General features: G+C 71.1%; 49 protein-coding genes and 1 pseudogene (2 of these 50 cut by a window edge). 27 read left to right on the forward strand and 23 right to left on the reverse strand.

Features of this window, described 5'->3' with window-relative positions; all coding sequences use genetic code 11:
* Positions 1 to 1,366, forward strand: the final stretch of a protein-coding gene (locus tag B0I32_RS18885; protein WP_146178220.1) for a beta propeller repeat protein. Its footprint begins 1,643 nt before the window's first position; 1,366 of the gene's 3,009 nt are visible here — the last part of the coding sequence; its start codon lies beyond the left edge, outside the window; its stop codon occupies positions 1,364 to 1,366.
* A gap of 21 nt (positions 1,367 to 1,387) precedes the next feature.
* Here the strand turns inward: B0I32_RS18885 and B0I32_RS18890 are convergent, their stop codons facing one another.
* Positions 1,388 to 1,768 (reverse strand): NUDIX hydrolase, encoded by a 381-nt coding sequence (locus B0I32_RS18890; RefSeq protein ID WP_181307530.1) that lies wholly within the window; start codon positions 1,766 to 1,768, stop codon positions 1,388 to 1,390.
* A gap of 89 nt (positions 1,769 to 1,857) precedes the next feature.
* On the opposite strand from B0I32_RS18890, the gene B0I32_RS18895 reads away from it, so the two are divergent.
* From B0I32_RS18895 to B0I32_RS18905, 3 genes are all read left to right on the forward strand, one after another.
* The gene (locus B0I32_RS18895; protein WP_106240885.1) at positions 1,858 to 2,484 is read left to right on the forward strand and encodes a DUF6758 family protein; all 627 of its coding nucleotides are present in this window, start codon (positions 1,858 to 1,860) and stop codon (positions 2,482 to 2,484) included.
* A 52-nt stretch (positions 2,485 to 2,536) separates the two neighbouring features.
* Positions 2,537 to 3,253 (forward strand): MBL fold metallo-hydrolase, encoded by a 717-nt coding sequence (locus B0I32_RS18900; RefSeq protein ID WP_181307532.1) that lies wholly within the window; start codon positions 2,537 to 2,539, stop codon positions 3,251 to 3,253.
* 71 nt (positions 3,254 to 3,324) lie between these two features.
* Positions 3,325 to 4,242: a RecB family exonuclease gene (locus tag B0I32_RS18905; protein ID WP_106240889.1), complete on the forward strand. Its 918-nt coding sequence runs from the start codon at positions 3,325 to 3,327 to the stop codon at positions 4,240 to 4,242.
* 28 nt (positions 4,243 to 4,270) lie between these two features.
* Here B0I32_RS18905 and B0I32_RS18910 read toward each other — a convergent pair whose 3' ends face one another.
* The 3 genes from B0I32_RS18910 to B0I32_RS18920 all read right to left on the reverse strand — a co-directional run bounded on the left by B0I32_RS18910 (position 4,271) and on the right by B0I32_RS18920 (position 8,676).
* Positions 4,271 to 5,185: an oxygenase MpaB family protein gene (locus B0I32_RS18910; protein ID WP_106240891.1), complete on the reverse strand. Its 915-nt coding sequence runs from the start codon at positions 5,183 to 5,185 to the stop codon at positions 4,271 to 4,273.
* Between the two features lie 13 nt (positions 5,186 to 5,198).
* Entirely contained in the window at positions 5,199 to 6,089 is an 891-nt protein-coding gene (locus B0I32_RS18915; protein WP_106240893.1) for an alpha/beta fold hydrolase, read from the reverse strand.
* A gap of 625 nt (positions 6,090 to 6,714) precedes the next feature.
* Complete coding sequence (locus B0I32_RS18920) at positions 6,715 to 8,676, reverse strand: DEAD/DEAH box helicase (RefSeq protein WP_219911881.1); 1,962 nt, start codon at positions 8,674 to 8,676, stop codon at positions 6,715 to 6,717.
* 350 nt (positions 8,677 to 9,026) lie between these two features.
* On the opposite strand from B0I32_RS18920, the gene B0I32_RS18925 reads away from it, so the two are divergent.
* The gene (locus B0I32_RS18925; protein WP_106240894.1) at positions 9,027 to 9,671 is read left to right on the forward strand and encodes a ferritin-like fold-containing protein; all 645 of its coding nucleotides are present in this window, start codon (positions 9,027 to 9,029) and stop codon (positions 9,669 to 9,671) included.
* Positions 9,672 to 10,116: 445 nt separating this feature from the next.
* Here the strand turns inward: B0I32_RS18925 and B0I32_RS18930 are convergent, their stop codons facing one another.
* The 5 genes from B0I32_RS18930 to ligD (B0I32_RS18950) form a co-directional block, all read right to left on the reverse strand.
* On the reverse strand, positions 10,117 to 10,350 hold the full coding sequence (locus B0I32_RS18930; protein WP_106240896.1) for a DUF3107 domain-containing protein: 234 nt from the start codon (positions 10,348 to 10,350) through the stop codon (positions 10,117 to 10,119).
* 87 nt (positions 10,351 to 10,437) lie between these two features.
* Positions 10,438 to 11,058 carry a TetR/AcrR family transcriptional regulator gene (locus B0I32_RS18935; RefSeq protein ID WP_181307534.1) on the reverse strand — a complete coding sequence of 207 codons (621 nt, stop codon included), beginning with the start codon at positions 11,056 to 11,058 and terminating at the stop codon, positions 10,438 to 10,440.
* A gap of 120 nt (positions 11,059 to 11,178) precedes the next feature.
* Positions 11,179 to 11,409 (reverse strand): hypothetical protein, encoded by a 231-nt coding sequence (locus tag B0I32_RS18940; RefSeq protein WP_106241074.1) that lies wholly within the window; start codon positions 11,407 to 11,409, stop codon positions 11,179 to 11,181.
* 41 nt (positions 11,410 to 11,450) lie between these two features.
* On the reverse strand, positions 11,451 to 12,323 hold the full coding sequence (ligD, locus tag B0I32_RS18945) for a non-homologous end-joining DNA ligase (RefSeq protein WP_106240901.1): 873 nt from the start codon (positions 12,321 to 12,323) through the stop codon (positions 11,451 to 11,453).
* Positions 12,320 to 13,204 (reverse strand): non-homologous end-joining DNA ligase, encoded by an 885-nt coding sequence (gene ligD, locus B0I32_RS18950; protein ID WP_219911882.1) that lies wholly within the window; start codon positions 13,202 to 13,204, stop codon positions 12,320 to 12,322. Before ligD (B0I32_RS18950) ends, ligD (B0I32_RS18945) begins: the two co-directional genes overlap by 4 nt.
* Before the next feature lie 80 nt (positions 13,205 to 13,284).
* Between ligD (B0I32_RS18950) and ku the strand changes: the two genes are divergently transcribed.
* Both ku and B0I32_RS18960 read left to right on the forward strand, forming a co-directional pair.
* Positions 13,285 to 14,151: a non-homologous end joining protein Ku gene (ku, locus tag B0I32_RS18955; protein ID WP_106240906.1), complete on the forward strand. Its 867-nt coding sequence runs from the start codon at positions 13,285 to 13,287 to the stop codon at positions 14,149 to 14,151.
* A 654-nt stretch (positions 14,152 to 14,805) separates the two neighbouring features.
* Entirely contained in the window at positions 14,806 to 15,129 is a 324-nt protein-coding gene (locus B0I32_RS18960; protein ID WP_106240909.1) for a hypothetical protein, read from the forward strand.
* Between the two features lie 1,086 nt (positions 15,130 to 16,215).
* Here B0I32_RS18960 and B0I32_RS18965 read toward each other — a convergent pair.
* From B0I32_RS18965 to B0I32_RS18975, 3 genes are all read right to left on the reverse strand, one after another.
* The gene (locus B0I32_RS18965) at positions 16,216 to 16,515 is read right to left on the reverse strand and encodes a hypothetical protein (protein WP_106240911.1); all 300 of its coding nucleotides are present in this window, start codon (positions 16,513 to 16,515) and stop codon (positions 16,216 to 16,218) included.
* A 428-nt stretch (positions 16,516 to 16,943) separates the two neighbouring features.
* Complete coding sequence (locus B0I32_RS18970; protein WP_106240913.1) at positions 16,944 to 17,291, reverse strand: hypothetical protein; 348 nt, start codon at positions 17,289 to 17,291, stop codon at positions 16,944 to 16,946.
* A gap of 1,024 nt (positions 17,292 to 18,315) precedes the next feature.
* Positions 18,316 to 18,648 (reverse strand): hypothetical protein, encoded by a 333-nt coding sequence (locus B0I32_RS18975; protein WP_106240916.1) that lies wholly within the window; start codon positions 18,646 to 18,648, stop codon positions 18,316 to 18,318.
* A 149-nt stretch (positions 18,649 to 18,797) separates the two neighbouring features.
* On the opposite strand from B0I32_RS18975, the gene B0I32_RS18980 reads away from it, so the two are divergent.
* The 9 genes from B0I32_RS18980 (at position 18,798) to B0I32_RS19020 (ending at position 28,781) form a co-directional block, all read left to right on the forward strand.
* Entirely contained in the window at positions 18,798 to 19,697 is a 900-nt protein-coding gene (locus B0I32_RS18980; RefSeq protein WP_106240917.1) for an alpha/beta fold hydrolase, read from the forward strand.
* A 43-nt stretch (positions 19,698 to 19,740) separates the two neighbouring features.
* Positions 19,741 to 20,922, forward strand: coding sequence for an adenylyltransferase/sulfurtransferase MoeZ (gene moeZ, locus B0I32_RS18985; protein ID WP_106240920.1), 1,182 nt, complete (start codon positions 19,741 to 19,743; stop codon positions 20,920 to 20,922).
* 46 nt (positions 20,923 to 20,968) lie between these two features.
* Positions 20,969 to 21,691, forward strand: coding sequence for a hypothetical protein (locus B0I32_RS18990; RefSeq protein WP_245955898.1), 723 nt, complete (start codon positions 20,969 to 20,971; stop codon positions 21,689 to 21,691).
* A gap of 20 nt (positions 21,692 to 21,711) precedes the next feature.
* Positions 21,712 to 22,974: a S8 family serine peptidase gene (locus B0I32_RS18995; RefSeq protein ID WP_245955899.1), complete on the forward strand. Its 1,263-nt coding sequence runs from the start codon at positions 21,712 to 21,714 to the stop codon at positions 22,972 to 22,974.
* A gap of 56 nt (positions 22,975 to 23,030) precedes the next feature.
* The gene (locus tag B0I32_RS19000; protein ID WP_245955900.1) at positions 23,031 to 23,933 is read left to right on the forward strand and encodes a hypothetical protein; all 903 of its coding nucleotides are present in this window, start codon (positions 23,031 to 23,033) and stop codon (positions 23,931 to 23,933) included.
* Positions 23,927 to 25,075 (forward strand): S8 family peptidase, encoded by a 1,149-nt coding sequence (locus B0I32_RS19005; RefSeq protein WP_106240926.1) that lies wholly within the window; start codon positions 23,927 to 23,929, stop codon positions 25,073 to 25,075. The genes B0I32_RS19000 and B0I32_RS19005 overlap by 7 nt, the downstream gene beginning before the upstream one ends.
* 88 nt (positions 25,076 to 25,163) lie before the next feature.
* Positions 25,164 to 25,523: a hypothetical protein gene (locus B0I32_RS19010; RefSeq protein ID WP_106240928.1), complete on the forward strand. Its 360-nt coding sequence runs from the start codon at positions 25,164 to 25,166 to the stop codon at positions 25,521 to 25,523.
* Positions 25,511 to 25,825, forward strand: a complete 315-nt coding sequence (locus B0I32_RS19015; protein ID WP_106240930.1) for an MGMT family protein — start codon at positions 25,511 to 25,513, stop codon at positions 25,823 to 25,825. The genes B0I32_RS19010 and B0I32_RS19015 overlap by 13 nt, the downstream gene beginning before the upstream one ends.
* 208 nt (positions 25,826 to 26,033) lie before the next feature.
* On the forward strand, positions 26,034 to 28,781 hold the full coding sequence (locus tag B0I32_RS19020; RefSeq protein ID WP_106240932.1) for a CDP-glycerol glycerophosphotransferase family protein: 2,748 nt from the start codon (positions 26,034 to 26,036) through the stop codon (positions 28,779 to 28,781).
* A 45-nt stretch (positions 28,782 to 28,826) separates the two neighbouring features.
* Here B0I32_RS19020 and B0I32_RS19025 read toward each other — a convergent pair whose 3' ends face one another.
* Complete coding sequence (locus tag B0I32_RS19025; RefSeq protein ID WP_106240934.1) at positions 28,827 to 29,456, reverse strand: NUDIX domain-containing protein; 630 nt, start codon at positions 29,454 to 29,456, stop codon at positions 28,827 to 28,829.
* A gap of 290 nt (positions 29,457 to 29,746) precedes the next feature.
* On the opposite strand from B0I32_RS19025, the gene B0I32_RS19030 reads away from it, so the two are divergent.
* A complete protein-coding gene (locus tag B0I32_RS19030) occupies positions 29,747 to 33,115 on the forward strand; it encodes an ATP-dependent helicase (protein WP_106240936.1) in 3,369 nt (1,122 codons plus the stop codon).
* Complete coding sequence (locus tag B0I32_RS19035) at positions 33,109 to 36,390, forward strand: ATP-dependent helicase (protein ID WP_106240937.1); 3,282 nt, start codon at positions 33,109 to 33,111, stop codon at positions 36,388 to 36,390. Before B0I32_RS19030 ends, B0I32_RS19035 begins: the two co-directional genes overlap by 7 nt.
* Here the strand turns inward: B0I32_RS19035 and B0I32_RS19040 are convergent.
* The 4 genes from B0I32_RS19040 to B0I32_RS19055 are packed head-to-tail and all read right to left on the reverse strand — an operon-like array spanning position 36,350 to position 41,768.
* Entirely contained in the window at positions 36,350 to 37,417 is a 1,068-nt protein-coding gene (locus B0I32_RS19040; RefSeq protein ID WP_106240940.1) for a type III PLP-dependent enzyme domain-containing protein, read from the reverse strand. The two genes, B0I32_RS19035 and B0I32_RS19040, sit on opposite strands and share 41 nt — an antisense overlap.
* Complete coding sequence (locus B0I32_RS19045) at positions 37,414 to 39,144, reverse strand: IucA/IucC family protein (protein WP_106240942.1); 1,731 nt, start codon at positions 39,142 to 39,144, stop codon at positions 37,414 to 37,416. The genes B0I32_RS19040 and B0I32_RS19045 overlap by 4 nt, the downstream gene beginning before the upstream one ends.
* Positions 39,145 to 40,638, reverse strand: coding sequence for an IucA/IucC family protein (locus tag B0I32_RS19050; RefSeq protein WP_106240944.1), 1,494 nt, complete (start codon positions 40,636 to 40,638; stop codon positions 39,145 to 39,147).
* Complete coding sequence (locus tag B0I32_RS19055) at positions 40,635 to 41,768, reverse strand: ATP-grasp domain-containing protein (protein ID WP_106241079.1); 1,134 nt, start codon at positions 41,766 to 41,768, stop codon at positions 40,635 to 40,637. Before B0I32_RS19055 ends, B0I32_RS19050 begins: the two co-directional genes overlap by 4 nt.
* Positions 41,769 to 41,913: 145 nt before the next feature.
* Between B0I32_RS19055 and nudC the strand changes: the two genes are divergently transcribed.
* Positions 41,914 to 42,885: an NAD(+) diphosphatase gene (gene nudC, locus B0I32_RS19060; protein WP_358359883.1), complete on the forward strand. Its 972-nt coding sequence runs from the start codon at positions 41,914 to 41,916 to the stop codon at positions 42,883 to 42,885.
* 6 nt (positions 42,886 to 42,891) lie between these two features.
* Here the strand turns inward: nudC and B0I32_RS19065 are convergent, their stop codons facing one another.
* Positions 42,892 to 43,140: a mycoredoxin gene (locus B0I32_RS19065; protein WP_106240949.1), complete on the reverse strand. Its 249-nt coding sequence runs from the start codon at positions 43,138 to 43,140 to the stop codon at positions 42,892 to 42,894.
* A gap of 75 nt (positions 43,141 to 43,215) precedes the next feature.
* A complete protein-coding gene (locus tag B0I32_RS19070; RefSeq protein WP_245955902.1) occupies positions 43,216 to 44,088 on the reverse strand; it encodes an alpha/beta hydrolase in 873 nt (290 codons plus the stop codon).
* Between the two features lie 189 nt (positions 44,089 to 44,277).
* Between B0I32_RS19070 and B0I32_RS19075 the strand changes: the two genes are divergently transcribed.
* The 5 genes from B0I32_RS19075 to B0I32_RS60975 all read left to right on the forward strand — a co-directional run bounded on the left by B0I32_RS19075 (position 44,278) and on the right by B0I32_RS60975 (position 50,531).
* Positions 44,278 to 46,320, forward strand: coding sequence for an ATP-dependent DNA helicase UvrD2 (locus B0I32_RS19075; protein ID WP_106240954.1), 2,043 nt, complete (start codon positions 44,278 to 44,280; stop codon positions 46,318 to 46,320).
* A gap of 231 nt (positions 46,321 to 46,551) precedes the next feature.
* A complete protein-coding gene (locus B0I32_RS19080) occupies positions 46,552 to 47,421 on the forward strand; it encodes an acyl-CoA thioesterase (RefSeq protein ID WP_106240956.1) in 870 nt (289 codons plus the stop codon).
* Positions 47,422 to 47,536: 115 nt separating this feature from the next.
* Entirely contained in the window at positions 47,537 to 47,803 is a 267-nt protein-coding gene (locus B0I32_RS56530) for a hypothetical protein (protein WP_146178221.1), read from the forward strand.
* A 128-nt stretch (positions 47,804 to 47,931) separates the two neighbouring features.
* Positions 47,932 to 48,201, forward strand: coding sequence for a WhiB family transcriptional regulator (locus B0I32_RS19085; RefSeq protein WP_106240958.1), 270 nt, complete (start codon positions 47,932 to 47,934; stop codon positions 48,199 to 48,201).
* A gap of 455 nt (positions 48,202 to 48,656) precedes the next feature.
* Positions 48,657 to 50,531 (forward strand): hypothetical protein, encoded by a 1,875-nt coding sequence (locus tag B0I32_RS60975; protein WP_146178222.1) that lies wholly within the window; start codon positions 48,657 to 48,659, stop codon positions 50,529 to 50,531.
* 395 nt (positions 50,532 to 50,926) lie between these two features.
* On the opposite strand, the gene B0I32_RS19095 is transcribed toward B0I32_RS60975, so the two are convergent.
* Positions 50,927 to 51,529 (reverse strand): hypothetical protein, encoded by a 603-nt coding sequence (locus B0I32_RS19095; RefSeq protein WP_106240962.1) that lies wholly within the window; start codon positions 51,527 to 51,529, stop codon positions 50,927 to 50,929.
* Between the two features lie 89 nt (positions 51,530 to 51,618).
* On the opposite strand from B0I32_RS19095, the gene B0I32_RS19100 reads away from it, so the two are divergent.
* Together B0I32_RS19100 and B0I32_RS59945 are read left to right on the forward strand one after the other, a co-directional pair.
* Complete coding sequence (locus B0I32_RS19100; protein ID WP_219911883.1) at positions 51,619 to 52,248, forward strand: TetR/AcrR family transcriptional regulator; 630 nt, start codon at positions 51,619 to 51,621, stop codon at positions 52,246 to 52,248.
* Positions 52,249 to 52,585: 337 nt separating this feature from the next.
* Positions 52,586 to 52,783 (forward strand): SDR family oxidoreductase, encoded by a 198-nt coding sequence (locus tag B0I32_RS59945; RefSeq protein WP_425438107.1) that lies wholly within the window; start codon positions 52,586 to 52,588, stop codon positions 52,781 to 52,783.
* Between the two features lie 1,005 nt (positions 52,784 to 53,788).
* Here B0I32_RS59945 and B0I32_RS19110 read toward each other — a convergent pair.
* From B0I32_RS19110 to B0I32_RS61410, 3 genes and pseudogenes are all read right to left on the reverse strand, one after another.
* Entirely contained in the window at positions 53,789 to 55,141 is a 1,353-nt protein-coding gene (locus B0I32_RS19110; RefSeq protein WP_106240964.1) for an ABC1 kinase family protein, read from the reverse strand.
* Between the two features lie 59 nt (positions 55,142 to 55,200).
* Positions 55,201 to 55,728: a hypothetical protein gene (locus B0I32_RS57745; RefSeq protein ID WP_181307552.1), complete on the reverse strand. Its 528-nt coding sequence runs from the start codon at positions 55,726 to 55,728 to the stop codon at positions 55,201 to 55,203.
* A 798-nt stretch (positions 55,729 to 56,526) separates the two neighbouring features.
* Positions 56,527 to 57,219 (reverse strand): annotated as a pseudogene (locus B0I32_RS61410) (ThiF family adenylyltransferase); the annotation flags it as partial.
* A 128-nt stretch (positions 57,220 to 57,347) separates the two neighbouring features.
* Here B0I32_RS61410 and B0I32_RS19120 point away from each other — a divergent pair.
* Positions 57,348 to 57,671, forward strand: the start of a protein-coding gene (locus B0I32_RS19120; RefSeq protein WP_106240966.1) for an enoyl-CoA hydratase/isomerase family protein. Its footprint extends 459 nt past the window's final position; the window shows 324 of its 783 coding nt (coding positions 1-324); its start codon is at positions 57,348 to 57,350; its stop codon lies off the right edge, out of view.

Consider the following 57,671-nt stretch of genomic DNA (forward strand, 5'->3'; position numbering starts at 1 on the left):
GTGCGGCTTCATCGGCGAGCTGGCCGCGCAGAGCCCCGGCGTCGAGTCGCTGATCTCCTACCCGTCGGGCGTCGCCGCGATCGCGCAGGCCGGCTTCGGCAAGTACTCCGTGCTGACCACCACCGACGGGCGCACCTGGAACAAGCGGACCGACCTCGCCAACCCGCCGGGGGCGACGCTGCGCGGGTTCACCATCTCCGACGGCGGCACCCTGTTCGCCGGCGGCGACCAGGCGGCCTCCGACGTGGACAACCAGCTCGTGCTCATGAGCGCGCCGGCGCGCGGCTCGGCCTCGCGGGTGCCGCTCGGCGAGGTGGAGGGCCTGACCAGGGTCGCCAGGGAGACGAACGCGCTGACCAGCCACGCCGGCCGCTACGTCGCCGTCGGCTCGGCCTCGGGCGACGCCGGCCTGTGGACGATCAGGAACTGGCAGAGCTGGAAGTCCATGAGCCTGGGCGGCCCCGGCAGGCAGACGCTGGAGGACGTGGCGTACGGCGCCCGCGGCTGGCTGGCCGTCGGTGGCACCGAGACGAACGTGTCCGTCGCCGACCCCCTGCTCGTCACCTCGGGCGACGGCGAGAACTGGAAGCGGGTCAACGTCACCGGCGACCTGGCCCGCAGGGCGGACCACCCCTACCTGCGCACGCACGCGGTGACGGCGGGCAAGAAGGGTTACGTGGTGGCGGGCGAGTCCAAGGACCAGGCGGGCCGGGTCGGCGCCGCCCTGTGGTTCACGCCCGACATGCGGAAGTACACCCGGTCGGAGAAGCTGCCGCAGGGCGGCGCCGGCGTCCGCGTCCACGACGTCGTCTCCGTCGGCGACGGCTACCTGGCGGTGGGCGGCTCGGGCGGCGCGGACCAGGAGACCAGCGTGGTGTGGCACTCGGCGGACGGCGTGAACTGGAGCGCCCGCGAGCGCGTGTCACCTCCCGGCTCGACCTCGGCCGGGCTGCGCCGGATCACCGCCTACCGCGACCAGCTCGTGGCCATCGGCACGGCCCTCACGGACGGGGCGCGGCGCGCGTTCGCCGCCGTCTCGGACGACGAGGGCGAGAGCTGGCGGACGGCCTGGCTGCCGGCCGAGCGGGCGGCGGCCGTGTACGACCTGGCCGCGGCGGACGAGGGTCTGGTCGCGGTCGGCTGGCACGGGGTGCCCGGCGAGGGCGACAGCGCGGCCTGGACCTCGCAGGACGGGCTCTCGTGGAACCGCATGGAGCTCACCCAGGACCGGCTGGCGGGCCAGGGGAGCCAGTGGCTGTCGGCCGTGGCCGTCGAGGGGACGGAGGTGGTGGCACTCGGCCGGTCCACCACGTACAGCGCCGACCACCTGATCCTGTGGACGTCCAGCCTGACCTCCAACCGATAGCCCCGGCAGACCGATCGTTCCTCAGGAGGGGAGCACGTCCCATTCCCGCAGCGACTCCAGCAGGCCCTCCACCAGCGGCAGCCGCAGCAGCTCCGCCCGCCCGCACCACCGCGCGTCGGCGGCGTCGTCGCCGGCCACCAGCTCGCCTCCCGCCACCGTGGCGAGGTAGTCGCGGATCGCGTACGTGTCCCCGCCGAGCCCCGGGCGGTCCACCGCCCCGGCCAGCCGGCCCACCTCCACCCGCAGCCCCGTCTCCTCCAGGACCTCACGGCGCACGCCGGCCTCGTCCGTCTCGCCCGGCTCCAGCCTCCCGCCGGGGACCGACCAGAGCCCCGCTCCGGGCGGACGACCCCGCTTGATCAGGAGAAGCCGGTCAGAAGCGTCGATGATGATCGCACCCACACAATTTACGCGCACCTGACCAAGATTACGACGAGATAACGGATAGCGGTCTTGACGCGGCCGCCCCCGGGAAAGCACCGTGGGTAGTTGTGAGAGCGGCTCCAACCTGCCCGCGGTGTTTTGGCCCGCTTCACGGGCCGAATACCTGGTCGAGTGCGTTTCGATGTGACGCGCACGGCGACGTGCTGCCGTACCAGCCGCCGTTGCCGCCGACCAGCACCGCGCTAGAGGCGATACGCAAGACGTCCGTCGTACCGGTGTGGCTGCCGTGGCCGCTGCCCGCCGGATGGCTGGTGACCGGCTTCGGCGAAGTGGGTGACCAGCGCACCGGCGCCAGAGCCAGCCTGGTCGCGCTGACCGGGCCGTCGCTGATGGAAGGGCCGGCCGATCTGCTCATCATCGCGGAGGAGCCCGGCATCGGGCTCGGGGCGGCGTTCGCGGGGCTCGACGGCCCCGATCCCGGCGAGGGGTTCGACGCGGGGCCGCCGAACGCGAAGCTGTCCGTGCTCGGCCATCCCGCCCCGCTGTGGTGCGTCGACGGCGAGGACGACCGTGCCGTCTACGCCGGCGAGGCGCTGGGCAACTGGCTGTGGGCCGTCGCCTGGCCCGCCGACGCCGGATGCGTGATCGCGCTCGGCGAACTGTCGCTGCTCGACGCCCGTGACCACGATCTGGACGTGCCGTTCGGGGCGTTCTCACCGAGACTCGAGGATTAGGACAGGCGAACGCGATTCGCGTGGTCCGGCGAACGGGCTAGAGTTCGGAGGCGTGACAGCGCGTATCGAGCGAGTGGTGACCGAGGGCGTCGTCGACATCGACGGCACCGAGCACAAGGTCGAGAACAACACCTGGATCGTGGGTGACGACGACGAGGTCATCGTCATCGACGCGGCGCGTGACGCCGAGAAGATCCTGGAGCAGGTGGGCGAGCGGGAGGTGCTGGCCGTCATCTGCACGGCGGGCCTGCCCGACCACGTCGGGGCGGCCATCGAGGTGGCCAGCCGCGACGAGGCCGTGGTCGCCCTGCATCCCAAGGACAAGCCGCTGTGGCGGGAGACCTGGCGGGAGACCTGGCCCGACATCGACATGGAGGACGACGGCATCTTCGGCGTGGCCGAGGTGCAGCTCGACGTCCTGGAGACGCCCGGGGTCTCGCCCGGCGGCGTGTCGCTCTACTGCGAGGCGCTCGGAGCCGTCTTCACCGGCAAGGCCCTGCAGGCCGACGGTCCCGGCAAGCTGGGCGGCGAATATCCCGCCCTGGCCGACCAGCTCACCTCGATCGGCGGGCGGCTGTTCACGCTGCCGGCCGACACGCGGGTGCTGGCCTCCCACGGCGACGAGGTGACGATCGGCGACCTGGAGCCCCACTTCGACGACTGGGTGTCCGGCTCGCTGACCCGTACCGAGACCCCCGCCGAGGCCGAGGGCCCGCTGACCGACGGCACCAGGCTCTCCGGCATCAAGCTCGACCCGAGCGACGACTAGGTGGGTGCGGGCGCGACCGGAGTGAGCGGGCGGCGCCGGGCGACGGCGGCCGCCGCGCGGAGCGAGGCCGGATGAGTTCCGTCGCGGGGCAGCTTCCGCTCGAAGGGATGCCGCGGCGGCTCTACTCCTGTACGCCGTCGCGGCTGAACACCTGGCTCGACTGCCGCCGCCGCTACCGGTTCACCTACCTGGACCGGCCGCAGCCCTCCAAGGGGCCCGCGTGGGCGCACAACAGCGTCGGCGCGAGCGTGCACAACGCGCTGGCGGGCTGGTGGCGCGAGCCGTACGAACGGCGCACCCCGCTGACGGCGTCCATCCTGCTCACCAACGGGTGGATCAACGAGGGGTTCAAGGACGTCGAGCAGTCGGGGCGCTGGCTGGGCCGCGCCCGCGACCTCGTGTCCGGATATGTTGCGACTCTGGATCCGACGGACGATCCGGTGGGCGTCGAACGCACGGTCGCCACCCGGACCAAGGTCATCGCCGTCTCCGGCCGCATCGACCGGCTCGACCGGCGCGGCGACGAGCTGGTCGTGGTCGACTACAAGACCGGCCGCCGCCCGCTCACCCAGGACGACGCCCGTTCTTCGCTCGCGCTGGCGATCTACGCCATCGCCGCATCGACGATGATGCGCACCCCGTGCCACCAGGTCGAGCTGCACCACCTGCCCACCGGCGAGATCGTCGAGTGGCGTCACACCGACGAGTCGCTGGCCCGCCACCTGCACCGCGCGGAAGACCTGGCCAGTGAGGCCGCCGAGGCCGACGAGCGGTACCGGGCGGCCGTGCAGGCGCCCCCCGGCACGACGCGCCGTGCGCCCCAGGGCCGGCGCGAGACGGTCGGGCCGCCGGAGGTGCCCGCCGAGGTCGACGCGCTGTTCGCGCCCAGCCCAGGGCCGATCTGCTCCTGGTGCGACTTCCGCCGGCACTGCCCCGAGGGCCAGGCCGCCGGTCCCGACCGCCAGCCCTGGGACGGCCTGGCGGAGTGAACCGGCGCGACCGCGGTCCTGCCGTCCGTCAGGCGGCGGCCCGCGCGTTCGGCCAGCGCCGGGGGTCGGTCAGCCCCTTGAGGCCCTTGCGCACGTCGTAGCCGAGCGCGCCCAGCCGCGCCGCGGACGCGTGCAGCATGTCGCGGGTGGCCGGCATGAAGGCGTGGTCGTGCACGGGCTCGGGCACGGAGTTGGCGGCCAGCCGGAACGCCGCCAGCGCCGCGGTCACGCTCGCCCGCGGGACCTCGGGCAGCGCGCCGTACATGCGCCTGGCCCAGCCGGGCAGCGTGTAGTAGCAGAGCGCGCCGAACGGGAAGTAGACGGGCTTTCCGGCCGAGAGCGGGCGCAGCTCCTTCGGCAGCCGCGGCCAGAGCAGGAACCGCACGGTCGCGGCCGCCTCCGGCGTCACGCGCAGACTGGGGCGTACCCGCTTGAAGTAGGTGTCCATCTCCGCGCGCGAGCCGGGCACGTCCTCCTCGTGCAGCCCCACGTACGTGGCGCTCTTGCGCTGCTCGCGCAGGTAGCGGTCGGCCTGGCGCCCGCTCAGGCCCAGCCCGCCGCGCGTGGTCACCTCCAGGTACGACGACACCTCCGCGCAGTGCACCCACAGCAGCAGCTCGGGATCGTCCACCCGGTGCGTCCTGCCGGTGGCGGGGTCGTGGACGCGCAGCGCCTTGTGGATGCCGCGCACCCGTCTGCCGATCTCGTCGGCCTCCCGCGGGCTGCCGAACGTCACCCGCCCGACGAAGTCCGCCGTGCGGCGCAGCCGCCCGAACGGGTCCTCCTGGAAGTTGGAGTTCTGCCAGACGCCCAGCATGGCCAGCGGATGCAGCGCCTGGAGCATGAGACCGCGCACGCCGGCTACCCACATCGAGCGGTCGAGGTGCACCTGCCAGGTGGCGCTCTGGGGTGGCTGGACGACGATGTCTTCGATGGCCGTCATAGTAAGTACAGAATTACATGGCGCTGGACCTTGTGTCCAAATAGTGCTTTTCGGCCGCGTTCCAGAACCTGACCAGCGCCGCCGCCGTCGTCTCCGGCGCCTCGACCGCGGGCGAGTGGACGGCGCCCGGCACCACCACGCAGTCCGCGCCGAGCCTGGCGGCCATCTCCGACTGCGCGTCGGGCGGCCAGCCGTCGTCGTGCTCGCCGTAGAGCACCAGCGTCGGGATCTCCACCTGGCGCAGCTCGTCGGTACGGTCGCGCATGGTCAGCACCTCCTCGGCCATCCGGGACAGCCCGGTCGGCGAGTTGGTGAGCAGGCGCTTGCGCAGGAACGCGAGGATCTCGTCGGAGACGTCGGCGGCCAGCGCCTCGGGCTCCAGTCGGTGCTGCCAGACGTGTTCGAGACCCAGCACGGGGATCTCTTCCATGATCTTCTTGCCGTTGCGGGCCCGCCTGCCCTCGATCGCGCCGGGACCCGAGCCCATCAGCGTGAACGACGCGAACTTCGTCCGCCCGTCGACGACCGCCTCCCTGGCCACCAGCCCGCCGAAGGAGTGGCCGACCAGATGGACGGGATCGCCGCCGCCGACCACCTGGGCGAGCAGGTCTACGTCCGCGCCGAGCGCGGCGCACGTGTAGGCGTCGGGGGTCTCGGGGCCCGGGGTCTCGTACTGGCCGCGCAGGTCGATGGCGACGACCCGGCGCCCGGACTGGGCCAGGGTCATCAGGACCGCGATGAAGTCCTCCTTGCTGCCCGTCAGGCCGGGGACCAGGAGCGCGGGCCATCGCTCGACCACACCACTGACCGGCAGCGCCTCCAGGGCCGCGAACGTGCCCTGTGACGTCTCGATCTTCTGTGGTGCAACGCCAGGAGGCAGGTCGAGGAATCGCGGCGTACTCACGTGGGGCAACAATACCCAGAGGTCAGCGCCTCGACACCGGCATGGCCTCGACGCCGGTGCGGATTCGGGGGAGTTGCGAGGTATCCGAACCCCGCCGATCCGGCCCGGACGCGGGCGCACCATCGGCCGGGTGGGGACGCCCCGGAGGGCCGGACGCGCAGGGGAACCGGCCTCATGGCACAGTCGGCGCGGCCGTGAGGCCGCGAGAGGAGCCGTGGAGGCTTCTCAGGCCACGCCAGAGCGCATCACCGCCCATGGGGGCTCTTCGGCCACCCAGACGCCCGCTCAGGGCCGTCCACGCGCGTCTGTAGCCGCCCCGGCGCCTCCAGGCCCGGCAGTCCGCACGTAAGGCCCGTTCTGCGCAAGGAGCCCGTTCCGCGTCAGGGGCCCGTTCTGCGTCAGGAGTCCGTTCCGCGTCAGGGGCCCGTTCTGCGTCAGGAGTCCGTTCCGCGTCAGGGGTCCGAGCTGCGTCAGGGGCCCGTTCCGCGTCAGGGGTCCGTACTGCGCGAAAGGGGGCTGGACGCGCGGAAGGGGTCTGGACGCGCGGAAGGCGCGCACCCTGGATGGGGTGCGCGCCTTCCGTCGGGTGCGCGCCCGTGTCGGGCGCGCACCGGGGTCGTCCGGGTCAGCCGGCGCGGCGGCGGTTGCCGCCGCCCCCGCGGGCCTGGCGGCGCTGCTGCTTGCGCTCGGTCGCGGCGGACGGCGCGATGTCGTCCTCGTCCGTGGCCAGGTCGGGCGACTGGAAGATCACCGCGAACGGGCTGGGCGGGATGATGCGCTCCGGCTCCTGGCGCGCCGGTGGCGGCGGCGTGGACAGGAAGCTCGGCTCGGGTACCCGCTGCGTGACAGGCTCGGCCTGACGCACGACGGGCTCGGCCTGACGCTCGGTCACCGGCTCGGACCTGCGGGCTGCCGCGGGCGCGGCCTCCCGCTCGGTCACCGGCGCGGCGGCCCGGCGCTCGGTCACCGGCTCGGCCGCCTCCGGCTCGGGGGCGGCGGCGCGGACGCGGGTGCGCCTGGCCGGAGCCTCCGTGACCGCATCGGCGGGAACGTCCGAGGCAGTCCTGCGGGTACGGGTCCGCCTGGCGGGCGCCTCCGTGACCTCCTCGGCGTCGGCCGGCTGCGCGGGCGTGCCCGCGACCGGCGACTCGGGAGCCTCGGCGAGCGCCTGCTCGATGGCCGAGGAAGCGGCGCCCCTGCGGGAGCGGGTGCGCTTCGGCTCGGCCGCGGCCTGGACCTCGTCCGCCGTGAAGATCGCCGGAGTCTCGTCCGTCTTGGCATTCACAGGCTCGACCTCCGGCCTCTCGACGGGTGCGTTGTCCGCCAGCTCCCGTCCGCCGCGGGTGCGGCGGCGCTGGCGCGGCGTACGGGCGGGGCGCTCCTCGCGCTCCTCCCGGCGTCGTCCGCCACGGGTGCGGATCCGGCCGGTCTCACCGAGGTCCTCGATGCGCTCCGCGGACAGTCCGGCGCGTGACCGGCTGGCGTGCGGCAGGACGCCCTTGGTGCCCTTGGGGATGTTCAGCTCGGAGTAGACGTGCGGCGAGGTGGAGTAGGTCTCCTCGGGCTCGGCGAAGTCCATGCCGAGCATCTGGTTGATCATCTTCCAGCGGGTCAGCTCCTCCCACTCCACGAACGTGACCGAGATGCCCGTGCGCCCGGCCCGGCCGGTGCGGCCGATGCGGTGCACGTAGGTCTTGTCGTCGGTGGGGCAGTCGTAGTTGACCACGTGGGTGACGTCGTCGATGTCGATGCCGCGGGCCGCCACGTCGGTGGCCACCAGCACGTCGATCTTGCCGTTGCGGAACGCCCGCAGGGCCTGCTCGCGCTGGCCCTGGCCGAGGTCGCCGTGCACGGCCGCGACGGCGAACCCGCGCGTGTCGAGCTGCTCGGCGACCATGTCGCAGGCCCGCTTGGTCTCGCAGAAGACCATGGTGAGCCCGCGGCCCTCGGCCTGCAGCAGCCGCGCGACGATCTCGATCTTGTCCATGCGGTGGGCGCGCCACACGATCTGGCGCACCTGCGGCGTGGCCTCACCCTCGCCGCTCTCCATCTCGGCGCGTACGTGCGTCGGACGGTTGAGGTATTTGCGCGACAGCGAGACGATCTCGCCCGGCATGGTCGCCGAGAACAACATCGTCTGCCGCTGCGCCGGGATCAGCTTGAAGATCCGCTCGATGTCAGGCAGGAAGCCCAGGTCGAGCATGCGGTCGGCCTCGTCGAGCACGAGGGTGGTGACCTGGCTCAGGTCGAGGTGCTTCTGCTTGACCAGGTCGAGCAGGCGGCCGGGGGTGCCGACGATGACGTCGACCCCGGCCTTGAGCGCCTCGATCTGCGGCTCGTACGCACGGCCGCCGTACACGGTGAGGACCCGGGAGCCGAGCTTGCCGGCCGCGGTCACGAGGTCCTCGCTGACCTGTACGGCCAGCTCACGGGTCGGCACGATGACCAGCCCGCGGGGCTTCTTGCGGTTCTTGCGCGGCTTGCCGATGCTCTGGAGCATCGCGATGCCGAACGCGAGGGTCTTTCCCGTGCCTGTGCGTGCCTGGCCGATCAGGTCCTGGCCGCTCAGGGCGAGCGGGAGTGCCATCTCTTGGATGGGGAACGGTGCGACGATGCCCTCGGTCTCGAGGGCATCGGCGATCTCTGGTGTGACTCCGAGGTCTCGGAAAGTCGTCAGCGTGGCCTGCCTCAGTCTCAAATGAAGGCGGGCCTGCCGGGACCGACGGGCGGAAAACAGCCCCGTGTCGTGGGTCCTCGCGGTAGAGCCAGCCCTCTCGCGTCATCAGCGACCGCGCACCCGGGGAATCGGGGGTAATCGGGGGATTCCCCCGAATTAACACAGTGCGGTCGCACTTTCACAGAGCAGTGTACTCGATACCACAACGCTGACCGAGCTTGCGTATGTTCCCGTAGATTCACCGAAGTACGCTGCCTTCCATGAACGAGTCTCCTGGAGTCGTCGATCTGCTCGGCGTGCTGGCCTATGCGGAGCTCAGCGCGTACGAGCGGATGACCGAGGACGCCGCCACCCTGGCGCCCTCGCTGGCCGACCGGGCCGCGCTGAGCGAGCTGGCCGTGACCGAGTACGCCCACTTCCGCCTCCTGCGCGACCGGCTGGGCGAGCTCGGCGCCGATCCCGACGCGGCGATGGCGCCGTTCGTGGCCGCGCTGGACGCCTGGCACGCGCAGACGAGGCCGGCCGACTGGCTGCAGGCGCTGGTCAAGACGTACGTGGGAGACGGGATCGCGCTCGACTTCTACCGGGAGGCGGCCAGGCACCTCGATCCCTCGATCGCCAAGCTGGTGGACGAGGTGCTGGTGGACGAGGAACGCTCGCAGTTCGCGGTCGAGCGGGTCAGGGCGGGCATCGAGGCCGAGCCGACCGCCGCCGGGCGGCTCGCGCTGTGGGCACGCCGGCTCGTCGGGGAGGCGCTCAGCCAGGGGCAGCAGGTGGCCTCGGCGCGGCCGGAGCTGGCTCTGCTGCTGATGGAGTCGCTGGGGGAGGGGCAGACCGATCTCTCCCGGCTCTTCGCGAGCCTGACCGAGGCGCACAACAAGCGCATGACGGCCATGGGCCTCTGACCTGCTCCCTGCCTGGCTTCCCCCCTCCCACACCGCCTTGTCTGGGCGGTGCGACTGTTGTGCGGGTTGTCCTGCGGGGATTGTGCGGCTGTTGTGCGGTTTGTTCTGCGGCGGGTCTGGTCATCGGGCGGCGCGAGGGCACGAAACGGCGGTAGCGTGCCAGACATGAGGGCCTCGCGCCGCTACGGCAGTTCCTTGACCAGATGTGGGCCGAATCGCTGGACCTCGCGCGCGGTGTTGCGGAGAGGCAGCGCGGAATGCCCGGCGACCGAACCGGGACGGGCGTACGTCCCCCGCCGCCGATGGCCCCGCGCCTGCGCACTCGCCCGCCCCGGCACCCACCACTGACCCGACCCCGCCAGGCCGCCCGCGCACGGCGAGCCAGGTGATGGCTCGTGCTCGTGAAGGGGTACGGCGGTCGAGCCGTACCCCCTCCGATGAGTCTCTACAGCGTGCCGCCGAAACCGACCGGCCGGGCCTCGTCCTCGCCGATCTCGACAAACCCGAGCGAGGCCACCGGCACCAGCACCCGCCTGCCCTTCACGTCGGTGATCGAGAAGACGCCGCCGCGATCGACGGCCAGCGCGTTTCTGATCTCCTCCTCGACCTGCTGGGCCGTGAGCTCGGTCTCGACAACGAGTTCGCGGTGTACGGACCGTACGCCGATCTTGACTTCCATGGTGGCTCCCTATTCGACGGGCTGGCTCACTCCATCGTGACCGCTCAGGCCGGCGAAAAGGGTGAATGATCGCGGCCAGCGAACGGGTTATGCCGTACGCGGAAAACCGCTGATGCCGCGCCAGGCCAGCCGGGCCATGAGCTGCTCGGCCGCGTCCTTCGGAATCGAGCCGTGGGTGGTGACCCAGTAGCGGGCGCTCACCTCGGCCATGCCCACCAGCCCGACCCCGAGCAGGTGCGCCTCGTCGCTGGTGCAGCCGGTGTCCTCCTGGATCAGCTCGCTGACCATCTCCGCGCACTGGCTGAGCGAGTGCTCGACCCGCTGGCGTACCGGCGCGACGTTGCGCAGGTCCGACTCGAAGACCAGGCGGAACGCCTCACCCTGGGAGGAGACGAAGTCGAAGAACGCGCTGAACGTGGCCTGCACGCGCAGTTTGTTCTCCTGCGTGGAGGCCAGCGCCTCTCTGCACCGGTTGACCATGTCCTCGGCGTGCAGGTCGAGCAGCGCCAGATAGAGCTCGAGCTTGCCGGGGAAGTGCTGGTAGAGCACCGGCTTGCTGACCCCGGCCCGGTCGGCGATCTCGTCCATGGCGGCCGCGTGATAGCCGTTCTCCACGAACACTTCCTGCGCGGCGCTCAGGAGTTGCCGGCGGCGGGCCAGACGGGGCAGCCGGGTGCCCCGGGGTTTGGCATCCGGGGTTGCGGTCACGCGGGTCTCCATTGCTCTCTCAGCGGGCTGTGCGGACATCCTACGTGCGCGCCGGCCGCGGCCCGGTGACAACGCTCATCACCGGTCATCCGTCGCGCACCTCGCCGGCGTCAGCCCAGCTCAGCGGTAGTCCTCGTCGTCGAGGTCCACCTCGCGGTCCTGGTCGGCGGCGTCGGCGGGATCGACGTCGAGCGGCAGCTCACGGCGCAGCCTGCCGGTCTGCGAGCCCAGCTCGCGCTGCTGCTCGGCGGCGTCCGCCTCGGGCGTCTCGATGGACAGCTCCCCCTCGTCGATCGACACCTCTGCCTCGTCCTCCTCGATGTAGGCCCGCTCATCCCCGCGAATGTCCATCTCCGACATCTCTGTCCCCTCTCGGTGTGGACGCACCCAGCCTACGCCCGGCGGAAAAGGTCGCCGCGCTTCTCCACTCTGGCGAGTACGTCGGGCGCGGTGAAAACCAGGTCATCAGGATCTTCGCAGCTCTCGACCTCTTTCCACGTGAGCGGCGTCGACACGGTGGGCCGTTCCCTGGCCCGCAGCGAGTAGGGCGCGACGGTGGTCTTGGCCGGGTTGTTCTGGCTCCAGTCGATGAACACCTTCCCCGGACGCAGCTTCTTCGCCATCACGCTGACGACCTCGTCGGGATGCTCCTTGGCCAGGAGCTGGGCCAGCCTCTTGGCGTACGCGGACGGCTCCTCGCGGCAGTCCCAGTCCGCGTACAGCTGCATGCCCTTGTTGCCGCTGGTCTTCGGCACGGCCGTGAGGCCCTCCTCCTTCAGCGCCTCGCGCAGCATGAGCGCCACGCGCGTGCACTCGACGATCGTCGCGGGCGGCCCCGGGTCGAGGTCGAAGACGAGCGTGTCGGGCGGCAGCGCCGCGCCGTCCTCGTCCACGCGCCACTGGGGGACGTGCAGTTCGAGTGCGGCGAGGTTGGCGTAGTAGACGAGCGTGGGCAGGTCCTCCACGACGGCGAAGTCGATCGTCTCGCGGTTCTTGGTGCTGCCGGGCACGGGCAGGCTGACCCGCCTGACCCAGTCGGGCGTGTGGTCGGGGGCGTTCTTCTCGAAGAAGAACTGGCCGGTGACGCCGTTGGGGTAACGCTTGACGGTCAGCGGCCTGCCTTCGAGGTGCGGCAGCAGGACGGGCGCGATGCGGCTGTAGTAGTCGATGATCTCGGCCTTGGTGAAGCCGTACTCGGGATAGAGGACCTTGTCCAGGTTGCTCAGGGCCAGCTCGCGGCCGTCCACCTTGACCGGCACCTTCATCGCGTGACCTCCGCGGGGAGCTTGTCGGGGCGCAGACCGCGCCACACGGGATGGCGCAGCCGCTGCTCGTCGGTCCACATCGTGTAGGCCACCTCCCCGACCAGATCGGGCCTAACCCACCGATTTCTCCACGGAACCTCGTTGCGGAACGGGCTGCGCGGGATCTCCAGGGGCCGCAGCATCCGGTACAGATCGTCGAGTACGGCGTCGGTGAACCCCGTGCCGACGTGCCCCACATACGTCAGCCCCTCATCCGTGAACACGCCCATGAGCAGCGACCCGATGCCTCCCGCGCGGCGTCCCTTGCCGGGCTTCCAGCCGCCGATCACGACCTCGCGGGTGGTCAGGTTCTTCACCTTGATCCACCAGGGCGACCGGGTGCCCGCCCGGTAGGGCGAGTCGAGCCGCTTGGCGACCACGCCTTCGAGCCCCTGCTCATGCGTGGCGCTGAGCAGGTCGGACGCGCCGGGAAAGTAGGGGGCCGCGCCGATGTCCAGCTCGTCGAGCAGCGCGCGGCGGTCGCGGTAGGTGAGGTCGAAAAGCGGCGTCCCGTCGAGATAGAGCAGGTCGAACGGCATGTACGTGATCGGATACAGCCGCAGCAGGTCCGGCTCGGGGTCGGTCAGGTGCATGCGGTGCTGGAGCCGGATGAAACTGGGCCGGCCACGGGGGTCCAGCGCCACGAGCTCCCCGTCGATGACCGCGTTCTCGATCCCGAAGCCGGAGATCTCCGGATAGCGGCGCGTGTACTCGACCCCGTGCCGGCCCATCAGCCGCACACCGCCGCCGTCGAGGTGCAGCAGGGCCCGGATTCCGTCCCACTTGACCTCGAGACCGTACAGATCGCGGTCGGAGGGTAGTTCCCCAGGTACAGCGAGCATCGGTTCGATTGGGTATGGCATTGGTTGCCCCATGACGGGTATGTGCCCCAAGGCGAGCTGTTGAGAGCTGAGGAGTGTCCATGCGCAGCATCTGGAAAGGTGCGATCTCCTTCGGACTGGTGACGATCCCGGTCAAGCTCTACTCCGCGACAGAACAGAAGGACGTCTCCTTCCACCAGGTGCACCGCGAGGACGGCGGCAGGATCCGGTACAAGCGCGTGTGCACGCTGGACGGCGAGGAGGTGCAGTACGCCGACATCGCCAAGGGCTACGAACTGGCCTCGGGCGAGATGGTCGTGCTCACCGACGAGGACTTCGAAGGCCTGCCCCTGACCACCTCGCGCCGGATCGACGTGCTCCAGTTCGCCCCCGCCGAGCAGATCGACCCCATCTACTTCGCCAAGTCGTACTATCTGGAGCCCGACGCGCAGGGGGCGAAGCCGTACGTGCTGCTGCGCAACGCCCTGGAGAGCTCGGGCCAGGTCGCGGTGGTCAAGGTGGCGCTGCGCCAGCGCGAGTCGCTGGCGACGCTGCGGGTCAGGGACGGCGTGTTCGTCCTGGAGACCATGCTCTGGCCGGACGAGATCCGCACGCCCGACTTCGGCTTCCTGGAAGAGGACATCGAGGTACGCGCACAGGAACTCAAGATGGCCGAGTCCCTCATCACCACCATGGAGTCGGACTTCGACCCCAGCGAATACCACGACACCTACCGCGAGGCGCTGCAGCAGGTGATCGAGGCCAAGGTCGCGGGCAAGGAGGTCATCCCCGCCCAGGAGGAAGAGGAGGGCGGGCCCGCGGTGGACCTCATGGCGGCGCTGCGGGCGAGCGTGGAGGCCGCCAAGCGGGAACGCGAAGGGGCGCCGGCCAAGCCGAAGAAGACGGCCGGGAAGTCGAAGAGCGAGGAGAAGGCCCCCGCCAAGCGCAAGACCCGCAAGTCCGCGTAGCAGCCCCCTGAGGGCCCGGTCGCGCTGCGGGCCCGCTCCACCGAGCGCGCTGTGCCGCCCGGTCCTGCTGCACCGAATCCTGCCGTGCCGCCGGTCTCGCTTCGCCGAGCCCTGCCGTGCTACTGGTCCTCCTTCGCACTGAGCCGTGCCGTGCTGCTGGGTTGCCTCACTGAAGCCTCTTGCTGTGCGGCGAGCTCGCTTCCGAGCGCTGCTGTGCTGTCGGCTCGCCCGAACCGCTGTCGCTCTGTCCTCTGTAGGGCCGCGTAGGCCGTTCTGCGGCCGTGTGACCTGCCCGCCGATCCACAGACCGGTCGCTCACCGGGCCGCATCGGGCAGCGCATCGGGCAGCGCATCGGCTCCGGCACAGCTCAGCGAGTCGGCGACGAGTGGATCACCAGACGGGTCCTGCCCGGCCTGCCATGTCGATCATCAAATGGGACATATCAGGATAATTCGTGTTACTTCATCGTATAGCCCTTTAATGCAAGCAATAAGATTGTTAATGCAGAGCAAAATGGAGCTGTGCCTGTTTGCTAGGCAATCTGCCGGAAATGACAGCTTGTGGATGACTCTTCAGCGGGCGTCCAAGATTTGTTTCCGGTTATTTCGGAAACGTCGAGAACGGGGCAATCGATCCTTTAGGGGGAATACGCAATGCCCAAGCTCAAGAGCGTACTCGCAGGCCTCGCCGTCAGCACCGCGCTGGCCGGCGGTGTGGTGAGCGCGGGAGCGGCCACCACCGCTGCCAGCGCCGACGCCGCCACCCAGGTCAGCACCGGCACGTCCGTCCTCACCAACGGCTGCGGCTGGGGCTGGCGGCGGAACCGCTGTGGCGGCTGGGGCTGGAACCGTGGCGGCTGGGGTTGGCGCCGTCACCACCACCACAAGCTCCGCGTCAAGGTCAAGATCCACAACCGCAACTACAACCGTAACCACAACCACTTCCCGAGGGTCGAGCGCGACGCCGTCACTCGGTAATTGACGACCGTCCAGGAGTGGGTCCGTAGTTTTATACGGAACGTTATCCCTTTCTCCTAGCGGCACCCAGGTGAGGGCTCTCCGGCGTTTGCCGGAGGGTCCTCATCCTGTTATTCGCGCACCCGTGGAAAAGCGCTCGCCTTTATGAGGTGAGGGCGGCTCGGGCCTGCCCGCGAACGTACGCGAGGCCTGTCCGCCCTGGAACACGTCGGAGCGGCGCGCAGGACCGCCACCTCACAGCGGCGAGGACATCGCTGTGAGGCGGTGACCCGCGTGCCAGGCGCCGCGTTGCGTGCATCCGCACGCCGAGGTCGCACAGAGCCGCATGGACGGCCACCGATGGTGCGAGGGGGCGGGGCGGCCGGGAGGCAGTGGTTGCAGTGGCGCTCTGGTGGAGTGGTGCTGCGGCCGGCTGGCGACCCACACCTCCCCACGGCCGATCCCTGCGCCGAGGGCTGCCGAGAGGCGGTGACGTCGCTCGACTTACGACCCACACCTCACGATGCCGCTCCCGCAATGAGGACCGCCGTCGCACGAAGATCCGCCCGCGTGCAGAGGACGGCGGGCAGCACGAGCAGCGGACTCGCCGGTCTCCGTGGCCGCCGGGCGGACATCCGACGAGGGGGACGCGCCGAGTGCCGGTACCGATCGGGCGGGTGTTCGGCGTGGACGGATGGACGCCTTGACTGCCTGTACCGGTCGGGCGGGTGTTCGGTGCAAGGGGACGGCCGCGTTGAGCGTTCGTGGAGAGTGCGGCGTTGGGGGACGGCCGCGTTGAGCGTTCGTGCAGGGTGCGGCGTTGGGGATGGACGCGTTGAGTATTCGTGCAGGGTGTGGCGTCAGGAGATGGACGCGTCGAGGGGGCGTACAGGCCGGGTGGATGTTCGCTGTGAGGGCCGGACGTGCTGAGTGCCCGCATTCGCCGGGTGGGCGGCCGGTCCTCGGTAAGGAGGTCGGGTACCGCTCGCCGGTGAATGCGGGCACTCAGTGGTGTGCCTGAGCTCATCGCCCGGGTCGTTCATCGCCCTGGGCGGACTCCGCGCCGGCGCGGTGGGCGCGCGGCGGGTTCAGGCCGTGCCAGAGGTGTTACCACCTGTGGCGGTCACCACCGTTGTGGTTGTGGTTCCGGTTGATGATGACGATCCTGATGCGTCCCAGGCCGTGGTGGTGGCGACCCCAGCGGTTGCCGCGGTTCCAGCCCCAGCCGCCGCAGCGGTTCCGCCGCCAGCCCCAGCCGCAGCCGTTGGTGAGGACGGACGTGCCGGTGCTGACCTGGGTGGCCGCGTCGGCGCTCGCCATGGTGGTGGCCGCTCCCGCGCTCACCACACCTCCGGTCAGAGCGGTGCTGATGGCGAGTCCTGCGATGACACTCTTGAGCTTGGGCATTGCGCTTTCCCCCTAAAGGATCGATTGCCCCGTTCAGCCGCTGCAAGGCTGTCCGCGTCAAAGCGAATGGGCCGTCCAGCGACTCGGATGACGACTAACATTTCATCCGCACACAGCATATTTCCGAGAGAAAGCGCGACAAACCGGACTTACTGGTTTTTGCCCGACACGAGGCATTTCCATGGGACGGCGAACAGCGCGGCACCCACGACGAAAAGCCGGGACGGCGATTCCCGGCCGGCGACGACAATGGCGTGAAAAACGCAGCGAGGGCTCCCCGGCTGTTGCCGAGGGAGCCCTCACCGAGTTGCCGTGGAGACGAGGAGAAATGAAAGCCTCAGGCCGAACCGCGAGAGAAAGCGGACCGCTCCCGAGAGCCCGCATCAATAGCGGGCACTCATCCCTGCGCCATCAACGCACGGACTTTGTTACCAGTTCTGCCCGTCACGGCGCTGGTGGTGCTCCTCGTGGCCGTTGTCGTTGTGGTTGTCGTTGCGGATCACGATGCAGATGTGGCCGCTACGGTGCCGGCGGTGGCCGCCCCAGCCGCCCCAGCCCCAGCCGCCGCCGTGGTGGCCCCTGTTGCAGCGCTGGTGGTGACGACGGTGGTGGTGGTGACGGCCCCAGCCCCAGCCGTCCGACGCGAGGACGGACGTGCCGGTGGTGACCTGGGTGGCGGCGTTGGCCGCGGTCGTCGCCGCGCCCGCGCTGACCATGCCGCCGGTCAGCGCCGTGCTGAAGGCGAGGCCTGCGATAACACTCTTGAGCTTGGGCATTGCGTTTTCCCCCTAAAGGATCGGTTGCCCCGTTCTCGGCGTTTTCCGGATTTCCGGGAAACAGATCTGGACGGCTGCTGAAGGCTCATCCACGGAATGTCATTTCCGGGCCGGTGGGCGGGCAAACGGTCACGACCCCATTTTGCTCTGCATTAACAATCTTATTGCTCGCATTAAAGATTTATCCACTGAAAAGAGAGGATATGTCCGAATCTTCCGCATTTGGCCCGGCCAAGTATGGGCGGCAACGGGTCATCGCCCGGACGTCTAGCGACGCCGGACCCTTTTCAGCGCCGGTGGTGCGCATGCGCGGCCGCTCCCGGACGTCGAAAATCCGCGAGCGAACAATGGCACGACGACGGCCACGACAAACACACGAATAGGCTTGGCCGTTTTCACCGCAATGGGGATGCGTACCAAAAACCATGTGCGTTGTCCGGCGCGCGCGGCGGTCACCGTCGATCGGGGAATGGCGATCGAGCCGTCCCAGGAGATGTCCGCCGCTGTGCGTGGATCCCGGCCATGGCGATCGTCGGCCCGCTCCGTCTGTTAACGGTACGTACCTCAGTCGTCACGCTCGGTATCCTCATGCTTTCCGGCCGCGATGGCCATAAACGGCTTACGCCAGCCTTTGCCACAGCCTTGGTGTGTCAAGAGATCGCTTAGGCCCCTATCCAACGAAAAATCCAGAAACGCCCAGGGCCGGGCCCTCTGGTGGCCAAGCATGAGCGATCTGCGCAGGGCAGCCCTCCAGCCGTCCGCCAGCGCCATCCGCGACGCCGGTCCGACGACGGTGTGGAGGCGGTGCTGGTCGATGGCGGAGGAGGAACAGTGATGGTCGTCGGTGAACGACGGTGGTCCAGGGGCGCGGCGGATGGGGGGAAGCGTGGTGGGCGGCGGCGGAGGGGTTGTGGCGAGTGGCGGTGGGTCCTGGCCTGCAGGGGTCGCGTGCAGCAGCGATCGCATGGCGGGTGAACGTGGCGAGAGGCGCTAATGGCGGTGGTGGGGTGGGCTGAGGGGGTGGTTAGCGTTTGCCGGTTTTCTTTAGGTGGTGGGTGGAGGCGAAGCCTCTGCGGCCGAGGTCTGTTCCGTGGATGCGGCGCCACTTGCCGAACTTCTCGCAGTTGCCCCATGTGCGATCCCCCGGATACAGCTTGTCCACGACCCGGCCCGCCGGCGTCACCCGTACGTTCAGCCGGGTTTTCACCCGGACCACCCGGTACCTGCAGCCGGTGCGGTCGAGGGTGGTGGTCGCGTTCGCGGGGCGGGTGTCGCCGAGGACGACGAGCCCTCCGCCCATGACGGTGACCGCGAGGGCCGTGGCCGCGAGGGTTGCGGTGGTGTGGGTGGTGAGCATGGCGTACCCCCTGGTGCTGGTTGGGACGTGACGCCTTGCTGTCCAGATAGAGCGTGTAAATGCCCTTCTGTACGGAATCCGGACTCCACCAAGGGACGATGGTTATCGTGAAAAGACGGGGTGTTCGAAGGAGATGAGGAGGAGAGATCATGGCCGCGCAGCCGGTCCCACACTGGCCGGGACGCATGATCGGCCCGGTGCACGTCCGATCCACGCCGAAGGGGCCCGCCGAGCAGGCGGTGTTCGTGCACGGCCTGGCGGGGGCGGCCACCAACTGGACCGACCTGATGGACGAGCTGAAGGACACCGTCACCGGCCACGCCATCGACCTGCCGGGCGCGGGGTTCTCGCCCGTGCCGGCCGACGGCGACTACTCGGTCGCCGCCCACGCGGGCGCGGTGGTCGGCCTGCTGGAGCACACGGGCCCGGCCCACCTGTTCGGCAACTCGCTCGGCGGCGCGATCGCGGTCAGGGTGGCCGCCTCCCGTCCCGACCTGGTCCGTTCGCTGACGCTCGTCTCGCCGGCCCTGCCCGATCTGCTCCCGAGGTACGGCCCCGTCCGCATCGCCGCGGCGGCGGTGCCCAGGCTGGGCGAGTGGGTGGCCGACCGGCTGCGCCTGATCCCGGTCGAGCAGCGCATCACCGCGTCCATGTCCATGGTGTGGGCCGACGCGGGCGCCGTGCATCCCGTACGCCTGCGCGACGCCATCGACGAGCAGCGCAGGCGCGACGACCTGCCGCACGCCGGCGAGGCGATGATCCGCTCCGCCCGCGGCATCGTCGCCGAGTACTTCCGCCGGGGCGAGGACACGCTCTGGCGGCAGGCGGAGAAGGTCAGGGCCCGCACGCTGATCATTCACGGCCGCCACGACCGCCTGGTCCGCCCGGCCATGGCGCGGAAGGCGTACCGTACGTTCCGGCAGGTCAGGCTGGTGCTGCTGCCGACGGCGGGGCACGTGGCGATGATGGAGACGCCGAAGGTGGTGGCGGCCGAGGCACGCCGTCTGATCAGTGAGACTCGATTGGGGAATGCCCCACTGCCCAGCTAGGTTTCACAGTTGAGATGAGACCCCTGAAACGGGAGCGTAGAACGTGTCGTTGCCACCGCTGGTCGAGCCGGCCGCAGAGCTGACCGTCGACGAAGTGCGCCGCTACTCGCGCCACCTGATCATTCCCGATGTGGGCATGGCGGGGCAGAAGCGGCTGAAGAACGCCAAGGTGCTGTGTGTGGGTGCCGGTGGCCTGGGCTCGCCCGCGCTGCTGTATCTCGCGGCGGCGGGGGTCGGCACCCTCGGCATCATCGACTTCGACGTGGTCGATGAGTCCAACCTGCAGCGCCAGGTCATCCACGGCCAGTCCGACGTGGGCCGGCCGAAGGCCGAGAGCGCCGCCGCCTCGATCCGCGAGATCAACCCGCTGGTCGAGGTCGTGATCCACAACACGGCGCTGACGAACGAGAACGTGATGGAGATCTTCTCCGGCTACGACCTCATCGTCGACGGCACCGACAACTTCGCCACCCGCTACATGGTGAACGACGCCGCCGTGCTGCTCGGCAAGCCGTACGTCTGGGGCTCGATCTACCGCTTCGACGGCCAGGCCAGCGTCTTCTGGGCCGAGCACGGGCCCTGCTACCGCTGCCTCTACCCGGAGCCCCCGCCTCCCGGCATGGTGCCGTCGTGCGCCGAGGGCGGCGTGCTCGGCGTGCTGTGCGCCTCCATCGGCTCCATCCAGGTCAACGAGGCCATCAAGCTGCTGACCGGCATCGGCGACCCGCTGGTCGGCCGGCTGATGATCTATGACGCCCTGGAGATGAAGTACCGCGACGTCAAGGTCCGCAAGGACCCCGAGTGCGTGCTGTGCGGCAAGACCCCCTCGGTCACCCAGCTGCTCGACGACTACGAGGCGTTCTGCGGCGCGGTCTCCGACGAGGCGGCCGAGGCGGCCAGCGGCTCCACGATCACCGCGGTCGAGCTCAAGGGCATGATGGACCGCGGCGAGAGCATCTACGTCGTCGACGTCCGCGAGCCCAACGAGTACGAGATCGTCTCCATCCCCGGCGCCACGCTGATCCCGAAGGGCGAGTTCCTCAACGGCTCGGCCCTGGAGAAGCTGCCCCAGGACAAGAAGATCGTGCTGCACTGCAAGTCGGGCGCGCGCTCGGCCGAGGCGCTCGCGGTCGTCAAGAACGCCGGCTTCGCCGACGCCGTCCACGTGGGCGGCGGTGTGCTGAGCTGGGTCAAGACCGTGGACCCGAGCCTGCCCAGCTACTGAGGGTTTCTGCGTATGCTCCCCAGACACGGCCTTTAAGGTCGAAGGTGTGAACTCTGCCCGCCCCTGGCCCACACTCGTGGTGGCCTCCGCGCTGACGCTGTTCTGCGCGGTGACCGCCGGAGTGGCGGGCAGTGCGGCGGGCACGGAGCTCACCAGGGGGCCCAGCACGGCCGAGCTGCGCACGGCGGCCGCGCAGGAGGTGGCCGAGCGCTGGCGCGCCTGGCCGACCGGCCGCATCTTCCCCGCGACGCTGCCCTACTCCGCCGAACAGGGCGGGCGCGAGCGGGCCCACCGGGTCGGCATCTCGCCGCACTCGGCGTGCGGCGCGGACGCCGTGGACGCCAAGGCGGTCGAGGCGCTGCGGGCGGCGGGCTGCAAGGGCGTTCTGCGGGCCACGTACGTGGACGCGCTGCGCGGCGTGCTCGTCACGATCGGCGTGGTGGCGCTGCGTGACGAGCCGGGGGCCGTACGCGCCAAGTCCGCCTTCGCCGGCAACGGCAAACCAGCACCCGGCTTGCGCCCGCTGGCCTTCACCGGAACGGTGTCCGACCGGTTCACGCCGGCCGTGCGCCAGTCGGGGTCGGTCCGCCAGGCGGGCCCGTACCTGGTGCTGACCACGGCCGGCCAGGTCGACGGGCGGCCGGCGGACGCGGCCGGCGAGCCGCGGCCCGCGATCTTCGCCTTCGCCACCGACATCGCCGAGCGGGTGCTGAGCGAGCTGAGCACGCCGAAGATGCCCGACTGCGCCGCCAGGGAGTGGCGGTGCTGACCCGGGGCAGGGGGCGAGGCGTGCTGCGACAAAGCTCGCCGAACCGGGGCACTTCGAGACGCGGCATGGGCGCGGCGGCGGGGGCGTTGCTGCTCGCCGCCGCCCCCGCCGCGGCCGGCACGCTGCTCCAGCCCGCCCACGCCGACGACGTGCGCGGCGGCCAGCAGGCCGTCATCGAGACGTTGAAACTGCCGCAGGCGTGGCGGACCAGCAAGGGCGCGGGCGTGCTGGTGGCCGTGCTCGACTCCGGCGTCGATCCGGGCCATCGCGACCTGGCCGGCGCGGTCCGCGTGGGCAAGGATTTCACCGAGGGCGCAAATCCGCCCGGGATCGCGCCCAGCAGGCTGCACGGCACGTACATGGCTTCCCTGATCGCCGGGCACGGCCACGGACCCCAGGGAAAACGGGGGATCATCGGCGTCGCGCCCGAAGCGGACGTACTGTCGGTAAGGGTCATCCTCGAGGACGAGGAGCCGGGCTTCCGGGAGTTCAACTCGGCCGAGCGTTTCGAGAACGTGGTGGCCAAGGGCATCCGCTACGCGGTGGACGAGGGGGCAGACGTCATCAACATGTCGATCTCCAAGGAGCTGGCGACCAGGGAGGAGCGCGCGGCCATCCGCTACGCCATCTCCAAGGGCGTCGTGCTCGTCGCCGCCGCGGGCAACCGGGGCGACAGGAAGGTCGAAGGCGACTTCGCCCCCTACTCCTACCCGGCGGCCTTCCCCGGCGTCGTCTCCGTCGGGGCGACCGACGAGCGGCTGCGGCGGGCCACGTTCTCCAACTGGAACTCCTCGGTGCTGGTGGCCGCGCCCGGCGTGGACATCATGGGCGCCGGCCCCGGCGACGAATACTGGGTCGGCCGGGGCACCTCGCAGGCCAGCGCGCTGGTCTCGGGCGTGGCCGCGCTCATCAAGGCGCGCCATCCGCGCATGTCGCCGCCGCTGGTGGCGCGGGCCATGGCCGACAGCGCCACCGACCGGCCTCCCGGCGGCTACGACACCGCGACCGGCTTCGGCATCGTCAACGCCGCCAAGGCCCTGGCCGAGGCGGCCCGGCTGGCCGGGCACACCGAGACCGCCGCGGGCGACCAGGCCCAGGACCCGGCCCGGCCGCTGGCCGGTGGGCAGGCGGGCCCGGTCGAGGTCATCGTCAGGGACGAACGGCGCGTCACGGTCTACACGGCGGTCGCCGCCGCGGCCGGCGCCGGCGCGCTCGCGTCCCTGGCCGTCATATTCGTCCTGGTCAGACGGGTACGCCGGGCCGCCATGGCACAGGACGCATGATCCGCCCACCAAGGGGGACGAAATAGACACGAAGCGAATGCGGGAACGAGGCGGTGGTGAAGGGACGTAGGTCGGTCACAGGGCTCCCGCGTGCCGAAGGAGAGGCCGCGCAGGAGAACAGGAACCCGCTCGGCGCCACCACCGGCCGGCGCTCACGCGTGCGCTCATGGCCGGCGGCGGGCTCCCGCAGGCGTACGGAGGCCAAGGAGCGGGCCGAGCTGGCCCTCCTCCAGCAGGGCGTCCGCAACCGCCGGGTCTTCGTGACGCTGCTCGGCGTCATCATCGCCGTGTCGGCGGTCGTCGTGCTGCTCGGCACGGTCGGCATGGTCGCCGAAACGCGCTCGCGTCCGCTGACTCCCGCCGAGCAGAATCAGTACAAGCAGGAGGAGATCGCCCGGCGCTGGCAGGCCTGGCCCGCCAGCGGCGTCTTCCCCGAAGAGGTGCGCTACCTCGGGCTCGACCGCGCCCAGCAGTACGCCAGGCGGGTCGGCATCGCCCCCGAGACCGAGTGCGCCAAGGGCGTGGACGCCTCCGTGGCCGGCGTGCTGCAGAACCACGGCTGCCGCACCATGCTGCGGGCCACCTACATCGACCAGACGGCCTCCTTCGTCATCACGGTCGGCGTGGCCGTGCTGAAGGACGAGGCGTCCAGGGTCTCGGCCGCCGAGGAGCTCACCCAGGACGACCGCGTCGGCGTGCTGCCCGTCGCCTTTCCCGGCACGGTGAGCGAGCGCTTCGGGCCCGACCAGCGCCAGCGCACCGGATGGGTGGGCGCGGGCCCCTACCTCGTGTTCTCGACGGCGGGTTACGCCGACGGCCGCACCAGGGCCGCGATCCCGCCCGAGGAGATCCTGCACAGCGAGCTGTGGCCGGCCGCCAAGTCGATCGGCAACCAGATCGCCTACTTCCTGGCGGACCCGCCCAAGGTGCCGCCCTGTACCCAGGGGAACGTGTGCTGACCGCCGTACGCGTCGTCACCGCCGCGCTGCTCGCCTTCTCCGCACCCGCCGCCGATCCCGTCAGGGAGCAGCAGAAGTGGGTGCTCGACGCGCTCAACATCGAGCAGGCGTGGGCGGTCACCAAGGGGGAGAACGTCACCGTCGCCGTCGTGGACAGCGCCGTCGACGGCAAGATCAAGGAGCTGAAGGGCCGCGTCACCGCCGGCCCCGACATGACCTCGGGCTCGGTCACCCGCGAGCTGCCGCCGGGCCGGCACGGCACCGCCATGGCCGCCCTGATCGCGGGTTCGGGCGCGGACGACGGGCTCGTCGGCACCGCGCCGGCCGCCCGCATCCTGTCGCTGCCCATGGTCATCGACGACGAGCCCATGCTCATCCCGCCGCTGGAGAGCGAGGCGTCGGCGGAGAGCCCGCTGGCGCGCGCCCTCCGCTACGCCGCCAACCACGGCGCCCAGGTGGTCAGCATGTCGATCGGCTCGTACGGCCCGCTCAGGTCGGAGCGCGAGGCGGTCTCGTACGCGCTCGGCAAGGGCGTCGTGCTGGTCGCGGCCGTGGGCAACGACGGCCTGACCCAGTACGCCCAGGACAAGGGCACCTCCTACTGGAGCTTCCCGGCCGGCTATCCCGGCGTCATCGGCGTGGCCGCCACCGACAAGCAGGGCCGGCGGGCCACGTTCAGCAGCGACAACCTGTCCGTGCTGGTCTCCGCGCCCGGCGTGCAGGTGCCGGTGGCCAAGCGCAAGAAGGGTTACGAGCTGTCGGAGGGCACCAGTTCGGCCGCCGCGCTGGTGGCGGGCGTGGCCGCGCTGATCAAGTCGCGTTATCCGTCCCTGCCGCCCGAGCAGGTCGCGCAGGCGCTGGCGTCGAGCGCCAGGGGCCGGCCGGCGGCCGGCTACGACGACAAGACCGGGTTCGGGGTGGTGGACGCCGCCGCCGCGCTGAACGCCGCCGAACGCCTCACGGGCGCGCAGCGCAGCATCACGCCCGGGATGGACCACTTCGGTCAGGGCGAGGACTCTCCGGTGCCCACCAGACCGGGTCCCGACCCGATGCGGCTGTGGCTGTACGGGGGCGGCCTGCTGCTCGCGCTGGTCACGTTCTGCGGCGCGATCGTCGTGCTCAACCAGCGCAAGGAGCCATGACTGGCCCCATGACAGGCATCGACCAGGCATAACGGCATGAGGCGAACAGGTTTCTCGTTGCTGGGAAGATCCGCTATGGTCGCGCGTCATGGGATACGAGCTGCGGGTGGTGCGCGAGTCGCCACTCGCCTTCGCGGAGCTCGCGAAGGCCATCGCGCCGGCCGGTTTCGAGCTGCGCGGATCTGAGGAGATCGTGGCCGGTCACGGGGGTGGCACGCACTCCGTCGCCCGCTGGCACGGCCAGCTGGTCGGCGAGCCCGGCTCCGACTGGCAGGTGGCCCAGCTGCTGAGGCTGGCGACCGCGCTCGGCGCCCGGCTCATGGGCGAGGACGGCGAGGTCTACGCGCTGCGCGACGGCGTCATCGAGGTCTCGACGGGCGGCAGCGTGGTGGAGATCGGAAAGTTCGAGGAGATCATCGACGCGGGCCCGTCCGCATGGAGCCCGTGAACCCGTTCGCCGAGCGGGTGCTCGACGTGGTCGAGCGCATTCCGCCCGGCAAGGTCATGGCGTACGGCGACATCGCCGAATATCTCGGCGAGGGCGGCCCCCGGCAGGTGGGCAAGGTCATGTCCACGTGGGGCGGCGGCGTGCCGTGGTGGCGCGTCGTCCACGCGGACGGCACCGCCGCGGCCCCTGACCACCTGCGACGCTGCCTGGACCACTGGCGCGACGAGGGCACTCCGCTGCGCGGAGAGCGGGTGGACATGCGCCTGGCCCGGTGGGACGGGCGTTCAGCCGATTTTCAGTAACCAACGTGACCTGCACTTTCTCCAATACGGCGATTCTGTGACATGTGACTCCCATTACCATGGGCAAAACACTGATGGCGGCCCGAAAGGCGGTGCCACCCCTATGGCCACCGGCGTCACAGCCCAAAGCCAGGGCGGCGATTCGCTCGCCGACCGCCTGAAGGCTGTCCAGGATCTCTGTGATCGTGGCGAGCCTTTTGCAGCGGTCATGCGAGCCGTCGGCCCAGGCGGCCGCGACGCGGCATTCGACACCGAGGTGCTCAGCAACCACCTCGGCGCGCGCATCGAGCTGGCGGTCAAACGCGGCCCCGCGCGGCGGCGCGAGATGCTCGACCTCATCCGCCCGTACCTCGCGGGCGTGGACGCCGGCGTCAAACGCGACCTGCCGGTCGCGCGCCGCGTCCTGTGCCACCTGATCGAGACCCGCCCCGACGAGGAACTCGTCGACGGCGAGACGCTCGCCAAGGTGGTGGCCGCGGCGGCGGAGCCGTCCAAGCGCATCCGCAAGGGCCTGCGCTGGTACGCCGACCTGCCCTTCCGCGACGAACTGCCGCCCGACCTCTACCGCCTGCGGCGCGCCGACCTGGTGCCCGTCACCCACATCGACGACATCGTCTGGGCCGACGGCAAGCTGCGCGTGACCGGCTTCGCCTACCTGGCGGGGCTGTCGGTCCGCAGCCGCAGGTTCAACCGGGCGACCGTGGTGCTGCGCGGGCCGCGCTGGTTGCCGCCGATCCGGATGCGCACCCGTCGCGTACTGGCCCCCGAGGCCACCCACGGGGCGCGCGAGCCCGGCTGCAACTACGACTGGTCCGGCTTCAACGCCGAGCTGAGCACGTGGCCGCTGCGCTGGCGCGGCGCCGTGCGCAGCGTGGTCTCGGGCGTGCGCCGCCGCATGCGGCACCGCCCGTCCGTGCCGGACGCCACGACGTGGCGGGCCGAGATCGTGTTCTGGAGCCGGGGCGCGCGGGCCACGGGCCTGCTGCGCGGCTCCTCGATCGGCCGTCCCGAGCGGCCCGCCGGGCTCAAGCTGAAGCCCGGCTGGTGGGTCAGGCCGGTCTGGACCTCCGACCGGGCGCTGCAGGTCGTGCTCCAGCCCAACAGGGCCGAGCTGACCGGCGTGACGCTCGACGGCGAGCACCTCGAACTGAAGATCTCCCTGCCCGGCCGCCAGGTCACCAAGGGTCACGCCAGGCTGGGCGGTCACCGCATCGCCGCCGACTTCACCCCGTCGGGCGACGGCACCGAGGTCAAGGTCGGGCTGGCCGTGCCCGCGCTGCTGCAGGAGAAGGACGGGCGGCGGCTCTGGGTCGAGCCCAAGGGCGACCCGGCGGCCTCCGTCATGCTGGCCGACCTGGTGGAGACCCGCACGCCCGTGGGCGACCGCGAGATCACCGTGCTCGGCGACCGGCGTGACCGGGTCGTGGTCTCCGCCCACCGCATCCGCCCGGTGATCACCTCGGCGGTCTGGGAGGGCCCGGCGCTCGTCCTGCGCGGCGACTATCCCGACGCGCCAGGGCCCCGCACGCTCACGCTGCGGCACCGGTCGGGGCTGTCCTACTGGCTGCCCATGGAGCGCTCCGGGCAGAACTTCACCGTACGGGTGGAGCCGGCCTCGATGGACCGCTTCGGCGAGGCCGTCCCGCTGTCCTCGGGCACCTGGAACATGTCGCTGCGCCATCCGTCGGGCGAGATCGTCCCGCTGCGGATGGACCACGCGGCCCTGGGCGGCCTGGACGAGGAGCCGCGCACGCTCGGCGGCCACCTCTACCGGATGATCTCCACCCGCTTCGACGTCCCGGTGATCACCGTCGAGGAGGACCGTCCCGCGCAGGAGCGCGGCGTCGCGGGCACCCACGTCCTGCGCCGCGTCTTCTACCCGGCCCAGCGCACCGAGCCGCTGCGCGAGGCCACCGTGTACGTGGTCAACGACGGACGGCTCTACGCCGACAGCGTCCGCGCCATCTACGAGGAGCGGCTGCGCAGGGGAGACGACAGCGAGCACCTGTGGGTGGTCAAGGACGGCGCGTTCGTGCCGCCCGGCGGCGCGACCGTCATCAGGGCCGGCAGCCGCGAGCACCACGAGGCGCTGGCCAGGTCCCGCCACATCATCACCAACTCGTTCCTGCCCGTGTGGTTCCGCGCCCGCGAGGACCAGGTGGTGGTGCAGACGTGGCACGGCACCCCGGCCAAGCTCATCGGCGGCGACCAGTCGCACATGAAGCGCGACCCGAGGCCGCCGATCTGGCACCGCCAGGTGGCCGAGGTACGCGGGTGGGACCTGCTGCTGTCGCAGTCGCCGTGGGCCACGCCGGTGCTGCGCAAGGCGTTCGGCTACAAGGGCGAGATCCTGGAGAGCGGCCTGCCCCGCAACGACGTGCTCAACTCGCCCGACAGGGACGCGCTGACCGCGGCCGTGCGCGAGCGGCTGGGCCTGGCCGAGGGCAAGCGGGTGGTGCTGTACGCGCCGACGTGGCGCGACTACGACCGCAAGAACGCGATGGTCAAGCTCGACCTGGCCAAGGCCCGCGAGGCGCTGGGCGCCGACCACGAGATCCTGGTCCGCGCCCATCCGATGCAGGCCGCCCCGGCCGTCCCTGACATCGCCCGCGACGTCACGACATATCCGGATATCGCGGATCTGTTGCTGGTGGCCGACGTGCTGGTGACCGACTACTCCTCGGTCATGTTCGACTTCGCCGCCACCGGCAAGCCGATCGTGCTGTACGGCTACGACCTGGCGAAATACTCCTCGAAGCGCGGCCTCTACATCGACCTGCCCGAGCAGGCGCCGGGGCCGCTGCTCTCGACGTCGGCCGACGTGGTCGACGCGCTGCGCTCGATCGACGAGGTGGCGGCGGCCCACGCCGACCGCTACGACGCCTTCCGTGCCACGTTCGCGCCCCGCGACGACGGCAAGGCCACGGCCCGGGTGGTGGACCACCTCTTCTCCTGACGCCGGGCAGGCCCCGCCCGCGAGGGCGGGGCTCGCCCGTGACGCTCAGAAGAGCTCGGGCAGGTCGTCGGGCAGCACGTATCTCCGGCCCGGGTCGTAGTCCAGGCCGAAGGCCCCCGGCTTCGCGCCGCCGGGAGGCCGCCCGCCCGGCAGGTGCTCGACCAGCACGTAGAGCAGCGCCGAGATGCTGGTGGCGCAGACCATCTCACCGCTGTCGATCAGCTTGCGGACCTGCGCGAGCCGCACCCACTCCACCCGCTCGGCCTCCCACGGGTCCGACGGGGGCCCGATGTGGGTGGCCGACTCTCCCCGGTAGACGTGGTGCAGGCTGTCGGAGACACCGTTGCTCGGCTGCACGCCCATCAGCGGGCGCAGCGGCCCGGGACGCCAGCCGGTCTCCTCCTCGAACTCGCGCGCGGCGGCGGCCTGTGGCGTCTCGCCCTCCTCCACCTGCCCGAGCGGGATCTCCCACGCCCAGCTGTCGGTGATGAAGCGGTGGCGCCAGATGAGCAGCACCCGATCGTGGTCGTCGGTCACCACGGCGCCCGCGGCCGGAGCCGTGCGCAGCAGCCGGTGGTCGAGCCGGCTCCCGTCGGGCAGTTCCACATCCGCCACGCGGACGTCCAGCCATGGATCGCGATAGAGCGACTTCTCCGAGTGGACCTGCCAGCGCATGCGCTCAACCCCCCGCACAAGGCGAATATTGACCCTACGCTACAAGTCTTCACTCTCCGTGAGAGGGGCAAATCGCCGGAGCGACCGGCCCATCATGACGCTGCTGGCGAACATCGCCACCGGCGTGTCACGAGAAATCCGGCATCTCCCTCGATAACGTAGGCGGATCTCCCAGGGAGACCGGGCAAGTCGGCACGATCTACCCCTGTGGTCTGGTGGAATCTAGTGCTGTGAGTGCTCAGACCTGGCGGTTGGTGCGACGAGGGGGCGGGGGGCCCGCTGCGCCTCCTGTGCTGGATGAGCACCAGCGTGCCGTGGTGGCCCATCAGGGCGGCCCGCTGCTCGTTCTCGCAGGTCCAGGCACCGGCAAGACCACCACGATCGTCGAGAGCGTGGTCGAGCGGATCGAGCGGCGCGGCGTCGACCCCGAGCGCGTGCTCATCCTCACCTTCAGCCGCAAGGCCGCGGAGGAGCTGCGCCGGCGCGTCACCGGCCGTCTGCGCCGCACCACCCGCTCCCCCCTCGCCCTGACCTTCCACTCCTACGCCTACGCGCTGCTGCGCCGCGAGTGCCTGCTGGCGGGCAAGGCCCCGCCGCGCCTGCTCACCGGCCCCGAGCAGCTGCTGGAGATCCGCCGGCTGCTCCACGGCGAGCTGGAGCGGGGCGCGCCCGACTGGCCCGCCTCGCTGCGCGAGCCGCTCAAGACGCGCGGCTTCGCCGAGGAGCTGCGCGACTTCCTGTCCAGGGCCAACGAGCGCGGGCTGGACGCCGAGCGGCTGGTGGCGCTCGGCCGGCTGCACGGGCGCGCCGACTGGGCCGCGGCCGGGCGCTTCTCCGAGCGCTACCAGGACCGCTTCGACCTGGCCCCCGAGGAGACCTACGACTACGCCGAGCTGGTCGGGGCGGCCTCCGCACTGCTGACCGACCCGGAGGTGCGCGAGCGCGAGCGGGCCGCGCACGACGTGGTGTTCGTCGACGAATACCAGGACACCGACCCGGCCCAGGAGCTGCTGCTGGCCCAGCTCGCCGGCGACGGCCGCGACCTGGTCGCGGTGGGCGACCCCGACCAGTCGATCTACGGGTTCAGAGGCGCCGACGTGCACGGCATCATGAAGTTCCCCGAGCGGTTCAAGACGCGCGACGGGCGCGAGGCGCCGGTGCTGGCGCTGCGGGTGTGCCGCAGGAGCGGGGCCGACCTGCTGGAGGCGTCCCGCCGGGTGGCGGCCAGGCTGCCGGTCGCGCCCGCGCCCGAGCACGACCAGCGGCACGGTCACCGCGACCTGGTGCCGCTGCCCGACGCCGACGCGGGCGACGTGCGGGTGCTGCTGGCCGACAGCGTCAGCCAGGAGGCCGCGATCGTGGCCGACACGCTGCGCCGCGCCCACCTGATCGACGGGGTGCCGTGGCACCGGATGGCGGTGCTGGTCCGCTCGGCCCGCCGCCAGGTGCCGCTGCTGCGGCGGGCGCTGGTCAACGCCGGGGTGCCGACGATGATCGCGGGCGACGAGGTGCCGATCGCGCAGGAGCCCGGCGTGCGGCCGCTGCTCACCATGCTCCGCGTGGCGCTGGATCCGGCCGAGCTCGACGAGGGGGTGGCCGAGGAACTGCTGACGGGGCCGCTCGGGGGCACCGACATGATCGGTGTACGCCGCCTGCGCCGCGCCCTCAAGATCGCCGAGAACGAGGCCGTACAGGCGGGCGACACGGGCACCGGCGACGAGCCCGGCACCGGCGAGGAGACCGGCGAGGAGGCCGGCCCGGGTGGTGAGGCGAGCGCCGGCGTTGACACCGGCGACGGCCCTGAGTCTGGCGACGACCCTGAGCTCGGCAGCGGCGACGAGCCGGGCGGTGGCGAACCGGGCGGTGGCGAATCGGGCGGCGGTGAACCGGGCGGCGGTGAACCGGGCGGCGGTGAACCGGGCGGCGGTGAGGAGGAGGCGGAGGTGCCGTCTCGGAGTGGGGCACGGTCTTCTGGGGAGTTGCTCGTCGCGGCGATCAAGGACGTGCGGGAGCTGACCCGGATCGAGCCCCACGTGGCGCTGCCGGCCGAGCGGGTGGCGAAGCTGCTGGCCACCGCGCGCGAGGCCGCCAGGCAGCAGGGCACCGCCGAAGACCTCCTGTGGGCCGTCTGGGACGGCAGCGGCCTGGCCGGGCGGTGGGGCGAGCTGAGCCTGTCGGGCGGCCCCAGGGGCGCGCAGGCCGACCGCGACCTCGACGCCGTCGTGGCGCTGTTCGACCACGCGGCCAAGTTCGTCGACCGCATGCCCATGGCGGGCCCCGAGGTGTTCATCGACGACCTGGCCGCCCAGGAGATCCCCGGCGACACGCTGGCCGACCGCGCCCCCGACGGCGACGCCGTGCGCGTGCTGACCGCCCACCGTTCCAAGGGCCTGGAGTGGGACGTCGTGGTGGTGGCGGGCGTGCAGGAGGGCGTCTGGCCCGACCTGCGCCTGCGCGGCTCCATGCTGGGCGTGGAGGACCTGGTGGAGGTGGTCGAGGGCGCCAAGCCCAACGCCGCCTCGCTGGCCTCCAAGCTGCTGGCGGAGGAGCGCAGGCTGTTCTACGTGGCCGCCACCAGGGCCAGGCGCAGGCTCGTGGTCACCGCCGTGGGCGGGGAGGACACCGACGAGCGGCCGTCCAGGTTCCTGTCGGAGCTGATGCCGGGCGCGGTCGAGTCGGCCACGGTCGACGACCGGGCCCGCTGGCTCACCATGTCCGCGCTGGTGGCCGACCTGCGCAGCGCGGTGACCGACCCCACCAGACCGGCCGTGGTGCGCAGGCGGGCGGCGCGGCAGCTGGCCCGCCTGGCCGCGGCCGGGGTCCAGGGCGCCCACCCCAACGACTGGTACGCCCTGACCCCCATCTCCGACGACCGCCCGCTGAGCTGGCCCGGCGACATCGTGAACATCTCACCGTCGGCGGTCGAGAGCTTCACCAAGTGCGGCCTGCGCTGGCTCCTGGAGACGGCGGTGGGTGCGGCCGGCACCAGCACCGCGCAGGGACTGGGCAACATCATCCACGCCCTGGCCGTGCTGGCCGCCACCGACCTGCCCAGCGAGGACCTGCTGGGCGACCGCCTCGACCAGATCTGGAACGAGCTCGACTTCGGCGGCGTCTGGTACAACCGCAAGCAGCGCCAGGTGGCCGAGCAGATGATCGGCAAGTTCCTGCGCTGGCACAAGGAGAATCCGCGCGAGCTGGTGGCCCTGGAGGAGGCGTTCACGGCGATGGTGTCGGAGGGCGTGCAGATCAAGGGCCGGGTCGACCGCGTCGAGCGCGACTCGGAGAACCGGGCGGTGATCATCGACCTCAAGACGGGCGGCTCCAAGCCCAAGGCGGGCGACCTCGACCGGCACCCGCAGCTCGGCGTCTACCAGCTGGCCGCGCTGCTGGGCGCGTTCGCCAGGCACGGCATGACCGAGCCCGGCGGGGCGGCGCTGCTCCAGCTCGGCAAGGCTGCGGGTAAACATGACGCTCTGGAGCAGCAGCAGGGCGCGCTGGCCGACGACAAGGATCCGGGCTGGGCCAAGGACCTGGTCGACACGGTGGCGATCGGCATGTCGGGGCCGTTCTTCCAGGCGAAGGTCAACGACGGCTGCCGTACGTGCGCGGCCAGGGCCAGTTGCCCGGTCAACGACAACGGGGGCCAGGTGTGCTGACCCCGGCCGAACTCGCCGGCAAGCTCGGCATCCTGCCGCCCACCCCCGAGCAGGCGGAGGTCATCGAGGCCCCGCTGGAGCCGATGGTCGTCATGGCCGGCGCCGGCTCGGGCAAGAGCGAGACCATGGCCGGGCGGGTGGTCTGGCTGGTCGCCAACGGCCTGGTCAAACCGGAAAATGTGCTGGGCCTGACGTTCACCCGCAAGGCCGCCGCCGAGCTGGCCACCCGGGTGAGAGAGCGGCTCAACGGCCTGGCGGAGGCCGGTCTGGTCGAGCCGGGCTCGCTCGACACCGAGCCGACCGTGTCCACCTACCACGCCTACGCCGCCCGCCTGGTCACCGACCACGCGCTGCGCGAGGGGCTGGAGCCGACGATGCGCCTGGTTACGCCGGCCGTGTCGTGGCAGCTCGCCTCGCGGGTGGTGGCGATGTACGACGGCCCGATGGACAAGATCGAGCTGGGCCCGCCGTCGGTCACGGCCGCCCTGCTGGAGCTGGCCGGAGAGCTGTCGGAGCACCTGCGCTCACCGTCCGACGTGCGCCGGGTGGGGGAGTGGCTGCGCGAACGGCTCGACCTGCTCCCCGGCCGCACCACGCTCGCGCAGCGCAAGCCGGTGAGCGTCCAGGCGGCCAGAGAGCAGCTGCTGCCGCTGGTGCGGGCGTACGAGCGGCTCAAGCGCGGGCGTGAGGTCATCGACTACGGCGACCAGATGTCGCTGGCCGCCAGGATCGCGGCCGGGCACAAGGAGGTCGGCGAGATCGAGCGCTCCCGCTACTCCGTGGTCCTGCTCGACGAATACCAGGACACCAGCCACGCCCAGCTCGTCCTGCTGCGCTCCCTCTACGGCGGCGGCCATCCCGTCACCGCCGTCGGAGACCCGTGCCAGTCCATCTACGGCTGGCGCGGCGCCTCGGCCGGCAACCTGCGCCGCTTCCCGCGCGACTTCCGCACCGCCTCCGGCGACCGGGCCCCGGTCCGCCAGCTCAGCGTCAGCTTCCGCAACGGCGACCGCGTCCTCGACGTCGCCGCCCGGGTCCAGCTCCCGCTGCGGATGGAGGCGAGAAAGGTGCCGGTCCTCATCCCCGGCCCCAACCGGGTCGACCGGGGCCGGGTCACCTGCGCCTTCCACGAGACGGCCGAAGACGAGGCCCGGTGGATCGCCGACGGCATCGCCAGGATCCTCGGCCAGGAGGTCGCGCCCGACGGGCTGCCGTGGGGCGAGAAGGAGCGCAAGAAGACGCTCGCCGTCCAGCCGCAGGACGTCGCGATCCTGGCCAGGAAGCGCTCGCAGTTCCCCGCGCTGCGCAGGGCGCTGGAAGACCGCGACATCCCGGTCGAGGTGGTGGGCCTGGGCGGCCTGCTGACCGTGCCCGAGGTCAACGACATCGTCGCCACGCTGCGCGTCCTCTACGATCCCACGGCCGGTGACGCGCTGGCCCGGCTGATGGCCGGGCCCCGCTGGCGGATCGGCCCCGCCGACCTGCGGGTGCTGGGCGAGCACGCCAGGGAGCTGGCCCGCGAGCTGAGCGACAGCCACCGCGAGAGCGACCCGCTCGACCAGGTGGTGGCCGACCTGGCCGAAGAGCGCGGCAGCCTGGTCGACGCGCTCGACGAGCTGCCCGACAGGGAGGCGTGGCTGGTGTCGTTCTCGCCGCTGGCCCGCACCAGGCTGGTGGCGCTCGCCCACGAGCTGCGCCAGTTGCGCGCGCACACCGCGCAGCCGCTGCCCGACCTGATCACGGAGGTCGAGCGCAGGCTGGGGCTCGACATCGAGGTGGCCGCGCGCAGCGGCGTGGTGGGGGCGTTCGCGGCGCGGGCCGACCTCGACGCCTTCCTCGACGCGGCCGCAAGGTTCGCCGGCGACTCCGAGGACCCGACGCTGGGCGCCTTCCTCGCCTACCTGCAAGCGGCCGAGAGCGAGGAGTTCGGGCTGGAGGCGGGCCGGGTCGGCGAGAGCAACAGCGTCAAACTGATGACCGTGCACGCCTCGAAGGGCCTGGAGTGGCCGATCGTGGTGGTGCCCGGCCTGTCGCAGCTGGTCAGCTCGAAGGGGACGATCGCGACCGGCAGTATGTTCCCCGCCACGCCGGTCATGAACAGCCGCTGGACGGAGAACCCGCGCAAGCTCCCCTACGCCCTGCGCGGCGACGCCGCCGACCTGCCCCGGCTGGGCGGGCTGAGCAAGGAGGAGCTGGCGGCGTTCGACGAGCAGTGCCGCGAGCGCGACCTGATGGAGGAGCGCAGGCTCGCCTACGTCGCGGTGACCCGCGCCCACTACCACCTGATCGCCTCCGGCTACCGCTGGGGCACCGCGACCAAGCCGCTCGCGCCCTCCGACTTCCTGCTGGAGATCCGCGACACCGCCGACCGGGTCTCGTTCTGGGCCGACGACCTGGCCGAGGGCGCCACCAACCCGCTGCTGGCCGAGCCGGCCGAGGCCGTCTGGCCGGTCACGCCCGAGGGGCTGCGTTACGAGTCCGTGCTCGACGGCGCCCGCCTGGTCGAGGACGCCCTGGCCGGCACGCTGGGCGACGACGACGAGGACGAGCCGCTCAAGTCGTACGAGGAGGAGCGCCTGCGCGCCTGGGACCGCGACACCGACCTGCTGCTGCGTGAGCGCGAGCTGCACCGGCGCAGGCCCGCGACCACGGTCGAGCTGCCGGCCAAGCTGACCGTGTCGTCGCTGGTGACGCTGGCGGCCGATCCGCGCGAGCTGGCCCGCAGGATCCGCCGGCCTGTCCCGGTCAAGCCGGCGCCGCTGGCCCGGCGCGGCACCTCGTTCCACAAGTGGCTGGAGACGCGGTGGGAGCAGCAGCGGCTCATCGACGACCTGGAGCTCTACGACGAGGAGCTCGAAGAGGCCGATGTGCGGCTGGCGGAGCTGCAGGAGCGGTTCGAGGAGAGCGAGTGGGCCGACCGGCGGCCGATCGACCTGGAGGTGCCGTTCGAGACGATGATCGCCGACCGGCTGGTACGCGGGCGGATGGACGCCGTCTTCGAGCGGCCCGGCGGCGGTTACGAGGTCGTCGACTGGAAGACCGGGCAGCCGCCGCGTGGCAAGGCGGCCAAGGCCGCCACCGTGCAGCTGGCGGCCTACCGGCTGGCCTGGGCCCACCTGGCGGACGTGCCGCTGGAGGAGGTGGGGGCGGCCTTCCACTACGTGCGGGCCAACCGTACCGTTCGGCCGGTCGATCTGCTCGACGCCGACGGTCTGGTGGCGCTGATCGAGCGGGTCAAGCTCGTAGATGACGGAACGCGGGCTTCGGGTGCATGAGGAAGTCGTGGTGGGAGATGTTCCAGGCGTAGGCCCCGGCCATCGCGAAGACCACGGTGTCCCCGACGCGCAGTGAAGTCTCGATATTTCGGGCGAAAATGTCTTTCGGGGTGCAGAGCTGGCCGACGAGCGTGACCGGCTCGCCCACGGCCTGGCCCTTGCCCGTGGGGAGGACCGCGAAGGGCTGGTCGTGCCCCTTGGTGGCGGGCGTGCGCAGGTGATGGGTGCCGCCCAGCAGCACCGCGTACGCCCGGCCGCGCACCCGCTTCACGTCCACGACCTTCGTCACGTAATAGCCGCAGTAGACGGTCAGGGCCCGGCCCGGCTCGATCCGCAGCCGCCTGCCGCGCCCCAGCTCCGCCAGCCCCGCCCCGTACGCCGCCCAGTCGAACCTGCTCTCGGGCCTCTCGTACGACACCGCCATCCCGCCGCCCAGGTTGACCTCCTCGTACGGATTGTCCAGCAGCGCCCGCGCCAGCCCGAGCAGCTGACCGGCCTCCAGCCCGCTGGCCAGGTGCGCGTGCAGGCCGCACAGCCGGACCCGGTCGCCGAACAGCGGCAGGCACTCCGCCACCCCGTCCTCGTCCATCCCGAACGGCCCGCTCATCGTCAGCGCCGCGCCCTCGACCGGCAGATCGGGGTTCAGCCGGAGCAGCACGTCGGCCTCGACGCCCGCGGCGAGCAGGCGGCGCAGCTCGTTCGGGGACTCCACGTGCAGCCGGTGGTGCGGCAGCCGCAGCTCGGCGTCGGTCTTGCCGGGCCCGCCCAGCGCCACCGGCACCCCCGGCAGCAGGCCGGTGACGTGCGCGTGCTCGCCCGCCGACGACACCTCGAACCCGTCCACGTGCCCGGCCAGGACGCGCAGCAGCTCGGGGTCGGGGTTGGCCTTGACGGCGTAGTACAGCTCCGTGGGGCCCAGCGCCCGCCGTACGGACGCGACGTGCTCGTCCAGCGCGGGCAGGTCATAGAGGTAGGCGGGCACCTCCGAAAGGCGCGCGGCGGCCTCCTGGACGCGCGGGGTGATCATGCGAGGGGGTTCGCGATCGGGACGTAACCGGCGGCGCGGTCGGCCGCCCTGGCCCAGCGCACGCCCAGGTTCGCCTTGGCGGGCAGCGGCGCGCCCGCCAGCAGGTCGGACAGCGGCAGCGGCCGGCCCAGCTCGTCCGCCTGGCGGTCGAGCACGTCGCGGGCGATCCGCCACAGCTCGCGCAGCAGCTCGTCGTCGGTTCCCGCGACCGTGGCGGCGATCTCGGTGAGGTGGTTGACGAGCAGGCAGTAGACCACGCGCGCCCAGCCGCGCCCGGCGTCGTGGGTCAGGGCGCCGGCCACCTCGTGGGGCAGCCCTGACAGGTCGTGCCGGCCCGCGACCAGCTTGGTGCCCTCCAGGTCGCGGAAGACGGCCTGCACGGGGGTGCCGGAGGAGTCCAGCCCGACCAGGACGTTCTGCAGGTGGGGCTCCAGCACGACGCCGTGCGTGAAGTACAGCTCCAGCACCGGCGGCGCCACCACCGTCACGTACGCCCGCCACCACGCGAGCGGATCCGTCACCGGGGCGTCCACGGCGAGGGCGGCGGCCAGGACCGGGGTCACGCCGGGGGAGCAGGCCGCCCAGGGGCTGCGCCGGACGATCACGCCGAGCCCCTCGCGCAGCCTGACGCCGAGGCCGGCCGACCGGTAACCGGGCTCGGGCAGCCAGCGGGTGCCCGGATGCGCGGCGGCCGTCAGGTCGAAGAGGGGCGCGAGGCGCCGGGTCAGCTCCACCGCGCCGGCCAGCTCGTACCAGGCGTTCTTGCGTACGCAGTTGGTGATCCGGACGTCCAGGGAGAACTTCAGGCAGACGCCCGCGTCCTGGGCGTACACCGTCCGTACGGACGAGGTCGGCGTCACCACCGGCCCCGGCCCCAGGTCGATCAGCTCGGGTCCGAAGGCTGGCCGGAGCAGGTCGAGCTGCCACGGGTGCGCGGGCAGCACCCGGTAGCCGTCGGGGGCCATGCCCATCCCGTCCAGCGCGCCGGGGTCGCCGCCCTCGTCCAGCACGTCCTCCCGTACGCCGAGGAGCCGGACGGGGAACGCGGCGTGCGCCTCGGGCGCGTACCGCAGCCAGTCGCCGCCGCCGCGCGCCTTGGGGCTGGGATGGAACGGGTGCCCGTACACCAGCGCCTGCTCCGAGGCCAGCCAGGGATCGGCGGGCGGCGCCGTCTCCGCCCTGGCCGCCAGGATCGCGGCCACGGCCCGCCTGCTGGCCGCCACCTGCCCGGCGAACTCGCCGTTGTGCCCGCGCGGCGCGGCGCCTCCGCGCTCGGCCCCCTCGGCGGCGTGCCGGCCCAGTTCGGTCTCGACCAGGACGCCCAGTTCGGTCTCGACCAGGACGCCCAGTTCGGTCTCGACCAGGACGACCAGTTCGTCGCTCGTCAGCGGCCGCCACGCGCCGGACTCCAGCCGCTCGGGCCGACCCTCGAAGCGCAGCGCCGCGCCGCCGGAGGCGCGGGCCCGCAGCAGCGTCCCCGCAACCCGCAGCAGCAGGTACGGCGGCGCCGGCCACACCAGGCCGCGCGGCCCGGCCACCTCCCGCACGCAGCAGCGCAACAACGCCGCCAGCGTCGCCTCCTCGGCCCGGCCGGAAGGCGCGCCGGCCGGCGGGTCGGCCAGAGCACCGGCCAGCGCGTCAGCCGGTGCTTCCGTCACACCGGAAAGCGGGCCGGGAGGCGCGTCGGCCGGAGCTTCGGCGGCGTCGACGGCCAGTCCTCGCAGCATTCAAGCTCTCCTCAGATAGTTGGGCCCGCTGGTGCCGTAGAACTTGTTGACGTCGCGGGCGCCGGAGCGTTCCTTCGACACGAGGGTGCCGGCGGTGATCATGGACTTGCCGGTGAGCCTGACCGCGTCGAGCGTCCGGCCGCGCAGGATCTTGGCCATGGGGTCGTCCCCGTACTCGTCCAGGGCTTCGGCCAGCGTCTCCCTGACCAGGGCGGCCGCGCGGGCGTGCGGCAGGGCGCCGAACGTCACGGCGGCGGCGGCCAGGTGCAGCGTGATCGTGACGAAGACGTCGGCCAGGGCGTGGGGGTCGTCGGTCAGCAGGCGTCCGTCGGCGAAGTCCGGCACCTCGATCCCGGCGGCCCGCAGCCGCGACGGCGAGGCGAGCAGGCCGTCGTTGTCCTTGGCCAGCAGGCGCATGCGCTCGCCCTGGAGGAGCAGGGCCAGGTTCTGCTGGTGGGCTTCGAGCGCGACGCCGTACCGGACGAAGAGCCGCACGTTCCAGCGCAGCAGCAGCCGCAGGTAGCCGGACAGCACGTCGCCCAGCTCCGCGAGCACGCCGGGGGCGTTCAGCGCGGCGACCGGCACGATCTTCCCCTCGGGCAGCCGCCTGACCATCCAGGCCAGGTACTCGTGTCCCGCGTGCGCCCAGGTCTGCTCGTCGGCCAGGACCACGTCGGGATCGGCCAGCCGGCGCAGCAACGTCTCGGCTCTCGCGCCGTCGGCCAGCGTCCCAGGCTTGATCGAGCGCCGGTTCCGCACGCCGAGGGTGCTGACGGGCAAGGGCAGCTTGAGGTGGAGTCGCGGGCCGACCTCGACGGTGCGCATGGACAGCGTGGGCCGTACGGTGACGGCCGCCCGGTCCAGCACCCGTACCCCGTCGATCTTGCGCACCTCCGCGACGGTCAGCGGATGCACGGGGAACAGCACCTCGTCGTCACCCACCTCCCACTCACCGTCCGGCGCGGCGTCGGCGGGAAGGCTTCCGGCGGAGCCCGGCGCGAGCGCGCGGCGCGGGACCGCCGCCCACCGCAGCTCGAACGAGGGCCCGAACTCCGGCGCGTACGCCGGCAGCTCGCTCGCCGCCAGCCCCACCCGCGCGCGGGAGGTCGGATAGACCGGATGGTCCACGAACGCGGCCAGCGTCTCGTACGAGGGCCCGGCCCGCAGCACCGAATCGGCGACCCCGTCGTGCAGCTCCAGCGCGGCCAGGGCCGCCAGGCACTCGTCGAAGAAGGCGGCCACTCCATCCGCGTCCGCCGGGTCGGCGACCTCCGCCAGCGTCTCCAGCACCTGTTCGAGCCCCAGCCGCTCGTCCGGCGCGAGCACGAAGTCCTGGAACAGCACCCCGGGCGTCAGCCGCGCCCACCGCCCGTCGGCCAGCGTCAGCCCGACGCCGTCCCTGGTCCTGGTGATGCGGGCGGCCAGTCGCCCGTAGTCCTCGCGCAGCAGGGCGTTCAGCACGCGGGCGGCCAGGTAGGCCTCCCTGGAGCTCATTCGACCACCCACGGCCGGGCGGCCCGGTAGTCCTGGACGGCCGCGTCCACCAGCTCGCGGGAGGGGCCGACGCCGCGCACGACGCCCAGGTAGTCGCGGTTCGTCCTGGTCAGCGTGACGACGTCGCCCACCTCGCGCAGCGGTCGGTGCCACAGCCGTACGTCGCCGGTGGTCACGCTCTCGTGCCCCGGCGCCTCCTTGACGATCCCCTCGCGGTCGGCGACGAGGCTGACGGCGCTCCCGTACGCGCTCCCCTGCGTGAAGTCGGGGACGCGCTCCCCGAGATGCACCCGCAGGATCCACTCGAACAAGGGCACCCCGAGCACGTCCGCCAGCAGGAAGTCGCAGTGGTCGCCGATCACGCGGTAGTTGACCTCGACGATCCTGGGCCCGTGCGCGGTGAGCGCGTACTCGGTGTGGCAGGCGCCGAACCCCACGCCGAGCGCCCGCAGCGCCGCGAGCACGTGCGCGTCCGGCTCGGGCGCCCAGTCGAGCCGCTCCTCGACGAAGTACGGCAGCGCCCCCAGAGTCGTCTCGAACCCGCCGAGGACCCGCAACCCGCTCTCGTCCCCGAGGGTCTCCAGCGTCCGCAGCGGCCCTTCCAGGTACTCCTCGACGACCAGCGCCTCGCCGGGACGCCGCCGCCTGACCTCGGCGACGGCCCGCGCCAGGTCCTTCTCGACCAGCATGACGTCCTCGCTGGCCACCCCTTCGCGCGGCTTGAGCACCACGGGGTAAGGCACGTCTTCGGGTACGGGGTCACCGGGCCCGAGGCGCAGCGAGAACACCTGCTCGATCCCCGCCTCGGCCAGCCTGCGCCGCGTCAGGAACTTGTTCTTGGCCGTCGCGCACGCCCGCCAGTCCTTGCCGGGCAGCCCGAAGTAGGATGCCGCGAGCGCGGTCTCCGTCTGCAGGTGGTCGGAGTTGGAGAAGATCGCGTCCGGCCGGCCCAGCTGCTCGACGGTGTCGATCAGGGCCCTCGGGTCCCGTACGTCACACGCCACCGCGTGCGGATGCCGCTCCGGGCGATCGGTCAGGATGATCACCTCGCAACCGAGGGCCCGGGCCGCCGGCAGGAAGCCGTCCGTCACGGAGTCGGTCGGTTTGAGCGCGGTCAGGTAGAGCCGCAACGCCAAGGCACCCCCGAGGAATCAGGTAAGGCTAACCTAACTCGTCGATCTTAGCCCCAGAGAGATCACCCCGGTGCCCGGATACCGTAATCACGGGCTAACGGCGAGGTCATAGGATGACATGGGACTCGGGAGGGGGCGGCCAGTGGAGACCGCGGAAGAGCAACTGATCGGACCACTGCTTCTCGCGCGGGGGACCATCGACCGATCCTCGGCGCTGCGGGCCGACGAGGCGTGGCTGGAGCGCGCCTGGTCCGACCCCGCGACCAGGGTGCTGGTGATCGACAACGGCCATACCCTGGTGCGGCGATCGGGAGACGACGTCCAGGCCGTGCTGTTCACGCCGCAGGACGCGCCTCCCGGGCAGCGTTACCTGCTCGGCGTCGAGGACGGGGTGGCCTACTTCGCGGTCGCCGCGCCGCTGCCCGGCGTCTCCACGGGCGACGTCAACGGCCGCCTGACCGTCCCGATGACCCTGCGCGACACCCCCGAGGGCGAGCCGGTGCCGGCCGGGCTGCGCCAGGCCGGCGGCCTGCTCGGCGACCGCGAGGCGGGCCTGCTGGTCTACGCCGTGGCGCTGGAGGCGTGGCACTCGACGCACGAGTTCTGCCCCCGCTGCGGCTCGCGCACCGACGTCTCGGCGGGCGGTCACATCCGGGTCTGCCCGAAGGACTCGAGCCAGCACTTCCCGCGCGTCGACCCCGCCGTCATCATGCTGATCCGCGACGCGGACGACCGCTGCCTGCTCGCCCGCGGGCCGCAGTGGCCGGAGGGGCGGCTGTCCATCCTGGCGGGGTTCGTGGAGCCGGGGGAGTCGCTGGAGGCGGCCGTCGTCCGCGAGGTGGCCGAGGAGGTCGGCATCGCCGTGGCCAACCCGCGCTACCTGGGCAGCCAGCCGTGGCCGTTCCCGCGCAGCCTCATGCTCGGCTTCTTCGCCGAGGCCGTCACCACCACGCTCGTGCCCGACCGGGACGAGATCGCGGAGGCGCGCTGGTACTCCAGGCAGGAGCTCACCGCGGCCCTGGAGTCGGGTGAGCTGCGCCTGCCGCCTCCCGTGTCGATAGCCCGCCGCCTGATCGAAACCTGGTACGGCGGCGAGCTCGTCGGCGATTGGTGACCCGTCTCAGGCCGCTTCGAGCAGCGCCTTGACCTCGCGGGCCGAGGGGTTGGTGCGCACGACCCGGCCCTTCGGCGTCTCGATCACCACGGTCGGCACCACCTGGTTGCCGTTGTTGACGCTCATCACGAACTCGGCGGCGGCAGGGTCACGCTCGATGTCGATCTCGTCGAAACTGATCCCCTCGCGGGCGAGCTGAGACTTGAGCCGCTTGCAGGGGCCGCACCACGTGGTGCTGTAGACCGTGAGCGCCATCTCGGGAAATCCCTCCAAGGTCAGGAAATCAGGCGATCCGTGCAACAACGCGGGGTGCCTGGTTAATCCCGGTTCTTACCCGATGCGCTCGGCGATCCACGCCTGCACCCGCTCGGCCACGCCGGGCTCCCGGTAGAGCGGCGAGCTGTGGTTGATCCCCGGCACCGTGACCACGCTCACCGGCACCCCCACCTGGCCGAGCATCTTCTGCAGCAACTGGCTCTGCACCGGCGGCACGAACTCGTTCTTCGAGTGCAGGGTCAGCATCGGCGCGTCCTTGGGGCTGGCGTGCCAGGCCACTTCCATGCTGGCCCAGATCCGCGAGCACTTGCCCTTGGGCGCGCAGCCGCCGGCCAGCTTGATGGCGGCGGTGCGCAGCCTGCGCTTGTTGGGGTCGGGGCTCTTGTCGCCGTCGGCGTAGGCCCGCAGCGGCGAGATGATCGGCGACAGCCCGACCACGCCCTTGAGCCCGTTGACGCCGTTGCCGTACGTCCCCACCGCCGCCGCGATGTGCCCGCCCGCGGAGAAGCCGACCAGCACGTAGTTACGCGGATCGAACGACCACCTGGCCGCGTGCTTGCGCGCCGCCGCGATCGCGGCCAGCGCGTCCGTCCGCTGCGCGGGCCAGGCCGCCTGGCTGGACAGGCGGTAGTTGAGGTTGAAGACCGTGTAACCCAGTTCGGCGTAGCTGCGGGTGATCTCCGTCATGTACTTCTTGTCGCCGCTGGACCACCAGCCGCCGTGGATGAGGAAGATCCCGGGCCGGTCCTGGCCGTCGGTCGTCCACCACACGTCCATGCTCTGGCGGTGGTGAGATCCGTACTTCACGGTCTCGACCGCCAGCCCGTCGAACCCGTCGTCGATGACGGAGCTGCTCGCCGTCGGGGCGGGTGTGGGCTCCTTGATCGCGCTCGCGTTGCTCGCGGTCGCGGCGACGGGTGTGAGCACAACGGCTGCGAGCGCGACAGCGCTCACGGAAACCGCAGTTCGCACGGCCTTCCTTTCCCCCATGCAGATGGTCGGCCCCATTGTGGGGGAAGAGACCAGTTCTTTGCATCCGACAGACTAAGAACATACGTCGGCCCGCATGTTGCCAGAATAAGGTGTCGCACCGCCAGCGACTGGGAGGATGTAGGGGTGAACAACGCGGACGACGTACTGATCGGACTCGATCCCGAGCAGCGCGCGGTCGCCGAGGCCGTGCGCGGGCCGGTGTGTGTGCTGGCCGGCGCCGGGACCGGCAAGACCAGGGCGATCACCCACCGCATCGCGTACGCGGTCCGCAGCGGCGTCGTCGACGCGCAGAGCGTGCTGGCTGTGACGTTCACCACTCGCGCGGCGGGCGAGCTGCGCCAGCGGCTGCGCGCGCTCGGCGCGCCCGGCGTCCAGGCCCGCACCTTCCACGCCGCGGCGCTGCGCCAGCTCACCTACTTCTGGCCGCGGGTGATCGGCGGCGACGCCCCGTCGATCATCGAATCCAAGCTCCCCGTCCTCGCCGAGGCGTGCCGCCAGGTGCGCAGGACCCCCGAGCGCTCTGAGCTGCGCGACATCGCCGCCGAGGTCGAGTGGGCCAAGGTCACCCAGGTCGGCCCGGAGGACTACGTGGCGGCGGCGGCCAAGCACCACCGCACGCCGCCGATCCCGGTCGAGGAGCTGGCCCGGCTCTACGAGGCGTACGAGCAGATCAGGCGCGAGCGTCACCTGCTCGACTTCGAGACGATCCTCGAACTGACCGCGGCGGTGATGACCGAGCACCGCGAGGTGGCGGCGCAGATCCGCCAGCAGTACCGCTACTTCGTGGTCGACGAGTACCAGGACGTCAACCCGCTGCAGAAGCTCCTGCTCGACACCTGGCTCGGCGGGCGCGACGACGTGTGCGTGGTCGGCGACCCCAACCAGACCATCTACTCCTTCACCGGCGCCAGCCCGCGCTACCTGACCGGGTTCGCGGTCGAGCATCCCGACGCGGCCGTCATCAAGCTCGTGCGCGACTACCGCTCGACCCCTCAGGTGGTCGACCTGGCCAACCTCGTCATCGCCAAGGGCAGGTCCCCGCACCGCCTGGAGCTGGTGGCCCAGCGCCCCGACGGGCCGCGGCCTGCGTTCTCCGACTACGACGACGAGCCGGCCGAGGCCGCCGGCGTGGCCCGCGCGATCAGGAAGCTGCTCGACCAGGGCGTGCACTCGCGCGAGATCGCGGTGCTCTTCCGGGTCAACTCCCAGTCCGAGGCCTACGAGGAGGCGCTGTCCAAGGCCGGCATCCCGTACGTGCTGCGCGGCGCCGAGCGCTTCTTCGAACGCCCCGAGGTGCGTCAGGCGGTCGTCCTGCTGCGCGGCGCCGCCCGCTCCGCGTCGGGCGAGCCGCTGGCCTCGGAGGTGCACCACATCCTGGCCGGCGTGGGCCTGACCCCCTCGCCTCCCGGCGGCGGCAAGGCCAGGGAGAAGTGGGAGTCGCTCAAGGCCCTGGCCGACCTGGCCGAAGACCTGGCCGCCGAGGGGGGCGACCTGCCCGCGTTCGTGGCCGAGCTCGAACGGCGCGCCTCCGAGCAGCACGCGCCGCCCGTCGAGGGCGTCACCCTGGCCTCCCTGCACGCGGCCAAGGGCCTGGAGTGGGACGCCGTCTTCCTCGTCGGCGTCACCGACGGCATGCTGCCCATCATCTACGCCGAGACCCCCGAGCAGATCGAGGAAGAACGCCGCCTCCTCTACGTCGGCGTCACCCGCGCCAGGGAGCACCTGTCGATCTCGTGGGCGCTGGCCCGCGCGCCCGGCGGGCGCAAGAGCCGCCGCCCGTCCCGCTTCCTCGACGGCCTCACGGGCCGCGCCGCTGCCCCGCCGCGCGCCGCGGCGGCACCGCGCGAACGCCGCCAGGTGGCCGCGCCGGTCAGCTGCCGGGTGTGCGCGAAGACGCTGGTGGCCGCCGCCGAGCAGAAGCTGGGCCGCTGCTCGACCTGCCCCGCCGACTACGACGAGGCGCTGCTCGAACGGCTCAAGGCCTGGCGTACCACCATGGCCAAGGAGACGAAGGTGCCCTCGTACGTCATCTTCACCGACGTGACGCTGCAGGCCATCGCCGAGCGTGCGCCGGCCACCGAGCAGGAGCTGCGCGCGATCCCGGGGGTCGGCAAGGTCAAGATCGACCGCTTCGGCGAGGCCGTGCTGTCGCTCTGCCGCGCGTAACCTCCGCGACATCGGGACCGGCCATGATGAGGTCGGGACGGGCCGCGTTCGAGCACTTTGGTGCGACACGTCAGACTTGTCGGTCGTAGGACACGTCAGACTGGCTTCGTCCGGCGCGTCCGATCTGGCGACGTCCGGCATTCGGAGACCTGGCCACGTCCGACGCGTCAGACTTGGAGACGTCCCGAGCAGAGCAGTTGCCAGGACCGTAGAGCACGAGGGGACCGACACGTGAACGAGGCGCTGAAGGAGCTGCTCGACCTGCTCGACCTGGAGCAGATCGAGCTCGACATCTTCCGCGGCAGGAGCCCGGAAGAGCGCATCCAGCGCGTCTTCGGCGGCCAGGTGGCGGCGCAGGCCCTGGTGGCGGCCGGCCGCACGGTGCCCGCGGACCGTCACGTGCACTCCCTGCACGCCTACTTCATCCGGCCGGGCGACCCGGCCGTCCCGATCGTCTACAACGTCGACCGCCTGCGCGACGGCCGCTCGTTCACCACCCGCCGGATCGTGGCCGTCCAGCACGGCAAGGCGATCTTCACGATGTCCGCGTCGTTCCACGTCGCCGAGGAGGGCGTGGCCCACCAGGCGTCGGTGATGCCGCAGGTGCCCGACCCCGAGACGCTGCCGACGTTCCAGGACAAGATGTACGAGCTCGTCGGCGACAACCCCGAGCTGCGCGACTGGGTCTCGCGGCCCAGGCCCGTCGACTCACGGCACGCCTCGCCGCTCACGTGGGAGGCGCACCAGAACCCCGAGCTGCGCAGCTCCCGTACCAACGTGTGGTTCCGCTACCACGCCGAGCTGCCCGACGACCCGCTCCTGCACGTGGTGCTGGCCGCGTACGCCTCCGACTTCACCCTGGTCGACACCATCCTGCTGGCCCACGGCATGGCGTGGGGCGCCTCCGGCATCGTGGGCGCCTCGCTGGACCACGCGATGTGGTTCCACCGCCCCTTCAGGGCCGACGACTGGCTGCTCTATGCTCAGGAGTCGCCGTGGTCCGCGGGGGCTCGGGGGCTCGCGCGGGGTGAGATGTTCACCGCGTCGGGTGACCTCGTGGTCTCAGTGGTTCAAGAGGCCATGATTCGCCTCGCGAAGTGACACGAAATCGCAGGTAGAAAATATGTTGCCCCTTCCCGGCTTCCCGGTTTAGGGTCATGGTCAAGCAAGTCGGACGGTCCTGTTCCGACGATCCCGAGAGTGGAGGTGAGTCACTGTGATCAGCATCAAGATGCCGACCACGCCGTGGGTCGCCTCCGCATGCCGTGACTCGGTGAGACTCGCCGATGGCCCCGCCAAGCCGCGGCAGGAGAAGTCTGCCCGTAGCCAGGCCGCCGCCTTTTACGCGCACGCCTACACGGGTGTCGCCGCCGAGCAAGGTGCTCCTGCCTACAGCGCACGTATCGAACTGCCGGCCAACCAGCTCACCAAGGGTGGACTGCGCGGTCCGCATCCCTGGAGGGATGCTCCGGTCATAACCTGACCGGCAGCAAACGCCTCCAGGCCGCGGATCCGCAGACAGGATCCGCGGCCTTCTTGTTTGTCCGTGATCACCGACCACCCACGAGGTGCCCGAACAAGATCAAAAAGATCGATCAAAGGAGAAAGCAGATGGGGGCGAAGACGATCATGGACCTGATCGACGAAGCCAAGATCCCCTGTCGTACCGACCCTGACCTGTGGTTCGCCGAGTCGCCGGAGGACGTCGAGTTCGCCAAGGCACTCTGCGGCGGCTGCCCGATCCAGGAGGCCTGCCTGGCCCGCGCGCTCGAGCGCGAGGAGCCCTGGGGCGTCTGGGGCGGCGAACTGGTCCTCAGGGGAACCATCGTTCCCCGCAAGCGTCCGCGCGGGCGTCCCCGCAAGCACCCGGTCGCTGCCTGACCACCACGCACCAACGCACGACACACAGAAAGCGAAGTGAACCGATGAACGCTCGACCGACGAGGAGCCTCACCGTGCCGGATCTTATTCATGACCTGGTAAACGACCGAATACAAACCCTCCACCGCGAAGCTGCTGAACAGCGCCTCATCTTGCGCGTCAGCCGCGTACAGCGGGCGCGGCGCGAGGTCCTGCGAGCGAACGACCGTCTCCGCAGGGCCCTGAGCCGCCAGATCTGATCGAGGAGATCCTGCCGCCGGCGTAGGATCTCCCGCACAGATCGCTCATGAGAGAGCCGGGCGCACCCAGCGCCCGGCTCTCTCCCTGTTCATCGGAAGAACGATCCCAAGCCGGGGAACGATCCCCGTCGGGATGCGCTCCCAATGGGGAGGGATGACCCCCTTCGGGGGAGTGGCTCCGACGCCATGGGAGGAAAGCGAACGAACATGGGCACGATGCGACGGATCGAGTTCCGCCAGGGAGGAAAGGGCGCCGGCGACCTCATGGAGATCGTCATCGACGACCTGCCCCTGCTCGAACTCGTACGTGAGGCCGAACTCCCCTTCGCCCGCCAGGAGCAACTCGAACGCCAGGCGGACTTCGCGCCCGAACCGGCGCCCCTCCTCGCCGGCGACTACCAGAGCTTCTCCCGCGCCAGATTCGGCTGGCCGAGCCGCCACTACCTGGGCGAGCCGGCGGAGACGGCCTGCAACCAGAACGACGACGAGACCATGCTGCTCGGCTGCACGTGCGGCATCGCGGACTGCTGGGCACTCCTGGCCAGGATCGAGATCGACGGCGCCGTCGTGCGCTGGTCGGGCTTCCGCAACAACCACCGCGACTGGGACCTGACCGACCGCCTCGGCCCGTTCGTCTTCTCCCGCCGCCAGTACGAACACGCCCTCCACACCACCGCCCCCACACCCCACGACCACCCGCCCGCGGTTCCACCACTCCGCAACGGCCTACGCCTGATCCCCGTAGTCGACGCCCTCTCCGGCCTCCTCGACCACCTCCCCCCACCAGCCATCTCACCCACAGCTCCAGCCGAGTACACCTCCTCCGAGCCCACAGCCCAGTCGGATTCCAACGATTACGCCCCATCCGAATGGACGGCCCCGTCAGATAGCGACGAGCACGCCACACCCGCGTCCTCAACCTCGTCGGGTTCGGGCGAGTACGCCTCACCCGAATTCACGGCCGCGTCGGATTCCGACGAGCACGTGCCACCCGCGCCCACGGTCCCGTCGGATTCGGGCGAGCACGTGTCACTCGTGCCTCCACCCTCCTCGGCTGACATCTCGGCCCTCGACGAAGAACTCCGCAGCGCGTACTGGACTGCCAGGGTGATCGCAGCCGGCCTCCCGGCACCCCTCCCGGGCCACCGCCCCGCAGCCTTGATCCGGCTGTCGGACTTCTTCGCCGAAGGCCCACTGCTGACCCTGCTCCAGGCCTCCCTACGACGAGACTTCTCCGACTCCGACTCCGACTCCGGCACCGGGATTCGGACCATCACCGCCGCCGACGCTGACACCAGCATTAGGACCGACCTAGGCACCGGGATCAGGGCCGCCACCGACTCTGGCACTGACATCTCCACGGACACTGAAATCCGCACCGCCACCGGTATCGACACCGGCAACGACACCGACACCGACACCGGGATCAGGACCGACGTAGGCACCGCCACCAGCACCGATTCCGGCACTGAGATCCGCACTGGCGCTGTCACCGGCACCGATTCCGGCACTGAGATCCGCACAGGCACCGGCACCGGCCTACCACTACGGCCCTCCGCCCCCACCGACAGCACCGGGAACGTCGGCGACCCAAGCGAAGTCACCCTTCCCTCACCGCCGGACCGCGCCACCGACGACATGTCAAATGTGCGACGACATCTCGCCCAAGATCCCGACGCCATTGATCGCATCAGCCCCTTGCCGGGCGGATACCTGCTACTGGCAGAAGACGGGACGATCGTTTCCCCCGGCTGCTGCAGTGACCTGAGCGACGTCCTGAACTGGGGCAACGCCGCCCGCCACACCGACACCTCCCCGTGCATGGTGTGGGTCGGACACCCCTGGGTCCACGTCGCCGCAGACGGCGACGCCCTCCTCCTGACAGGCCCGACCGAAAGAGACCCCGGCCCTGAACTCGGCTGGCTCCCCAGACAAGCACTGGCCCAAGCCGCGGACATCGCCGCCGCAGAAGTCCGCTACTTCGCCAGATGCCTGGAAGCCGCCTGCACCCGCCTACTCGGCGAAGACCACGCCACCGCCGTATGCAACGCCCTCCTCGGCGACCCCTGGCTACGTACCGGCTCCTCCTGACCTCACCGAAAACACACTCGCCGCCACGGGATCGTCCGGCCACGGGGCCGCCACGGCCCTGGCCAACAGGACGCGCCATTGTGTGCCCGGCCATGAGGCCACGATGAGTGCCGCCAGGGGACTCTCACCACGAACCTCACCATGAGGGCGTCCAGACACGAGGCCGCGCGAGCCTGGCCACGACCCGACTCGCGCGGGTTCCATCTTGGTCAGGCAAACCCCACAAGGCCCTCCAACGGGATGAAGCCCGTCCACCCGGATGTGGTTCGCCGGCGGCATGAGGCCCGTCCGCCGACGTGAGGTCCGCCAGCGGCATGAGGCCCTTCAGCCGACAGGAGGTTCCCCAGCGGGAAGAACCTCGTCCGTCGGCATGAGGTCTGCCCGCCGCCGAAAGCTCAGCCAGTCGGACGAACCGGACGCCGTGAGGACACCACGACGTCCCCGTCCACTCCTTCGGCTGACCAGAGTCGCGTAGCCATCCACGCGACCCCGATCCCTGCGATCACCAGCCCTCCGAGGTAGACCGGCAGCGGCACCACACTCCGCAGCGCCCCGGGCACCATGCCCCCGGCATACAGCAGCACCGCCACCACCGGCATCATCCCGCTCCTGACCGCAGCCGCGCTGAACGTCAGCACCCCCACCAGCAGGACGATCGACGTGATCAGGAACGCCCGCCCGGTCCCGCCGGCGAGCAGGCCGCTCACGGTGCCGCCCCCGAGGTACGGGAAGACGAAGTGCAGCGTGTACTCGATCGCGAACGCCCCGGCCAGCCCCGCCGAGTTGAGCACGTACCCGACGAGCCCCAGGGCGCCGGCCGTACCACGGATGAGCAGGTAGATGCCGGTGATCGCGAGTAACCCCGCAAGGGCCGCGAACGGTGCGATGGCATGTGTGAGAGCCGTTTCCGGCAGCAGCCCGGCGCGACGGGCGGAGTTGACGACCAGCAGCACGGCGCAGACGAACCCGGCCGCCGCGGCGACCCGATGAACGCTCATGTCGCGATTTCCTCTCTCGACCTCTCGGTCTTGGTGGGTCCCCGATAACACTTGTTATGATGAGCGTTATAGGCCGATATGGTGAGAGGGTGCCGAGAGCCGTAAGCACCTCGAAAGAACTCGGCGCGCTGCGCCAGGACCTGCTCGACGCGGCCATGCGCGTACTCCGCGAACAGGGCGCGCTCCACCTGACCCTCCGCCGGGTGGCGGACGCCGCCGACACCTCCACCATGGGCATCTACACCTGCTTCGGCGGCCGCGCCGGCCTCCTGGAAGCGATCTACGAGTACGGCTTCCGCCTCCTCCACGAGGCGATGTCCAGATCCATGGACGCCCACACGGACCCTCTGGCCCGCATCATGGCGGTGGCGTACGGCTACCGCCGGTTCGCCCGCGCCGACCCGGCCCTGTACGCGCTCATGTTCGAGCGCCCGCTGCCCGACTTCGATCCTTCACCCGAGCAGCGCCACGACGCCCTGCGCCTGTGCTTCGACCCGCTCGCCCTGGCCACGTCCGCCGCCGCGCAGGAGGGCCTCATCCGATCGACGGACCCGCAGCGCGCGGCCTACCTGGTGTGGACCACGATCCACGGCCTCGTCAGCATCGAGCTCACCTGCTCCCTGCGCACCCCGCTGCCCGGCTGGTTCCTGAACTCGGAGCAGGAGGGTGAACGCATCCTCGCCGACGGCGTCCAAGCCCTCCTGTCCGGCCTCACCTGAACAAGCACCGGTACGAGCGGGTCCCGAGGGCGGCCGTCCAAGGTGTCCTTCGGAGCAGGCGCCTACGTCGCGTCCGCTCCTGCCCTGACCGACTACGCCATGACCAATCCGATGGTGGACGGCGTCCGGAGAGAGGCCGGCGCACACCAGTGGGCCCTATTCCGGCTTCAGGGGGAAGTCCCGCAGCGTGGTGGCGCTCTCGTACGACCGACTCTGCGGGTTGGTGGCGTGTGGGGCCGGTTGCAGTAGCCGCGATCAGGAACGCAGTGCTGTCGTGGTGGATCGGAGAAGCTGCGCGAGGCGGTCGCGTTGGCTGCTGGGCCAGGAGCTGAAGCGGGTGGCCGGCGTGGTGTTGATGGCTTCCTTGAATTTCCCGGTGACCGCCTCGCCCTCGGGATTGAGGTGGACGCGGATCATCCGGCGAGGCCGCCTGGGCGAGCCGGCCGACATCGCCGACGTCGTCGCCTTCCTGGCCTCCGACGCCACCCGCTGGATCACCGGCCAGACCATCAACGCCGCCGGCGGCATGATCTGACGAGGCCGGTACCGAACCCGAGCCGGATAACGCACCGCTCAAGACCCCGACGCCTCCGCTAGCTGGTTACGCGGTCGCGATGACGGCCTGCGTGAGTGCCGGTGAGGGGGAGATGGATCTGGGCGGAAGCGGCGGTGAAAGGGAAACCGTGGGCGGAGATGAGACGAAAGAGAGGGTGGCCGGGAGGCGAAGAGCAAGGGCGGCGAAAAGGAAGCGCGGTGACGAGGCGAAGGCGACGGGGGGGGCGAAGATCGCGGCGACGAGGGAGGGCGAGGACCGGGGTGAAGGCCGCGGGTGGAGGTGAAACGCCGAGGGGAGGCGGAGCTAGGGGAGTCGGCCGGTGGGACGAAGCGAAAAGGCGGCGGTCAGGGAGGGCGGTGACGGGGCGAACGTCGCGGGGTGGAGGTGAGACGGAGAGGGGAGTGGGCCGGTGGGGCGAAGCGAAAGGGCGGCGGTCAGGGAGGGCGGTGACGGGGCGAAGGCCGCGGGGGGAGGTGAGACGGAGAGGGAAGTGGGCCGGTGGGGCGAAGCGAAAGGGCGGCGGTGAAAGGGCGCAGCAGTTAGGCGAAGAACGCGAGAGGAGGCGAGACGAGGAGAGGTGAAGAGGGAGGGCGATGACGGAGCAAAGGCCGCGGGTGGAGGTCAATCGACGAGGGGAGTGGGCCGGTGGGGCGAAGCGAAAGGGCGGCGGTCAGGGAGGGCGGTGACGGGGCGAAGGTCGCGGGGTGGAGGTCGCGGGGTGGAGGTGAGACGAGGAGGGGGTCGGCCGGTGAGGCGAAGCGAAAGGGCGGCGGTGAAAGGGCGCAGCAGTTAGGCGAAGAACGCGAGAGGAGGCGAGACGAGGAGAGGTGAAGAGGGAGGTCGGCCGGTGGGGCGAAGGCAGGGAGCGCCGAAGAGGGAGGGCGATGACGGGAGCAAAGGCCGCGGGTGGAGGTCAATCGACGAGACGAGGCGAGGGGACGGCGGTGAAGTGGGGCGATGAGTCGAGTCGGAAGGAGCGGGGGGTCAGCTGATCGCCAGCGGTTCGTCGTCGGAGTTCGGGTCCGGGCCGGGGTCGTCGGCGAAGCCCGGGACCCAGCGGATCACCTCGTCGCGGAAGCGGGCCGTGGTGCCGAGTTGGCAGAGCACGCCGATGCCGGCCGCGTGCACCCGGTGGATGAGCACGTACGACGTCGGCAGGTTGAGCTGGCGGATCACGTTGGTCGGCCGGAGATCCGTGACGCTGGCCGCCTGCGCCTGCAGCCACTCCCGGCTGAACGTGAACTCCTCCACCGCGGTCGGTTCCACGTACGGCGCGAGGAAGGCGCGCAGCGCGTCGGTGTCGACCTCGATGTCCTGCCGGATGAAGCCCTCCTGCCGCAGCCCCTCCGTGACGGTGGCCATGTCGCCCTGGTTGAAGATGCGGGTGAGCTTCCCGAACGCGGGCGGATAGCCCTCGGGCAGGCGGTTGACCGCGCCGAAGTCGAGGACGCCGAGCTTGCCGTCGGCCAGCATGCGGAAGTTGCCGGGGTGCGGGTCGGCGTGCAGCATCCCGACCCGCGCGGGGGAGCAGAACAGGAACCGTACGAAGAGCAGGCCGGCCCGGTCGCGTTCCTCCTGGGTGCCTTCGGCGATGATGCGTGACAGCGGCGTGCCGTCCATCCACTCCGTGACCAGCACCATCTCGTTGGCGGCCACCACGTCGGGCACGTGGAAGTCGGGGTCGCCGTTGAACTCCAGGGCGAACGCGTGCTGGGCCTCGGCCTCCCTCAAATAGTCGAGCTCCTCCGCGATCCGCTCGCGCAGCTCCCCGAGCACGGCCTTCATGTCGAGGCCCGGCAGCAGCACGCCGAACAGTTTGCCCAGGCGGGCGAGCTGCGCGAAGTCGCCGAGCAGGGCCTTGCCCGCCCCCGGGTACTGGATCTTGACGGCCACCTCCCTGCCGTCGTGCCACACGGCCTTGTGCACCTGGCCGATGGAGGCGGCCGCGGTCGGCTGGTCGTCGAACGACAGGAAGTGGTCGCGCCAGCCGTCACCCAGTTGCTCGGTCAGCACTTTGTGGACCGTGGACACGGGCAGCGGCGGGGCGGCGTCCTGCAGCTTGGTGAGCGTGGCGCGGTAGGGCCCGACGACCTCCTGCGGCAGGGCCGCCTCGAAGATCGACAGCGCCTGGCCCAGCTTCATCGCGCCGCCCTTGAGCTCGCCGAGCACCTTGAAGACCTGCTCGGCCGTACGCTGCTGAACCTCCTGCGCCACGATCTCCGCGGACTTGCCGCCGATGCGCTTGCCCAGCCCCAGGGCGGCGCGGCCCGCGAAGCCGAGTGGAAGGGTGGCCAGTTTGGCCGATCGCGTGACAGCGCGGCGCGGAAGATCGTTCACACCGATGCGCGGAACCTCGTCGAGATGCCGCTTCCCCCCTTCGTGGTCGTCTGAGCACGTCAGTCGCGGTTGGGTGCCATGACCATTCTTAGCGAATATGGGTTACTTCGCATACAACGACATTGCGGATGTACCTTCCACGATCGCCTTTTCCACTGCCAATCAGGCGTTACGTCTACTGTGCCATTGGTCACAGATGACTCGTTACCGTCCAGGTAGGCGAGCGCATGACCGGTCGCCGCACCCGCCACGGCGGTGGCGAGCGCCACGTCGCAGGCGATCTCGCCGGGCGGATAGCCGCCCAGCCGGGCGGTGACGATCGGCCAGTACGGATCATGGTCGCGCCGGGTGAGATCGAGGCAGTGCAGGCACGCGGTCTCTCCCGGCAGGACCAGCGGGCCGACACACCCGTACCCCTCGAAGCCGGCCGCGAGGAGATGGGGGATGCCCAGCGTGTTCAGCTCGTTGACCAGCACCATGTCCAGGGGCCCGACCTGGGCCAGGACGACGAGATCAGGCCGATCCCACTTGTCCCCGAGAAACGGCCCACCGGCTACGACGTTCGAGGTGGGCTGATGAGGGCTCATCCCTTGGACCTCAACGCCGCCAGACCGGCCTTCTCGCCCGGATCCCCCCACCCGCCCGGATCCACCGACGCGCCCCGTTCCGCCGACGCGCCCCGTTCCGGTCCCGCCCGGGTCGGCCGCCCCCCGTCGTTCGGATCCGCCTTTGCGTGCGGTCCTGGTTCCGGCCGACTCCGATCCGCCGACTCGCCCAGCCCCGGTCCCGGTCCCAGCTCCGGTCCCGGGACCGGGCGAGTCGGTGTCCGTTCGCCCGGCACCAGTTCCGCCCGAGACAGTCCTGCTCTCTCGTCCGGACGCCATGCCGCGAGAATCGGGCCCGGTTCCGCGTGCGTCCAGGGCCGTTCCACGAGTGTTGGACGTAGCCCCGCGCGGGCTTCGGGCCGTCCCTTGGGTGTCTGACGTAGCGCCGCTTACGTTCTGCGCCGTTCCGGGGGTGTTGAACGTCGTCTCACTCGGGTTCTGGGCTGTTCCTCGGGTGCCGGACGTAAGCCCGCGTGGGTCCTGGGCCGTTTGGCGTGGGTCGGTGGTTGTCCCGCGTGCGCTGGCGGTGATCCCGCGCGTGGTGGGAATTCCACGGGTGGTGGTCGTCCCGCGTGTCCCCGGCGCGGCCGCTCGCGGGCCGGGACCGGTGCCGGGGGCGGGTGTGGAGTTGCGGCGACGGGCGATGGGGGCGCTGGGAGTGGTGAAGGTGGCGGGCATGGAGGGCATGCGGTTGGTGGCTCGGGGGTCGGTGGGACGCTCTTGTCCGTCGAGGTCGTGAGGGGTGACCCCTGGGGTGAGACCGCCTGAGGTGATCCTGTCGGCTGCCGCCACCGCCCCCACCTCCCTGGGCAGGCCCACCTCCGCCCACGTCAGCCCGCCGGGGGTGAGGTCGGCGGGCTGGGTCGTGCCGGGGTCGAGGACTCGGATGTGGCCCACTCCGGCAGCCGCCAGCAGGGCGACGACCTGGGCGCCGATGCGGCCGGCGCCGTAGACCCGTACGCGCGAACGTCTGCGACGTTCGAAGTGGGCGATCATCCCGTCGGGCGCGGTCGAGGCGAGGTCGAGGGCGTGGAGGTCGGGTTTGAGGCGGTCTCGCTCGGCCAGCGGGAGGTCGCGCAGGGAGCCGGGGCCGGTGGCGGCGTCGTGGAGGACGCCCTGGGCGGCGAGCTGGTCGAGCAGCGCGCGGGCACGTGTCTCGTCGAGCCCGGCGCGGGCCGCGTCGCGGAGAACGGCGTCGAGGTCGCGGGTGCCGTCGAGACCCTCGATCCACTGCCGGACGGGTCTGGTCAGGCCGCTCAGCATGACCGCCCGCAGCGGGTGGACGCCATATTGAAGGGTCTGCTCGTCGCGGAGGATGCGCCGGAGGATGGGCTTCACACGTGGCCTCATGGCGGGAAGGTTTCCATGCCGGAGCAAGATCCCGAGCGGGTTCGGCGACGGCTGTGGATAACCGCGCGTTTGAGGAAAGCGCCTGTGGACGAAGCAACCGTCTCTGGAAATGGATCGTCCCATAGAGGCCGCCACCTCTCCTGCCGTGGCAGGCGATCATCGAAGGCAAGCGTGATGAACGGCTGCGATCACCATCCAAGCGTCCCGCCCATACGTGATCACCGCCAAGCGTCTCAGTTACGCTTCCCGGCATGGACGAGCTCTTGGTTGATCGTCAAGACGACGGAGTCGTACTCATCACCTTCAATCGCCCCGACATGCGTAACGCGATGACCGACGCCATGACCGCCCGATGGCGCGAAACGATGTCCGAGCTGGCGACCGACAGAGACGCGCGCTGTCTCGTCGTCACCGGCGCCGGGACGGCGTTCTCCTCGGGAGGGGACCTGTCGTGGATCGGGGAGCGCGGCTCGGAGACCGTGCCCCGGCTGCGTGAGCGGATGCTCGCCTTCTACCGCACCTGGCTCATGATCACCGAGCTGGAGATCCCCACGGTCGCCGCCGTCAACGGCCCG

The organism is Nonomuraea fuscirosea (assembly GCF_003001935.1).
Lineage (GTDB): Bacteria > Actinomycetota > Actinomycetes > Streptosporangiales > Streptosporangiaceae > Nonomuraea > Nonomuraea fuscirosea.

Coding starts and splice junctions, on each gene's coding strand:
- B0I32_RS18905 (WP_106240889.1), top strand. CDS start 3,325: ATGAGTTCCGTCGCGGGGCAGCTTCCGCTCGAAGGGATGCCGCGGCGG.
- B0I32_RS18910 (WP_106240891.1), bottom strand. CDS start 5,185: ATGACGGCCATCGAAGACATCGTCGTCCAGCCACCCCAGAGCGCCACC.
- B0I32_RS18920 (WP_219911881.1), bottom strand. CDS start 8,676: ATGGCACTCCCGCTCGCCCTGAGCGGCCAGGACCTGATCGGCCAGGCA.
- B0I32_RS18925 (WP_106240894.1), top strand. CDS start 9,027: ATGAACGAGTCTCCTGGAGTCGTCGATCTGCTCGGCGTGCTGGCCTAT.
- B0I32_RS18930 (WP_106240896.1), bottom strand. CDS start 10,350: ATGGAAGTCAAGATCGGCGTACGGTCCGTACACCGCGAACTCGTTGTC.
- B0I32_RS18940 (WP_106241074.1), bottom strand. CDS start 11,409: ATGGACATTCGCGGGGATGAGCGGGCCTACATCGAGGAGGACGAGGCA.
- ligD (WP_106240901.1), bottom strand. CDS start 12,323: ATGAAGGTGCCGGTCAAGGTGGACGGCCGCGAGCTGGCCCTGAGCAAC.
- ligD (WP_219911882.1), bottom strand. CDS start 13,204: ATGCTCGCTGTACCTGGGGAACTACCCTCCGACCGCGATCTGTACGGT.
- ku (WP_106240906.1), top strand. CDS start 13,285: ATGCGCAGCATCTGGAAAGGTGCGATCTCCTTCGGACTGGTGACGATC.
- B0I32_RS18960 (WP_106240909.1), top strand. CDS start 14,806: ATGCCCAAGCTCAAGAGCGTACTCGCAGGCCTCGCCGTCAGCACCGCG.
- B0I32_RS18965 (WP_106240911.1), bottom strand. CDS start 16,515: ATGCCCAAGCTCAAGAGTGTCATCGCAGGACTCGCCATCAGCACCGCT.
- B0I32_RS18970 (WP_106240913.1), bottom strand. CDS start 17,291: ATGCCCAAGCTCAAGAGTGTTATCGCAGGCCTCGCCTTCAGCACGGCG.
- B0I32_RS18975 (WP_106240916.1), bottom strand. CDS start 18,648: ATGCTCACCACCCACACCACCGCAACCCTCGCGGCCACGGCCCTCGCG.
- B0I32_RS18980 (WP_106240917.1), top strand. CDS start 18,798: ATGGCCGCGCAGCCGGTCCCACACTGGCCGGGACGCATGATCGGCCCG.
- B0I32_RS19010 (WP_106240928.1), top strand. CDS start 25,164: ATGGGATACGAGCTGCGGGTGGTGCGCGAGTCGCCACTCGCCTTCGCG.
- B0I32_RS19015 (WP_106240930.1), top strand. CDS start 25,511: ATGGAGCCCGTGAACCCGTTCGCCGAGCGGGTGCTCGACGTGGTCGAG.
- B0I32_RS19020 (WP_106240932.1), top strand. CDS start 26,034: ATGCGAGCCGTCGGCCCAGGCGGCCGCGACGCGGCATTCGACACCGAG.
- B0I32_RS19025 (WP_106240934.1), bottom strand. CDS start 29,456: ATGCGCTGGCAGGTCCACTCGGAGAAGTCGCTCTATCGCGATCCATGG.
- B0I32_RS19040 (WP_106240940.1), bottom strand. CDS start 37,417: ATGATCACCCCGCGCGTCCAGGAGGCCGCCGCGCGCCTTTCGGAGGTG.
- B0I32_RS19045 (WP_106240942.1), bottom strand. CDS start 39,144: ATGCTGCGAGGACTGGCCGTCGACGCCGCCGAAGCTCCGGCCGACGCG.
- B0I32_RS19050 (WP_106240944.1), bottom strand. CDS start 40,638: ATGAGCTCCAGGGAGGCCTACCTGGCCGCCCGCGTGCTGAACGCCCTG.
- B0I32_RS19065 (WP_106240949.1), bottom strand. CDS start 43,140: ATGGCGCTCACGGTCTACAGCACCACGTGGTGCGGCCCCTGCAAGCGG.
- B0I32_RS19085 (WP_106240958.1), top strand. CDS start 47,932: ATGGGGGCGAAGACGATCATGGACCTGATCGACGAAGCCAAGATCCCC.
- B0I32_RS60975 (WP_146178222.1), top strand. CDS start 48,657: ATGCGACGGATCGAGTTCCGCCAGGGAGGAAAGGGCGCCGGCGACCTC.
- B0I32_RS19095 (WP_106240962.1), bottom strand. CDS start 51,529: ATGAGCGTTCATCGGGTCGCCGCGGCGGCCGGGTTCGTCTGCGCCGTG.
- B0I32_RS57745 (WP_181307552.1), bottom strand. CDS start 55,728: ATGAGCCCTCATCAGCCCACCTCGAACGTCGTAGCCGGTGGGCCGTTT.